The organism is Micromonospora tarensis (assembly GCF_016803395.1).
Classification (GTDB): domain Bacteria; phylum Actinomycetota; class Actinomycetes; order Mycobacteriales; family Micromonosporaceae; genus Micromonospora; species Micromonospora tarensis.
The window spans coordinates 1-42,440 of record NZ_JAEVHL010000029.1; the positions used below are offsets into that span (position 1 = coordinate 1).

36 protein-coding genes and 8 pseudogenes are annotated in these 42,440 nt (G+C 72.5%); 31 read left to right on the forward strand and 13 right to left on the reverse strand.

Annotated elements, in window-relative coordinates; genetic code table 11:
- The first annotated feature begins 677 nt into the window (after positions 1–677).
- Positions 678–1,148, forward strand: a complete 471-nt coding sequence (locus JM949_RS09275) for a hypothetical protein (protein WP_203148017.1) — start codon at positions 678–680, stop codon at positions 1,146–1,148.
- An 18-nt stretch (positions 1,149–1,166) separates the two neighbouring features.
- Here the strand turns inward: JM949_RS09275 and JM949_RS09280 are convergent, their stop codons facing one another.
- The 3 genes from JM949_RS09280 to JM949_RS09290 all read right to left on the reverse strand — a co-directional run bounded on the left by JM949_RS09280 (position 1,167) and on the right by JM949_RS09290 (position 4,475).
- Positions 1,167–2,354: an NADH-quinone oxidoreductase subunit D gene (locus JM949_RS09280; RefSeq protein ID WP_203148018.1), complete on the reverse strand. Its 1,188-nt coding sequence runs from the start codon at positions 2,352–2,354 to the stop codon at positions 1,167–1,169.
- Positions 2,351–3,475 carry an SAM-dependent methyltransferase gene (locus JM949_RS09285; protein WP_203148019.1) on the reverse strand — a complete coding sequence of 375 codons (1,125 nt, stop codon included), beginning with the start codon at positions 3,473–3,475 and terminating at the stop codon, positions 2,351–2,353. Before JM949_RS09285 ends, JM949_RS09280 begins: the two co-directional genes overlap by 4 nt.
- An 88-nt stretch (positions 3,476–3,563) precedes the next feature.
- Positions 3,564–4,475 (reverse strand): SDR family oxidoreductase, encoded by a 912-nt coding sequence (locus tag JM949_RS09290; protein WP_203148020.1) that lies wholly within the window; start codon positions 4,473–4,475, stop codon positions 3,564–3,566.
- A 120-nt stretch (positions 4,476–4,595) separates the two neighbouring features.
- Between JM949_RS09290 and JM949_RS09295 the strand changes: the two genes are divergently transcribed.
- The 8 genes and pseudogenes from JM949_RS09295 to JM949_RS09330 all read left to right on the forward strand — a co-directional run bounded on the left by JM949_RS09295 (position 4,596) and on the right by JM949_RS09330 (position 12,103).
- Entirely contained in the window at positions 4,596–5,174 is a 579-nt protein-coding gene (locus JM949_RS09295; protein WP_203148021.1) for a TetR family transcriptional regulator, read from the forward strand.
- Positions 5,175–5,365: 191 nt separating this feature from the next.
- A complete protein-coding gene (locus JM949_RS09300) occupies positions 5,366–6,328 on the forward strand; it encodes a Rossmann-like and DUF2520 domain-containing protein (protein WP_203148022.1) in 963 nt (320 codons plus the stop codon).
- Positions 6,325–7,174: pseudogene (gene panC, locus JM949_RS09305) on the forward strand (pantoate--beta-alanine ligase). The gene JM949_RS09300 and the pseudogene panC overlap by 4 nt, the downstream one beginning before the upstream one ends.
- A gap of 44 nt (positions 7,175–7,218) precedes the next feature.
- Positions 7,219–7,647, forward strand: coding sequence for an aspartate 1-decarboxylase (gene panD, locus JM949_RS09310; RefSeq protein WP_203148023.1), 429 nt, complete (start codon positions 7,219–7,221; stop codon positions 7,645–7,647).
- A 96-nt stretch (positions 7,648–7,743) separates the two neighbouring features.
- Entirely contained in the window at positions 7,744–8,640 is an 897-nt protein-coding gene (locus JM949_RS09315; protein WP_203148024.1) for a septum formation family protein, read from the forward strand.
- A gap of 97 nt (positions 8,641–8,737) precedes the next feature.
- Positions 8,738–10,434, forward strand: a pseudogene (locus tag JM949_RS09320) (L-aspartate oxidase).
- Complete coding sequence (nadC, locus tag JM949_RS09325; protein WP_203148025.1) at positions 10,431–11,327, forward strand: carboxylating nicotinate-nucleotide diphosphorylase; 897 nt, start codon at positions 10,431–10,433, stop codon at positions 11,325–11,327. The pseudogene JM949_RS09320 and the gene nadC overlap by 4 nt, the downstream one beginning before the upstream one ends.
- 17 nt (positions 11,328–11,344) lie before the next feature.
- The gene (locus tag JM949_RS09330) at positions 11,345–12,103 is read left to right on the forward strand and encodes a type III pantothenate kinase (RefSeq protein WP_203148026.1); all 759 of its coding nucleotides are present in this window, start codon (positions 11,345–11,347) and stop codon (positions 12,101–12,103) included.
- A 37-nt stretch (positions 12,104–12,140) separates the two neighbouring features.
- On the opposite strand, the gene JM949_RS09335 is transcribed toward JM949_RS09330, so the two are convergent.
- Positions 12,141–12,881 (reverse strand): class I SAM-dependent methyltransferase, encoded by a 741-nt coding sequence (locus JM949_RS09335; protein WP_203148027.1) that lies wholly within the window; start codon positions 12,879–12,881, stop codon positions 12,141–12,143.
- 63 nt (positions 12,882–12,944) lie between these two features.
- Here JM949_RS09335 and JM949_RS39040 point away from each other — a divergent pair.
- The 3 genes and pseudogenes from JM949_RS39040 to JM949_RS09350 form a co-directional block, all read left to right on the forward strand.
- Positions 12,945–13,974, forward strand: a pseudogene (locus JM949_RS39040) (amino acid--tRNA ligase-related protein); the annotation flags it as partial.
- A gap of 113 nt (positions 13,975–14,087) precedes the next feature.
- The gene (locus JM949_RS09345) at positions 14,088–14,432 is read left to right on the forward strand and encodes a histone-like nucleoid-structuring protein Lsr2 (protein ID WP_036392792.1); all 345 of its coding nucleotides are present in this window, start codon (positions 14,088–14,090) and stop codon (positions 14,430–14,432) included.
- A gap of 513 nt (positions 14,433–14,945) precedes the next feature.
- Complete coding sequence (locus JM949_RS09350) at positions 14,946–17,489, forward strand: ATP-dependent Clp protease ATP-binding subunit (protein WP_203148028.1); 2,544 nt, start codon at positions 14,946–14,948, stop codon at positions 17,487–17,489.
- A gap of 437 nt (positions 17,490–17,926) precedes the next feature.
- On the opposite strand, the gene JM949_RS09355 is transcribed toward JM949_RS09350, so the two are convergent.
- Positions 17,927–18,838: an A/G-specific adenine glycosylase gene (locus tag JM949_RS09355; protein WP_203148029.1), complete on the reverse strand. Its 912-nt coding sequence runs from the start codon at positions 18,836–18,838 to the stop codon at positions 17,927–17,929.
- A gap of 96 nt (positions 18,839–18,934) precedes the next feature.
- Here JM949_RS09355 and JM949_RS09360 point away from each other — a divergent pair, with 96 nt between their 5' ends.
- From JM949_RS09360 to JM949_RS09370, 3 genes and pseudogenes are all read left to right on the forward strand, one after another.
- Positions 18,935–19,447: a glycine cleavage system protein R gene (locus JM949_RS09360; protein ID WP_203148030.1), complete on the forward strand. Its 513-nt coding sequence runs from the start codon at positions 18,935–18,937 to the stop codon at positions 19,445–19,447.
- Positions 19,444–20,030: pseudogene (locus JM949_RS09365) on the forward strand (peptide deformylase). Before JM949_RS09360 ends, JM949_RS09365 begins: the two are co-directional and overlap by 4 nt.
- A gap of 118 nt (positions 20,031–20,148) precedes the next feature.
- Entirely contained in the window at positions 20,149–20,868 is a 720-nt protein-coding gene (locus JM949_RS09370; RefSeq protein WP_203148031.1) for a hypothetical protein, read from the forward strand.
- 6 nt (positions 20,869–20,874) lie between these two features.
- Here the strand turns inward: JM949_RS09370 and disA are convergent, their stop codons facing one another.
- From disA to JM949_RS09390, 4 genes are all read right to left on the reverse strand, one after another.
- Positions 20,875–22,059 carry a DNA integrity scanning diadenylate cyclase DisA gene (gene disA, locus JM949_RS09375; protein WP_203148032.1) on the reverse strand — a complete coding sequence of 395 codons (1,185 nt, stop codon included), beginning with the start codon at positions 22,057–22,059 and terminating at the stop codon, positions 20,875–20,877.
- Between the two features lie 131 nt (positions 22,060–22,190).
- On the reverse strand, positions 22,191–23,648 hold the full coding sequence (radA, locus tag JM949_RS09380) for a DNA repair protein RadA (protein WP_203148033.1): 1,458 nt from the start codon (positions 23,646–23,648) through the stop codon (positions 22,191–22,193).
- An 85-nt stretch (positions 23,649–23,733) separates the two neighbouring features.
- Positions 23,734–24,543 carry a hypothetical protein gene (locus JM949_RS09385; RefSeq protein WP_203148034.1) on the reverse strand — a complete coding sequence of 270 codons (810 nt, stop codon included), beginning with the start codon at positions 24,541–24,543 and terminating at the stop codon, positions 23,734–23,736.
- Positions 24,544–24,684: 141 nt separating this feature from the next.
- A complete protein-coding gene (locus tag JM949_RS09390) occupies positions 24,685–25,524 on the reverse strand; it encodes a UbiA family prenyltransferase (protein ID WP_407664720.1) in 840 nt (279 codons plus the stop codon).
- 46 nt (positions 25,525–25,570) lie between these two features.
- Here JM949_RS09390 and JM949_RS09395 point away from each other — a divergent pair, with 46 nt between their 5' ends.
- The 4 genes from JM949_RS09395 to JM949_RS09410 all read left to right on the forward strand — a co-directional run bounded on the left by JM949_RS09395 (position 25,571) and on the right by JM949_RS09410 (position 29,355).
- Positions 25,571–26,344 (forward strand): methyltransferase domain-containing protein, encoded by a 774-nt coding sequence (locus JM949_RS09395; protein ID WP_203148036.1) that lies wholly within the window; start codon positions 25,571–25,573, stop codon positions 26,342–26,344.
- A 41-nt stretch (positions 26,345–26,385) separates the two neighbouring features.
- Positions 26,386–27,552 carry an acyl-CoA dehydrogenase family protein gene (locus tag JM949_RS09400; protein WP_203148037.1) on the forward strand — a complete coding sequence of 389 codons (1,167 nt, stop codon included), beginning with the start codon at positions 26,386–26,388 and terminating at the stop codon, positions 27,550–27,552.
- A gap of 94 nt (positions 27,553–27,646) precedes the next feature.
- The gene (locus JM949_RS09405) at positions 27,647–28,696 is read left to right on the forward strand and encodes a type III polyketide synthase (protein ID WP_203148038.1); all 1,050 of its coding nucleotides are present in this window, start codon (positions 27,647–27,649) and stop codon (positions 28,694–28,696) included.
- Between the two features lie 32 nt (positions 28,697–28,728).
- Complete coding sequence (locus tag JM949_RS09410) at positions 28,729–29,355, forward strand: hypothetical protein (RefSeq protein ID WP_203148039.1); 627 nt, start codon at positions 28,729–28,731, stop codon at positions 29,353–29,355.
- 40 nt (positions 29,356–29,395) lie between these two features.
- On the opposite strand, the pseudogene JM949_RS09415 reads toward JM949_RS09410, so the two are convergent.
- A pseudogene (locus JM949_RS09415) lies at positions 29,396–30,111 on the reverse strand (hypothetical protein).
- A gap of 327 nt (positions 30,112–30,438) precedes the next feature.
- Here JM949_RS09415 and JM949_RS09420 point away from each other — a divergent pair.
- The 4 genes and pseudogenes from JM949_RS09420 (at position 30,439) to JM949_RS09435 (ending at position 33,211) form a co-directional block, all read left to right on the forward strand.
- Positions 30,439–30,924, forward strand: a complete 486-nt coding sequence (locus tag JM949_RS09420) for a CarD family transcriptional regulator (RefSeq protein ID WP_203148040.1) — start codon at positions 30,439–30,441, stop codon at positions 30,922–30,924.
- 55 nt (positions 30,925–30,979) lie between these two features.
- Positions 30,980–31,675 carry a 2-C-methyl-D-erythritol 4-phosphate cytidylyltransferase gene (gene ispD, locus JM949_RS09425; protein WP_203148041.1) on the forward strand — a complete coding sequence of 232 codons (696 nt, stop codon included), beginning with the start codon at positions 30,980–30,982 and terminating at the stop codon, positions 31,673–31,675.
- Between the two features lie 16 nt (positions 31,676–31,691).
- Positions 31,692–32,173 (forward strand): annotated as a pseudogene (gene ispF, locus JM949_RS09430) (2-C-methyl-D-erythritol 2,4-cyclodiphosphate synthase).
- Between the two features lie 10 nt (positions 32,174–32,183).
- A pseudogene (locus JM949_RS09435) lies at positions 32,184–33,211 on the forward strand (tetratricopeptide repeat protein).
- On the opposite strand, the gene JM949_RS09440 reads toward JM949_RS09435, so the two are convergent.
- Positions 33,208–34,404 carry a homogentisate 1,2-dioxygenase gene (locus JM949_RS09440; RefSeq protein ID WP_203148042.1) on the reverse strand — a complete coding sequence of 399 codons (1,197 nt, stop codon included), beginning with the start codon at positions 34,402–34,404 and terminating at the stop codon, positions 33,208–33,210. The pseudogene JM949_RS09435 and the gene JM949_RS09440 overlap by 4 nt on opposite strands.
- Before the next feature lie 94 nt (positions 34,405–34,498).
- Between JM949_RS09440 and JM949_RS09445 the strand changes: the two genes are divergently transcribed.
- From JM949_RS09445 to JM949_RS09480, 8 genes and pseudogenes are all read left to right on the forward strand, one after another.
- Entirely contained in the window at positions 34,499–35,368 is an 870-nt protein-coding gene (locus JM949_RS09445; RefSeq protein ID WP_203148043.1) for a hypothetical protein, read from the forward strand.
- On the forward strand, positions 35,365–36,561 hold the full coding sequence (gene fahA / locus JM949_RS09450) for a fumarylacetoacetase (protein ID WP_203148044.1): 1,197 nt from the start codon (positions 35,365–35,367) through the stop codon (positions 36,559–36,561). The genes JM949_RS09445 and fahA overlap by 4 nt, the downstream gene beginning before the upstream one ends.
- 246 nt (positions 36,562–36,807) lie before the next feature.
- On the forward strand, positions 36,808–37,017 hold the full coding sequence (locus tag JM949_RS09455) for a DUF397 domain-containing protein (RefSeq protein ID WP_203148051.1): 210 nt from the start codon (positions 36,808–36,810) through the stop codon (positions 37,015–37,017).
- 144 nt (positions 37,018–37,161) lie between these two features.
- Positions 37,162–37,642 (forward strand): annotated as a pseudogene (locus tag JM949_RS09460) (SRPBCC family protein).
- Between the two features lie 65 nt (positions 37,643–37,707).
- On the forward strand, positions 37,708–38,955 hold the full coding sequence (locus JM949_RS09465; protein WP_203148045.1) for an outer membrane protein assembly factor BamB family protein: 1,248 nt from the start codon (positions 37,708–37,710) through the stop codon (positions 38,953–38,955).
- A 49-nt stretch (positions 38,956–39,004) separates the two neighbouring features.
- Positions 39,005–39,223, forward strand: coding sequence for a hypothetical protein (locus JM949_RS09470; protein ID WP_203148046.1), 219 nt, complete (start codon positions 39,005–39,007; stop codon positions 39,221–39,223).
- Entirely contained in the window at positions 39,220–39,447 is a 228-nt protein-coding gene (locus JM949_RS09475; RefSeq protein WP_203148047.1) for a hypothetical protein, read from the forward strand. Before JM949_RS09470 ends, JM949_RS09475 begins: the two co-directional genes overlap by 4 nt.
- Before the next feature lie 25 nt (positions 39,448–39,472).
- Positions 39,473–40,594 carry a hypothetical protein gene (locus JM949_RS09480; RefSeq protein WP_203148048.1) on the forward strand — a complete coding sequence of 374 codons (1,122 nt, stop codon included), beginning with the start codon at positions 39,473–39,475 and terminating at the stop codon, positions 40,592–40,594.
- A gap of 50 nt (positions 40,595–40,644) precedes the next feature.
- Here JM949_RS09480 and hisC read toward each other — a convergent pair whose 3' ends face one another.
- Positions 40,645–41,748 (reverse strand): histidinol-phosphate transaminase, encoded by a 1,104-nt coding sequence (gene hisC / locus JM949_RS09485; protein ID WP_203148049.1) that lies wholly within the window; start codon positions 41,746–41,748, stop codon positions 40,645–40,647.
- Positions 41,745–42,440 (reverse strand): RDD family protein (locus JM949_RS09490; RefSeq protein WP_203148050.1); only part of this gene is annotated, 696 nt, incomplete at its 5' end. The genes hisC and JM949_RS09490, both read right to left, overlap by 4 nt.

Sequence of the window (42,440 nt, forward strand, 5' to 3'; positions counted from 1 at the left end):
GTCGAGCAGCCGGCCACCGCGGGAACGTACGGCGCGGGTCGCCGGCCGCCACCGCGTACGGCGCGGCCCGCCCCCGGGAGCACGATCGCCCCGAGCCGGCGCACCGGACCGGCGGCGTGGTCCGGCACACCGAGACCGTGCACGTCACCACCCGGCACACGGTGGTGGACGGTGGCGCGAGCGAGCCGGCCGGCAGTACGGCGGCCGGTACGCCGGCCAGTGGACCCCGCCCGCGCAGGAGTGGACCCGGGGCGGCGGCGCGGAGGAGCGATCCAGAGCCGGTTACGGCGACGACCGGGCCCGCCCGGGCGACGACCGCTCCTGGGGTGCGCAGCACACGACCCGGGGCGAACCCGAGTGGAGCGGCGCGCGGGCCGGGTCGGGTCGTGCCGAGCGGTACGAGCCCGACGTCGACGGGGACGAGCCGGGCTGGACGGGCCGGCACGACGAGCCGGAGTGGTCCGATCCACCCGACGCGTACGCCCAGCCCGACGAGCGCGGGGCGGCGACCAGGTCGCCCCGCACACCGGAGCGGTCCTGGGACGGCCCGGACGATCGCGGCCGGTCGGAGCAGCGCGGTCGGGTGAGCGCCGCCGCGCCGCAGGCCGGCCGCCGCTGCGCGCCGACGACACCGGCGAGTACTGGTCGCAGTTGCGGCCGGCGACCAGTGGGCTGCCGTGCGCGACGACGAGACCGGCCGCGAGGTGCGGGTCGGCGAACGCCGGGCCGAGGTGCACGCCGACGCCACCGGGACCGAGTACCGGGTGGCCGACCGCTGGGCCACCGTCCGGCACGAGGAGCCGCGCCGACACGAGGACGCCGGCCGATACGAGGAGCCGCGCCGACACGAGGAGCCCGGCCGATACGAGGAGCCGCGCCGACACGAGGACGCCGGCCGGTACCAGGACGCCGGCCGGTACGGGGAGCGTGAGTCGTACCGCCGGGACGAGCCGGCGGGCCGGCCGGCGCTGCCGGTGGGCGGGGTGCCGGTGCCGGACGAGTGGCGTCCACCGCGTCAGCGCGGCCACCAGGCGGAACCCGCGCCCGAGCGGGTCGGTCGGCGTCGAGTCGACGAGCGATACGGCTACCCGCCCCAGGATGACGTGCCGCGTGCCGGCGGCGCGTCGCCCACCGACCGCTGGCGGTGACCGGTCAGCCGGCTCGGGTCACTTGTCGATGTCGCCGACCACGAAGAACATCGAGCCGAGGATCGCGATCAGATCCGGGACCAGGCAGCCGGGGAGCAGGGTGGCCAACGCCTGCACGTTCGCGTACGAGGCGGTGCGCAGCTTCAACCGCCACGGCGTCTTCTCGCCCCGCGACACGAGGTAGTAGCCGTTGATGCCGAGCGGGTTCTCGGTCCAGGCGTAGGTGTGCCCCTCGGGCGCCTTGAGCACCTTCGGCAACCGCGTGTTGATCGGCCCGGTCAGCCGGTCCACCCGGTCCAGGCACTGCTCGGCGAGGTCCAGCGAGGCGTACACCTGGTCGAGCAGCACCTCGAAACGGGCATGGCAGTCCCCGGCGGTCTTGGTGACCACCGGCACGTCCAGCTCGTCGTAGGCCAGGTAGGGGTCGTCGCGGCGCAGATCCAGGTCCAACCCGGAGGCTCGGGCCACCGGCCCGGACGCGCCGAACGCGGCGGCGTCCGCGGCGGAGAGCACACCCACGCCCACGGTGCGGGCCAGGAAGATCTCGTTGCGCCGAATCAGGTGGTCCAGATCGGGCAGCCGGCGGCGTACCTCGCCGATCGCCGCGCGGGCCCGGCCGGTCCAGCCGGCCGGCACCTCCTCCTTGAGGCCGCCCACCCGGTTGAACATGTAGTGGATCCGGCCGCCGGAGACCTCCTCCATCACCGCCTGGATGGTCTCCCGCTCCCGGAAGGCGTAGAAGATCGGCGTGATCGCCCCGATCTCCAGCGGGTAGGAACCGAGGAACATCAGGTGGTTGAGCACCCGGTTCAGCTCGGCGAGAGCCATCCGCAACCAGGTGGCCCGCTCCGGCACCTCCATGCCCATCAGGCGTTCCACAGCGAGCACCACACCCAGCTCGTTGGAGAACGCCGAGAGCCAGTCGTGCCGGTTGGCCAGCACGATGATCTGCCGGTAGTCGCGTACCTCGAAGAGCTTCTCCGCGCCCCGGTGCATGTAGCCCACGACCGGTTCGCAGGAGACCACCCGCTCGCCGTCGAGCACCAGCTTCAGTCGCAGCACACCGTGGGTGGAGGGGTGCTGCGGGCCGATGTTCAGCACCATGTCGGTGCCGAGCTGCTGATCGCTGGTGCCGGCGACCAGGCCGGCCCCGGTGCCGACGGTCAGTTCGCGGAGGTCCCCGGCGTCGGTGGTCATGTCCGTCATCGTGCCACGGCCGGCTCGAGCGGGATGCCGACCGGCTGGCGCAGCCACCAGTGCCCGCCGAGCCCGGCCGGGTCGGTCAGCTCGGCCACCGCCGACGCGGCGGCGAGCGCCCGCAGGTAGCCGGCCGGGTCGGTGCCGGCCAGGCCGAGCGGCGGTCGCCGGCCGTCGGCCCCGAGCGCCCGCAGCGCCTCCCGCTGGGAGACCAGGGAGTACGCACACCGGGCGGCCGCCGCACCAGCGGAGGCGACCGAGTCCATGGCCACGTGCGCGGTCACGTCTGTCGTCCCGTCGGGCACCGGGGCCACCTGCCGCCCACTCCGGTACCCGGTCAACGTTCCGTCGACGGGCCGGTCCCTCCTCAGGTGCCCGTAGTCGACCGCTACCGCCAGCCCTCGGCTGATCTGTCGCACCGCGTCGGCCCAGGCTTCGTCCCGTGGTCTGCCGATCTCCGCTCGGTGGTCGCTGTGGGGGGTTTCGCTGGTCCCGTCCGTCCAGGTCAACGCCAGATCTGGGTCGCTGCCCGCCGCTGCCGAGTCTGAGGCTCTGGGCCACCACTGCGTCAGCCAATCAGAATCAGCAGCGCTGACCAGCTCACCAACCGTCTCCGCGCCGCTCTCGGGATCGACCAGCAGGTATCGCCAGCCATCCCTGGTGTGCACCGCCACGTCCAGCGGAACGTTGTCCAGCCACTCGGTAGCGGTCAACAGTCCGGTTATCCCAGCAGGAATCTCGGACACCCACTCGATCGGCTCCGGCAGGTGCTCAGGTCGAGGCGCCAACTCGACAGCCGTGAACCGCACCCGTTCCACAAGCGACGGGCGATCAGCGACCGACGACGGATCATCCCCCACCGCGTCCCCGACGGCGGCCGAGGATGCGACGAGCCTCAGCAGGCTTCGCAGCAGCTCGCCCCGGCCAGCCCCGACGTCGACCACGTCGAGCCGTGGCGGATGGTCCAGGGCGGCGTCGACCTGTGCGATCAGGCGCACCAGCGCGCTGGCGAACGCCGGGGACGCGTGCACGCTGGTCCGAAAGTGGGCGGCCGGTCCGGTGCCGGCCACGAAGAAGCCGTCCGGCCCGTAGAGGGCCTGGCTCATCGCCTCCCGCCACGGGATCGGCATCAGCTCACCGCGGGTTCGGGAGTCGTCACCGTGCCGACCCTACGGCCACCCGGTGCGGCGACGACTCCGGATCCCCGCGCCGATTGGTTCAGTTCCGGAAGTAGTGCCCTTCGTGCAGGTCGGCGATCAGGCCGGGGTGGGTGGGGGTCCAGCCCAGCCGTTCACGGGTGATCGCCGAGGACGTCGGATTGTCCAGCTGCGCGAACTGCCCGAGAAAGCCGAAGTAGTCGTCCGCCTGGTCGGGGCTGATGCTGCGGACCGGGAGGCCGAGGTTGTGGCCGATGGCGGCGGCGATCTGCCGGAACGGAACACCTTCGTCGGCGGCTCCGTGCAGGCGCGCACCGGCCGGTGCCTGTTCCAGGGCGAGCCGGTAGAGCTGGGCCGCGTCGAGCGTGTGCACGGCCGGCCACCGGTTGGCACCCTCGCCGACGTACGCGGCGTACCCGTTGCGCCGGGCCGCCGCGATGATGACGGCGATGAAGCCGTAGCGGTCGAGCGAACTGTGCACCGTGGGCGCGAGCCGGACGATCGACGAGCGCACCTCCCGGGAGGCGAGGCCGGCCACGAAGTTCTCCGCGTCGATCCGGTAGCCGCCGCCCGGGAAGATGTCGCGTTCGGTGCCGTGCCGGCCGACGATGCCGCCCATCACGAGCATGGCCGTCCCGCCCGTGCCGACCAGAGGCTTGCCGGAGCCGGCCAGGCCGTCGGCGAGTGCCGTGAGGGCGTTCAGGTCGGCCGAGGCGGCATCGGCCAGGTCGCCGCTGATCATGAGATCGTGGCGGAACGCCAGATGGATCACCCCGTCGGAGGCCGCCGCCTCGTCCCGAAGCACGTCGAGGTCGGTCAGGTCGCCGCGGTGCGCCCGAGCGCCGAGCTTTTCGATGGCGGCGGCGGACGCGTCGGAGCGGGCCAGGCCGACGACCTCGTGCCCGGCGGAGAGCAGTTCCGGCACGACCGCGGAGCCGAGATGGCCGGAGGCTCCTGTGACGAATACGCGCATGGTGGGTCCTTCGGGTGAGTACCGATGTCACTTGGCGACATCACCGTAGCTCGCGATGTCACATCGCGACATCCCTCGAACCAAATAATGTCGCGATGTGACATCGGATACCATCGCCCGATGGCCCGCTGGCAACCGGACGCGCGCGGCCGCCTGGAGGCGGCCGCCTTCGAGCTTTTCCGCGAGCGCGGCTTCGAGCAGACCACCGTCGCCGACATCGCCGCCCGCGCCGGCCTCGACAAACGCACCTTCTACCGGCTCTTCGGCGACAAGCGCGAGGCGCTCTTCAGCGGCAGCGGACGGCTGGAGGAACTCCTGGTCAAGACGGTTGCCGAGACGGACGCCACCGCTTTCGAGGCGGTCGTGGCCGCCTTCCGTCGGGCGGCGGAGGACATCTTCGCCGACCGCCTCGAGCTGGTCCGGATGCGCCAGTCCATCATCGCGAGCAGCCCGGAGCTACAGGAGCGTGAGCTGCGCAAGGGGACCGCACTGGGGGCCGCGGTCAGCGCCGCGCTGCGCGCCAAGGGGTGCGACGAGACCACCGCCACCCTGGCCACCGAGTCGGGTGTCACCGTGTTCCGGGTCGCGTACGCCCGCTGGGTCGCGCCGGACAGCGACGCGGCGCTCACCGACCTGATCGCCGAGGTGGCCGCCGAGCTACGCGCGATCACGTCGGCCCGGGGGAAGCTGCCGACCTGAGCCACCGCTGAACGGGCGGTTTCCGCGCCCCGTCCGCCGACTGTTCCGGAACGGCCTCGACCGGTCGGGAACGGTGCCGAGCGGCCCTTCCGCCGGCGGTGAAGGTTTTCACACATGCTTGTCCCGGTTCGGTGGGCCGGGCGCATACTTGCGATCGACCGGTACCCCTGCTCGAGGACTGGATCATCGCCATGAGCGCACCGTTGCGCCCGCGTCCGGCCGCCCCTTCCGGGCCTGCCGCATCGCGGGATCGCGCCGTCCCCACCTCCCGCCTGCTCACCGTCGGTGTCGTTGGCGCCGGTCGGGTCGGAGCCGTGCTGGGTGCCGCGCTCGCCGCCGCCGGGCACCGGGTGGTCGCCGTCTCCGGCAACTCCGGTGCCAGTCGCGCCCGCCTCGCCCTGCTGCTGCCCGAGGTGCCCCGCCGCCCGGCCGTCGCGGTCGCCCACGCCGCCGCTGACCTGCTGCTGATCGCGGTGCCGGACGACCGGCTGGCCGACGTGGTGGCCGACCTCGCCGAGCAGGGCGGGTTACGCCCGGGTCAGGTCGTCGCGCACACCTCGGGAGCGCACGGCCTCGCCGTGCTCGGGGCGGCCGTCGCGGCCGGTGCCCGACCGCTCGCCCTGCACCCCGCGATGACCTTCACCGGTACGCCCGACGACCTCGCCCGCCTGGACGGCATTTCGTACGGGGTGACCGCTCCGGCGGAGTTGCGCCCCCTCGCCGCCCGGCTGGTCGCCGACCTCGGTGGCGTACCCGAGTGGGTGGCCGAGTCCGACCGTCCGCTGTACCACGCCGCGCTGGCGCACGGCGCGAACCACCTGGTGACCCTGGTCAACGAGGCGACCGACCGGTTGCGCGACGCCGGGGTGTCCCGGCCGGAGAAGGTGCTCGCTCCGCTGCTGCGGGCGGCCCTGGAGAACGCGCTGAGTCTCGGTGACGACGCGTTGACCGGTCCGGTCTCCCGTGGTGACGCGGGCACCGTGCGCCGGCACCTGGCCCGGCTGACGGCGACGGCACCCGAGTCCGTCCCGGCGTACCTGGCACTGGCCCGTCGTACCGCCGACCGGGCGATCGCCGCCGGCCGGCTGCGCCCGGTGGACGCGCAGTCGCTGCTCGGCGTGCTGGCCGACAGCGGTCGGGAGGTGGCGGCATGACCCAGGTGGTGCACACCCGCGCCGAGTTGGCCGAGGCCCGGGCCGGGCTGAAGGGCACGGTCGGGGTGGTGATGACCATGGGTGCCCTGCACTCCGGGCATGAGACGTTGCTGCGCGCGGCCCGGGAACAGGCCGACCACGTGCTGGTGACGATCTTCGTGAACCCGTTGCAGTTCGGGCCGAACGAGGACTTCGACCGCTACCCGCGCACCCTCGACGCGGACCTGGAGGTGTGCCGGCGGGCGGGGGCGGATCTCGTCTTCGCCCCGTCGGTGGCGGACATGTACCCGGACGGCCAGCCCCGGGTCCGCCTCGACCCGGGCCCGCTCGGTGCGGAGCTGGAGGGTGCGAGTCGCCCCGGCTTCTTCCACGGCGTGCTCACCGTGGTGCTGAAGCTGCTCCAGCTCACCCGGCCGGACCTGACGTTCTTCGGTGAGAAGGACTACCAGCAGCTCACCCTGGTCCGGCGGATGACCCGCGACCTGGACGTGCCGGTCGAGGTGGTGGGCGTGCCGACCGTCCGGGAGCCGGACGGGCTGGCGCTCTCCAGCCGCAACCGCTACCTGAGCGAGCCGGAGCGGGCCGCCGCGCTGAGCCTGTCCGCCGCGCTGCGGGCCGGGGCGCGGGCCGCCGACGACGGCGCGGACGCGGCGGCGGTGCCTGACCGCCGCGCACGCCGCGTTCGGTGCCGGTACGCCCGGTGCCCGTCTCGACTACCTGGTGCTCACCGATCCCGAGTTGGAGCCGGGGCCGGTGTCCGGGCCGGCCCGGTTGGTGATCGCGGCGTGGGTCGGCGCCACCCGGTTGATCGACAATGCGGCGATCCAGCTCGCCCCGCGCTCCTGACCCGGCCGGACCACCCTCCACCAATCCCGCGAAAGGCCACTCCGATGCTGCGGACCATGCTCAAGTCGAAGATCCACCGGGCCACGGTGACCCAGGCCGACCTGCACTACGTCGGTTCGGTCACCGTGGACGAGGACCTGCTCGACGCCGCTGACCTGCTCCCCGGCGAGCAGGTGGCGATCGTGGACATCACCAACGGTGCCCGGCTGGAGACGTACGTGATCCCCGGCCAGCGGGGCAGCGGCGTGATCGGCATCAACGGGGCCGCCGCCCACCTGGTGCACCCGGGTGACCTGGTCATCCTGATCTCGTACGGCCAGATGGACGACGCCGAGGCCCGGTCGTACCGGCCGCGGGTGGTGCACGTCGACGCCGACAACCGGGTGATCGAGTTGGGCGGCGACCCGGCCGCGGTGGCGCCCGGCACGGCCGGGAACCCGGTGCCCAGCCCGCTGGCGGTGTCCGGTGTCTGATTCCCGGTAACGCGATTCCGGTCTGTCACCGAAAGGTCATTTCCGGTTACCCTTGGCGGGCTGGCGGAAGCCGGTCAGTGGCTGGGGGAGGCCGCGATGCGCCGTGCCATGACGACAGTGTTCGCCGCTGCCATGACGGCAGTGTTGCTGGCTGGCTGTGCGGCGCCCGAGGGCCTCGACGGTGACCTGACCGACGACTGGGCCACCCTGTCGGCGGCGTCGGCGTTCACTCCGGCCGCCGGGGTGTGTCACGCCGGCGATTTCACCGACGTGGTCTCCCTGGCCGGCTACGAACCGGTGGACTGTGCGGGTCCGCACCGGCTGGAAACCGTGCACGTGGGGGCGTTTCCGGCCGAACGGACGACCGCCCCGGCGGGTGGCTCGGTGGAGCTGCGGGGTGCGTTCGCGGAGTGCGACACCCGGGCGACCGGCTACGTCGGTGACGACTGGCGGGCGGGCCGCCTGCGGCTGTCCGTGGCGCTGCCGAACGGGCCGGGTTGGGCAGCGGGTTCCCGTTGGTTCCGCTGCGACCTCACCGAGTTGAACACGGTCGAGGCGGCGGCCACAGTGGTGGTCCGCTCGGGCAGCCTGCGGGACGCGTTGAAGGCGCCCTCCGGGCTGCGGCTCGGCTGCCAGCAGACCCGGGGCGGGGCCGGTCGGGGCGTGCAGACGCTGACCCCGGTGGAGTGCGCCAGGCAGCACGACGCCGAGTTCGTCGGGGTGTGGCGCGCACCGGACACGGCGTACCCGACCCGGGAGGCCGACTGGGTGCCGCTCTACACCGGCTGTCGCAGCGTCCTCGGTCGGTACGTGGGCGTGCCGAACGACGCCGAGCTGCGGTTCCGCAGCGGCGTGGTGGTCCGCCCGCCGGGGGCGGGGCGCTGGAAGGTCGGTGACCGGGGCGTCCGCTGCTACCTGTGGCTGAGCCACCGTACGGTGAGCGCCTCGTTGAAGGGCGCTGGCCCGGCTGGCCTGCCGGTTCGGACGAAATGACCACGGCCTGACGGCGGCGCGGCCCGGACGGGGTCGCCCAAAACACTCGTAGCGCCCCCGCCGCCCCGGACGAGGATGGTTCGGGTTGACTGGGGGGATGGACCTTCCCACCGTCGACCTGCCTGCCCTGCCCGCGTTGCTGGCCGCGCCCGCGCCCGGCTGGGTGGAGACCACCGACGTGATCGTGGTGGGTTCCGGCGTGGCCGGATTGACCGCGGCGCTGCACCTGCGTGAGGCGGGTCTGCACGTCACGGTCGTTACCAAGGTCAACATCGATGACGGCTCGACCCGGTGGGCACAGGGCGGTATCGCCGCCGTGCTCGACCCGGCCGACACCCCGGCGGCGCATGCCCGTGACACCGAGATCGCCGGGGTCGGGCTGTGCGACAGGGCGGCGGTGCGGGTGCTGGTCGAGGAGGGCCCGACCCGGCTCCGCGAGCTGATCCGGATCGGTGCCGAGTTCGATCGCCACCCGGACGGCTCCCTGATGCTGACCCGCGAGGGCGGGCACCGGGCGGACCGGATCGTGCACGCCGGCGGCGACGCCACCGGCGCGGAGGTGCAGCGGGCCCTGCACGCGGCGGTGCAGCGGGACCCGTGGATCCGGTTGGTCGAGCACGCCCTCGTGCTTGACCTGCTGCGCGCGCCCGGTGACGGCCCGGACGGGCTCGGCCCGGCGTGTGGCATCACCCTGCACGTGCTCGGTGAGGGCAGCGAGGACGGCGTCGGCGCGCTGCTGGCCCGCGCGGTCGTGCTGGCCACCGGTGGCATGGGCCAGATCTTCTCGGCCACCACCAACCCGGGGGTCTCCACCGGGGACGGGGTGGCGCTGGCGATGCGGGCCGGCGCGGCGGTGACCGACGTGGAGTTCGTCCAGTTCCACCCGACCGCCCTGATCACCCCCGCCGGCCAGGGGGTGCCCGGTGCCGGGCACGCGCAGCAGCCGCTGGTCTCCGAGGCGCTGCGCGGCGAGGGCGCGTACCTGGTGGACTCCGACGGCAAGCGGTTCATGGTGGGCCAGCACGAGCTGGCCGAGCTGGCCCTCGGGACGTGGTCGCCAAGGGCATCCACCGGGTGCTGCTGGCCACCGGCGCGGAGCACGTCTTCCTCGACGCGCGGCACCTGGGTGGCGACTTCCTGGCCGGCCGCTTCCCCACCATCGTGGCGTCCTGCCTGGCGATCGGCGTCGACCCGGCGACCGACCTGATCCCGGTGGCGCCGGCCGCCCACTACGCCTCCGGCGGCGTCCGGACGGATCTGCGCGGCCGTACCTCCATCCCCGGCCTGTACGCCTGTGGCGAGGTGGCCTGCACGGGCGTACACGGCGCGAACCGACTGGCCAGCAACTCGCTGCTGGAGGGCCTGGTCTTCTCCCGGCGGATCGCCGAGGACATCGCGGCCGGCCTGCCCGAGCAGGCCCAGCCGGCGGAGACCGGTGCCTGGCGCGGGGGTGCGGGCTGGGTGCTGCCGGCGGAGGTGACGCCGACCCTGCAACGGACGATGACCCGGGGGGCCGGGGTGCTCCGGTCGGCGACGACGTTGGCCGCGACGGCCGGGACGCTCACCGAGCTGGGCGTCGCCCGGGGCCGTCCGCGAACCGCCGACTGGGAGGCGACAAACCTGCTCACCGTGGCGTCGGCGCTGGTCGCCGCCGCGTACGCGCGCGGTGAGACCCGGGGTTGCCACTGGCGGGAGGACTTCCCGACGGCCGACGAGCGGTGGCTGGGCCACCTGGTCGGAGCGATCGGGGCGCAGGGCCGGGTGACGCAGCAGTGGGAGGGGACATCATCATGACGGAGTCGACGCAGGCGGCGTTGCGGACGGCCGGGCTGGACCCGGCGCAGGTGCGGCGGGTGATCGAGGGCGCCCTGGTCGAGGACCTGGGCCCGGACTTCCTCGACGTGACAAGCGTGGCCACCATCGGGGCGGACCAGATCGACACCGCCGACCTGGTGGCCCGCGCGGACGGGGTGGTCGCCGGGATGGCCGTGGCCGCGGCCGTGTTCGAGCTGGTCGGCGAGGTGACCGGCTTCGGTCGTACCGTCGAGGTCTCGGTGTCGGCCCGCGACGGCGAGCGGGTGGCCCGCGGCGACGTGCTGGCGACGGTGACCGGCCCGACCCGGTTGCTGCTGACCGCCGAGCGGACGGCGCTCAACCTGCTCTGCCGGATGTCCGGGGTGGCCACCCACACCCGGGCCTGGGCGGACGCGCTGGCCGGCACGAAGGCGATGGTGTTGGACACCCGCAAGACGACGCCGGGTCTGCGGGCGCTGGAGAAGTACGCGGTGCGGGCCGGCGGCGGCACCAACAAGCGGATGGGCCTCTACGACGTGGCCATGATCAAGGACAACCACAAGCTGGCGGCCGGGAGCATCACGGCGGCCTACCGGCGGGTTCGGGAGGCGTTCCCGGAGGTGCCGGTGCAGGTCGAGGTGACGACTGTCGCCGAGGCGGTGGAGGCGGTGGAGGCCGGCGCGGACTTCCTGCTCTGCGACAACATGACGCCCGAGACGCTGGCCGAGGCGGTCGCGGCGGTGGGCGACCGGGCGGAGCTGGAGGCGACCGGCGGGCTGACCCTGGAGGTGGCGGGCCGGTACGCGGCCACCGGCGTCGACTTCCTCTCGGTGGGCGCGTTGACCCACTCGTCGCCGATCCTGGACATCGCGCTGGACCTGCGTACCGACTAGTTGTCTAGGCTGCGTGGGTGCTGCTCTGCATCGACATCGGAAACACCAACACCGTGCTGGCGACCTTCGACGGCGACAAGCTGGTGCACTCCTGGCGGATCAAGACCGATGCCCGCTCGACGGCGGACGAGCTGGGCCTGATGTTCCGGGGTCTGCTCGCCGGGGACAACGTCGAGATCACCGGGGTGGCCGCCTGCTCGACGGTGCCGGCCGCGCTGCGGTCGTTGCGCACCATGCTCAGCCGTTACTACGCCGAGCTGCCGAGCGTCGTCGTCGAGCCCGGGGTGCGCACCGGCGTGCAGTTGGCGATCGACAACCCGAAGGAGGTGGGCGCGGACCGGGTGGTGAACACGCTTGCCGCGTACACCCTCTACGGCGGGCCGTCGATCGTGGTGGACTTCGGCACCACCACCAACTTCGACGTGATCAGCGGGCGCGGCGAGTTCCTCGGTGGCGCGTTCGCCCCGGGCATCGAGATCTCCTTCGACGCGCTGGCGGCCCGCGCGGCCCAGCTGCGGAAGGTAGAGGCCACCAAGCCCCGCTCGGTGATCGGCAAGAACACCGTGGAGTGCCTCCAGGCCGGTCTGTACTTCGGCTTCGCCGGCCAGGTGGACCGGATCGTCGAGCGGATGACCGAGGAGCTGGGCGAGGTGCGGGCGGTCATCGCGACCGGTGGCCTGGCCGCGCTGGTGATCAACGAGTGCCGCAGCATCACCCACCACGAGCCGATGATCACGCTGATCGGCCTCCGGATGGTCTACGAACGCAACCTGTGATGGCCGGCCGGCGTCGGGGGCGGCCTTCGCGCCGGTTTCAGCGCCGCCGTGCGCGCAGCACCAGCGTCCGGTACGGCAGCTCGATGGTTTCCCGGCCGACCAGGGCGGGGTGGCTGTCCAGCAGCTCGGCGAGTTCGCGCTGAACCCGCTGCTGGTCGTCCGTGGAGGCGGTGAGCCAGTACGAACGGGTGCGGATCATTCCGAACAGTTCGTCCGGCGTGAGCGTGGTGTGGTGGGTGAACTCGCGGGTCTCGACGGCGTCGAAGGCGGGGCCGAAGTCGGCGTACTCTCCGATGACCAGGCTGGCCGACTTGTCCCCGAAGTGGGCGATACGGCCCAGCTCGGCCACCCAGTCGACGCTGCCGTCCCGGATGTTCCAGATGGGGGCGAAGATGCCACCGGGGCGCAGCACCCGGGCGATCTCGGTGTGCGCGGGCTCCCGGTCGAACCAGTGGTACGCCGTCCCCGCCAGCACCGCGTCCGCCGTCGAGTCCGGCAGCGGCACGGACTCGGCGCTGCCGGCCAGCGCCGTCGTGCCCGGGGTGCTCTCCGCGAGCTGCGCGCGCATTTCCGGATCGGGCTCGACGGGTACGACCTCGTGGCCCAGGTCCAGCAGCGCGCGGGTCAGGATGCCGGTGCCCGCTGCGAGATCGACGACCCGGGCGGTGCCGAGCCCGTCAAGTGCCCAGCGGACCGCAGCTTCCGGATAACGCGGTCGAAAGCGGTCGTAATCGCTCGCAGCGGCCCCGAAGGAGAGGGCATGAGTGTGATCGACCATGACGGGCAGGTTATCCGACAACGACCTTCGGACCGCCGAGCCCGCTCGGGTTTGACGCCGGCCGCCGAGGCGCGGCGACCGCTGCCGGTCGCGCGCCAGCCCTTTTCCGAGGAGGTCCGCGTCCGGCAGTGTTACGTCGACCTGATCGTCCGACCACAGCCGCAGGGAAATGGGCCGTACCCGAGCCGCCACGCTGCCCAGTCGACGCGATTCACCACACCGGCGCGGCTGCGTCGAGGTGAAACGCCGATGTGACAACTGCTGCGTGACCGGCGGCGGCCGACCGTTCGTGACCCACAGCAATGCGTTGAACACCGATCTGTATCCGCGAATCGCTCCGGAACTGTTTCTCAGGCGGGCCGTGGTTGGCGGCGCCGAGCGAGTCTTCGAGATCAACCGCGAGTTCGGTAATGAGGGTGTCGACCCCGCGCAGTCGCCGGAGTTCGCGATGTTGGAGACGTACCAGAGGTACGACGACTACGACAGCATGGCCGAGGCCGACCCGAAATCTGGTGCGGCAGGGGGCCATCGTGGTCGGCTGCTCGACGACGGTGACCACGCCGCCGGGCGGGAGTTCGCCCTGGGCGGCGAGTGGCGGCCGGGGCCGCTGTTGGGGGTGCTTTCCGAGGTGCTTGGCGACCAGCCACGGTCCGCACCGAACGCACCCGGCTGGTGGCGTGCGGCGACCGGATGGGATTGGCGGTGAACCCGAAGTCGGATCCGGGCAAGTTGGCCGAGGAACTGGTTGTAGCGGTATGGCGGCAGCCACCTTCGTCGGGGGAGCGCCCGGCGGAGACCAACGCGCTCACCAGGTGCACTGCGGCGAGCCGGGGCTGGCCGAGAAGTGCGCCCGCTGTCGCGGCTCCGAGCTGGTCGAGCCGGTCGCGCGGCGGGCGCGGCTGGTCGCCCAGAGGCAGCTGGTGGCTGGTTGCGACGACGAGGCGATGCGCCTCGACGAGGACTTTCTTCGGGCGATGGAGTATGCAATCCCGCCGGCCGGCCGTATGAGAATGGGAATCGGCCGACTGTTGATGGTCCGGACCGGCTGGGAATTCGGGAAACCATCCGCTTCCCGTTGGGCGGTCCGGAGTAGTCCCGCCCACGGCGCGCGGCGAGCCGTAACGGCATCCTATTGACGCGACGAGCGGCGCGCGGGTTATTGTGCTCTCGTTAGCAGGAGCATCCTGCTCGAAAGGAATGTGGGACGTGGCCAAGCAGATCATTCACAAGCTGGTCGATGACCTGGACGGCGGGGACGCGGACGAGACCGTCAAGTTCGCCCTCGACGGTGTTCAGTACGAGATCGACCTGTCGAGTGCCAACGCCGCGAAATTGCGCGACGCTTTTGCCTCGTACGTGGGCGCGGGCACGAAGGTCGGTCGGGGTGGCGTCGTGATCGGTGGGCGGGCCGCCCGCGGTCGTGGTGGCGCGACCGCCGATCGGGAGCAGAACAAGGCGATCCGGGAGTGGGCCAAGAAGGCCGGCAAGGACATCTCGGACCGGGGTCGTATCCCGCAGGAGATCGTCGACGAGTTCCACGCGAAGCGCTGATCAACCAGCAGCGGTCGCGGCCAGCCGTTACCGCGGGCGACACCGACGCCGGGCCGGAGCAGTTCTCCGGGCCGGCGTCGCCGTATCCGTCGACGGTCGGGAAGCATGTCGACGGTCGGGAAGCATTCCGGGTCGACCGGCGTTATCCACAACCAGTGGAGCAGTCATCCACAACCTGTGGACAACCGTCCAGGGGTCGGGCGGAACGCTCGCCGCGACCGCCACCCGGCCCGCCGGGGCCTCCCGAAGCGCCTCCGAAGCCGGAACAGCGCCTCGATCGCGCCAGTCGGATTTCGCTCTGCGCGTAGCGACAGGGCTACCGGAACACCTCCTGAGCGCGGACGGTTGTCCAAAACGACGTGGAACCGACCCGGACCGGAGACACACGACCTCAGCTGAGTCGGTCAGCGACGATAGAGTAAGGAGGCGCGGACGCCCGTCCCGGACGTTCGTGCACCGGCCCCGCCAAGATCTTGACCATCAAGGCGCACGGCACGTGAGGAGCACGAGGGCATGTTCGAGCGGTTCACCGACCGAGCGCGACGGGTTGTCGTCCTGGCCCAAGAAGAGGCCCGGATGCTCAACCACAACTACATCGGTACGGAACACATCCTGCTGGGCCTGATCCACGAAGGTGAAGGCGTCGCGGCAAAGGCCCTGGAGAGCCTCGGCATCTCCCTGGAGGGCGTCCGCCAGCAGGTCGAGGAGATCATCGGCCAGGGTCAGCAGGCGCCGAGCGGGCACATCCCGTTCACGCCGCGGGCCAAGAAGGTGCTGGAGCTGTCGCTGCGCGAGGCGCTGCAGCTCGGCCACAACTACATCGGCACCGAGCACATCCTGCTCGGGCTGATCCGCGAGGGCGAGGGCGTTGCCGCCCAGGTGCTGGTCAAGCTCGGCGCCGACCTCAACCGGGTCCGCCAGCAGGTGATCCAGCTGCTCTCCGGCTACCAGGGCAAGGAGCCGGCCGCCGCTGGCGCCGCGCCGGGTGAGGCCGCGCCGTCGACCAGCCTGGTGCTGGACCAGTTCGGCCGCAACCTGACCCAGGCCGCCCGCGAGGGCAAGCTCGACCCGGTCATCGGGCGCGAGAAGGAAATCGAGCGGGTCATGCAGGTGCTCTCCCGCCGTACCAAGAACAACCCGGTCCTGATCGGTGAGCCCGGCGTCGGTAAGACCGCAGTGGTGGAGGGGCTCTCCCAGAAGATCATCAAGGGCGAGGTGCCCGAGACGCTCAAGGACAAGCAGCTCTACACGCTTGACCTCGGTGCGCTCGTCGCCGGCTCCCGCTACCGCGGTGACTTCGAGGAGCGCCTCAAGAAGGTGCTCAAGGAGATCCGCACCCGCGGCGACATCATCCTGTTCATCGACGAGATCCACACCCTGGTGGGTGCGGGTGCCGCCGAGGGCGCGATCGACGCCGCCAGCATCCTCAAGCCGATGCTCGCCCGTGGTGAGCTGCAGACCATCGGTGCCACCACGCTCGACGAGTACCGCAAGCACCTGGAGAAGGACGCCGCTCTCGAGCGCCGCTTCCAGCCGATCCAGGTGGGTGAGCCGTCGCTGGCGCACACCATCGAGATCCTCAAGGGCCTGCGTGACCGCTACGAGGCGCACCACCGGGTGAGCATCACCGACGCCGCCCTCGTGGCTGCCGCGACTCTGGCCGATCGATACATCTCCGACCGCTTCCTGCCGGACAAGGCGATCGACCTGATCGACGAGGCCGGTGCCCGGATGCGGATCCGTCGGATGACCGCGCCGCCAGACCTGCGTGACTTCGACGAGCGCATCGCCCAGGTGCGTCGCGACAAGGAGTCCGCGATCGACGCGCAGGACTTCGAGCGCGCCGCCCAGCTGCGGGACAAGGAGAAGCAGCTCCTTGGCCAGAAGGCGCAGCGGGAGAAGGAGTGGAAGGCCGGTGACCTGGACGTCGTCAGCGAGGTTGACGACGAGCAGATCGCCGAGGTGCTCGGCAACTGGACCGGCATCCCGGTCTACAAGCTGACCGAGGAGGAGACCTCACGCCTGCTGCGCATGGAGGACGAGCTGCACAAGCGCGTCATCGGCCAGGAGGATGCGGTCAAGGCGGTCTCGAAGGCGATCCGGCGTACCCGGGCCGGCCTGAAGGACCCGAAGCGCCCGTCGGGCTCGTTCATCTTCGCCGGCCCGTCCGGTGTCGGTAAGACCGAGCTGTCCAAGGCGCTCGCCGAGTTCCTCTTCGGCAGCGAGGATGCCCTCATCCAGCTGGACATGTCCGAGTTCCACGACCGCTACACGGTCTCCCGACTCGTGGGTGCCCCTCCCGGCTACGTCGGCTACGACGAGGGCGGGCAGCTGACCGAGAAGGTGCGGCGTCGGCCGTTCTCGGTGGTCCTCTTCGACGAGATCGAGAAGGCCCACCCGGACGTGTTCAACACGCTCCTGCAGATCCTCGAAGACGGTCGGCTCACCGACGGCCAGGGTCGGATCGTGGACTTCAAGAACACGGTCATCATCCTGACCACCAACCTGGGCACCAGGGACGTCGCCAAGGCGGTGTCGCTCGGCTTCCAGCAGTCGGAGGACTCCGAGTCCACCTACGACCGGATGAAGCAGAAGGTCAACGACGAGCTCAAGCAGCACTTCCGGCCTGAGTTCCTGAACCGGATCGACGACACCATCGTCTTCCACCAGCTGCGCCAGAACGAGATCCTCTCGATCGTGGACATCATGATCCAGCGGATCGAAGGTCAGTTGCGCAACAAGGACATGGGTCTGGAGCTGACCGACAACGCCAAGAAGTACCTGGCGGCGAAGGGCTTCGACCCGGTGCTCGGTGCCCGTCCGCTTCGTCGCACGATCCAGCGCGACATCGAGGACAACCTCTCCGAGCGGATCCTGTTCAACGAGCTGACCCCGGGTCAGATCGTCGTGGTGGACTGCGAGGGCGACCCGAACGACATCGACAAGTCCAAGCTCGTCTTCCGGGGCGCGGAGAAGCCGGTCGAAGTTCCGGACGCCGTGCCGGCCGACCTCGGCGGCACTGCCGCTGGCACCGCCGCCGCAGGCGCGGACGAGTAGCACAACCAGCAGGGGGCGGGGCCCCGGTGGCGCAAGCCACCGGGGCCCCGCCTTTCGTCGTCCCGCGCCTGCGGTATCCCCTTCGGGCCCCTTCGGCGGCCTGCGGTGCGTGAGGTGCGCGAGGTGCCTGCGGTGCATGCGGGTCTGCGGGTCAGCGGTGTTGCGGGCGCGCAAATCCGTCTGGCCGCGCTTATTTGTGTGGCCGCGTCCAAGAGCGCGCGGCCATGGGGTTTGTGTGCAAGATCGTGCAACATCCTGGTTGTACGGGTGTCCCTCTACGCTCGATGCCACTACTTCGTGGATCGAGCGCGATCTTGACTTCGCCGACGCCGACGCCGACGCCGGCGCCGGTGCGCTGCGCCATGGCCCGGGGAAGGTGGGGAGCGTGCGGAGTGCGGGGAGGCGCTGAGTGACGGGCGGGACGACGAGCGGCCGGGTCAGGTGGTGAGGTCGGCGGTGGGGAGGGAAGGGCCGTCGCCGACCAGGCGGTAGGAGTCACTTCCCGCCGGTTCGACAAGCCCGTCCCGCACCAGAGCGGCGAGGGCCCGGGCGCGCTGCACGTCATCGGTCCAGACCTGGTCCAACCGTTGGTGCGGAACCGGCTCGCTGTGCTCCCGGAGCACCCCGAGCAGCAGGCCGCGCACCTGCCGGTCGGTGCCCGCGTACCGCTGGGGTCGGCGGGTCGGCCCGACCGGCGCCTCCTGGCCGGAGGCCCGCCACGCGCAGACCGACTCGACCGGGCAGGCGGTGCAGCGCGGTGACCGGGCCGTGCAGATGACCGCGCCCAGTTCCATGAACGCGGCGCTGGCCAGTGCCGCCGCGGCTGGTTCCGCCGGGAGCAGCTCCTCGGTGGCGACCAGGTCGGCCGGCCTGGTGACCGGTCCGGCGTCCGGTTCGCCGGCCACCGCGCGGCTCACCACCCGGCGTACGTTGGTGTCGACCACGGGGTGCCGTTGCCCGTAGGCGAACGCGGCCACCGCCCGCGCCGTGTAGGTGCCGACCCCGGGCAGTGCCAGCAGCTGGTCCAGCCGGTCCGGCACATGACCGGCGTGTCGTTCGACGATCGCGACCGCGCATTCCCGTAGCCGGACGGCCCGCCGCGGATAGCCGAGTCGTCCCCACATCCGGATCGCCTCGGCCGGGGTGTCCGCCGCCAGCGCGGCCGGCTCCGGCCAGCGGGCCAGCCACTCCTGCCAGGCCGGGACCACCCGGACCACGGGCGTCTGCTGGAGCATCACCTCGCTGACCAGGATGGCCCACGGGGTGACCCCGGGCGCACGCCACGGCAGGTCACGGGCGTGCTGCTGGAACCACCGGCTGACCACTGTGGCGAAATCGGGTTGAGTCATGGCGCCGTCGATGATGTCACGGGCGGCGGTCCCGGTGGATGGGCGGCTCGGGCGGGGCGCCAGGTCGACGTTCGTCGGGCGGGGGAGAATGCGCGGATGAACGAGCTCGCGATCACCGTCATCGGTCGGGACCGGCCGGGCATTGTGGCCGACGTCGCCGAGGTACTGGCCCGACTGGGCGCGAATCTCACCGACAGCACGATGACCCGGTTGCGGGGGCATTTCGCGATGACCCTCATCTGCACCGGGCCGGCCGCCGGCGAGGTCGAGGCCGGCCTGGCGCCGCTGGCCGCCGAGGGCCAGTTGTTGGCGACCGTACGCGAGGTCACCCCGGACGGCGAGGTGCCTCCGGCGGGCGAGCCGTACGTGCTGGCGGTGCACGGTTCGGATCGGATGGGCATCGTGGCGGCGATGACGCGGGTGCTGGTGGACGCGGGGGGAAATGTCACCGATCTCAGCACCCGGCTGGCGGGCGCGCTCTACGTGGTGTTGGCGGAGGTCGAGTTGCCGGCCGGGGTGGCCGACACGCTGATCGACCGGTTGCACCGGACGGCTGCGGAGCTGGGCGTGGAGGTCACCCTCCGGCCGGCGGACCCGGACCTGCTGTGACCGGCGAGGAGAGCGGTACGCCGGACGCCGGGGCGTACGTCGGTCTGGGCGACTGGACGCCGGATTCGCTGTTGGTGCCGGGCGTGGTGCGCGCGGTGGTGTCCGCTCCGCACCCGGTGTTGAGCGAGGTCGCCGACGAGGTCGATCCCATGGCGAAGGAGACGGTCCAGCTGGCGGCCGACCTGGTCGCCACGATGAGGGTCTCGCCCGGCTGCGTCGGGTTGGCCGCGCCCCAGGTCGGGGTGGGCGCTGATGTCTTCGTCGTGGACGTGACCGGGCATCCGAAGTCGGTGACGGTGCACGGCACCTTCGTGATGTGCAACGCCCGGGTGGTCGAGGCGACCCGGTGGAAACCGGGCCGGGAGGGCTGCATGTCGGTGCCGGACCTGACCGGGGACGTGAAGCGGGCCAGCCGGCTGGTGGTGGAGGGTGTTCTGCCTGGCACCGGCGCGCGGTCCGACTGGTGACCGACGGCTTCGAGGCGCGGGCGTTGCAGCACGAGATCGACCACTGCGCGGGGCTGCTCTTTCTGGATCGGGTGGCCGGTGCGCACGCCGTCTATCAGCGCAAGGTCTATCTGTGACCGGGTGCCGAAGCGGAGCGTTGTCCGTCCTCACTGGAGGGTGTGGCGGACGCCCCGGATCGGTTCCGGCGCGTCGCGCGGCACCGGTGGGGGCAGCGCCGCTACGGTGGGGGGCATCATGCGTCTGACGGTCGGCCCCCTGCCATCCGCCGTGTACTGGCGGCGTCGCGCCGTCGTACTCGGAGCGGTTTTTCTCTTCCTGATTGTCCTGCTCTACTCCTGCACTGGTTCGGGCCGTTCGGGCGGTGGCGACTTGAAGGCGGGCGCGTCGCCGTCGGCGACGTCAGCCGCGACGTCCGGTGCTGCTGGGCCGGTGCTGACACCGCAGACCGGTGCGCCGCCACCGTCCGCGTCCACCGAGCCGGCTGCGACGGATCCGAGCCCCGCGATCACCAGCAACACGCCTCCGCTGGGTGAGGCCGCCGGTTCGGAGGACGACGGCACCTGCACCAACGAGGAGATCAGCGTGGTCTCGGTGGCGAGCCCGACCTCGGTCCAGCGGGGGGCGGTCGTCGATCTGCAACTCAAGATCAAGAACACCTCGGACCGGACGTGCAGCCGTAACGTCGGCGCCGAGGCGCAGGAGATCTTCATCAAGTCCGGTGCCGAGAAGGTCTGGTCGTCGGACACCTGCGGCAAGGTCCAGGGCTCGGACGTGCAGTCCTTCACGCCGAACTTCGAGCGCTCCTACCAGGTGGCGTGGAACGGGCGGGACACCAGCAGGTGCGACGGCAGCGGGTTGGCCGCGGGGCCGTTCCCGCCGCTCGGGACGTACCAGGTGCTCGCCCGGGTCGGCACGAAGCTCAGCGCACCTGTGAAACTCACCATCACCGGCTGAGCCGGGTCAGACGTAGCGTTCCAGGATGGATGCCTCGGCGAGCCGGGACAGCCCCTCACGGACGCCACGGGCCCGAGCGTCACCGACCCCTTCGACGGCCTGTAGGTCCTCCACGGTGGCGCCGAGCAGCCGTTGGAGGCTGCCGAAATGCGACACCAGGCGATCGACCACCGCCACCGGCAGCCGGGGCACCTTGGCCAGCAGTCGGAAGCCGCGCGGGCTGACCGCGGCGTCCAGCGCGTCGGAGGCGGCCGGGTAACCGATCGCCTTGGCCACCGACACCAGGTCGATCAGCTCGGTGGCACCGAGCAGGTCCAGCTCGACAAGCGCCTCGTCCAGGGTGCGCGACTTGCGGCCGACCGGGAGGTAATCCCGGATGACAAGCGTCCGGTCGGCGTCCACGCCGGCCATCAACTCGTCGAGTTGCAGGGCCAGCAGGCGGCCGTCGGTGCCCAGCTCCACCACGTAACCGGCGATCTCGTCGGCGATGCGGCGCACCATCTCCAGTCGCTGCACCACGGCCACCGCGTCTCGCACGGTGACCAGGTCTTCGATCTCCAGGGCGGAGAGCGTGCCGGAGACCTCGTCCAATCGGAGCTTGTAGCGCTCCAGGGTGGCGAGGGCCTGGTTGGCCCGGGAGAGGATGGCGGCCGAGTCATCGAGGACGTGCCGCTGGCCGTTGACGTAGAGGCTGATGATCCGCATCGACTGGCTGACCGAGATGACCGGGTAACCGGTCTGCCGAGCGACCCGCTCGGCGGTGCGGTGCCGGGTGCCGGACTCCTCTGTCGGAATGGACGGGTCGGGCATCAGGTGCACGGCGGCCCGGACGATCCGGGTGCCGTCGCTGGAGAGCACGACCGCGCCGTCCATCTTGCACAGCTCCCGCACCCGGGTCGCGGAGAACTCCACGTCCAGCGGAAAGCCGCCGGTGCACAGACCCTCGACGACCTTGTCGTAACCCAGGACGATGAGCGCGCCGGTGCGACCGCGCAGGATGCGCTCCAGACCGTCGCGCAGGGCGGTGCCGGGGGCCATCAGGGCAAGGTTGGCCCGCAGCGGGTCTCCGGCGCCCCCGGCAACCCCCGCAGTCACGCTCACGCTGATCGGGCGGGCGGGCGAGCCCACGGCGCCGGTGCGGGCCTGGGGCGGCGCGCCGGCTGGCTTGGTGGTATCGCGGTCGATCGGCACGGGCACATTCTACGGACTGCCGTGCGGTGGGTGCTGTCGTGGTTACTGTGATGTGTCACGATGCCGCCCTTTCCATCGTCTTCTGTCTGCGACGAGCTGTCCGGTATCGCCGTTCCCGTCGGCACGGTGAGTCACTCGGCGGACGCGCGGGCCGCATGGTGCAACGCGGCACGGACATCAGTGACCTCGGTCACCCGCATCTGCTCGGGCCCGGCGCCGGTGCTGGCCGGGCCGCAACCGGGCGGCACCAGGGCCACCTTGAACCCCAACCGGGCCGCCTCGGCCAGCCGGCGCGGCACCGCCCCGACCCGGCGCACCTCACCGGTCAGCCCCACCTCGCCGATCGCCACCAGGTGCGGCGCGATCGCCAGGTTGAGCCCACCGGACGCGACCGCCAGGGCGACCGCCAGGTCGGCGGCCGGCTCGACCACCCGGATGCCGCCCACCGTGGCGGCGAAGACCTCGCGGTCGTGCAGGGTCAGCCGCTCGGTGCGCCGTTGCAACACCGCGAGCACCATCGCCAGTCGCGCCGAGTCGAGGCCGGAGACGGTGCGTCTGGGTGAGCCGGCCACCGTCGCCCCGATCAGCGCCTGCACCTCGGTGACCAGGGCCCGCCGCCCCTCCATGGCCACCGTCACGCAGGTGCCCGGGACCGGCTCCGCGTAGCGGGTCAGGAACAGCCCGGACGGGTCGGCCAGGCTGCTGATGCCGCCCTCGTGCATTTCGAAGCAGCCGACCTCGTCGGCCGCGCCGAACCTGTTCTTCACGCCCCGCACCAGGCGCAGCGAGGAGTGCTTGTCGCCCTCGAAGTGCAGCACCACGTCGACCAGGTGCTCCAGCACCCGAGGGCCGGCGACCTGGCCGTCCTTGGTGACGTGCCCGACCAGCACGGTGGCGATGCCGCGCTCCTTGGCGACCGAGACCAGCGCGGCGGTGACCGCGCGGACCTGGGTCACGCCACCGGGCACCCCCTCGGTGCCGGTGGTGGAGATGGTCTGCACCGAGTCGAGCACCAGCAGACCCGGCTTGACCGCGTCGAGGTGCCCGAGCACCGACGCCAGGTCGCTCTCCGCGGCGAGGTAGAGCTGATCGTGCAGGGTGCCCATCCGCTCGGCGCGCAGCCGCACCTGGCTGACCGACTCCTCGCCGCTGACCACCAGCGACGGGCTGCCGGCGCCGACCGCCCACTGCTGGGCCACGTCCAGCAGGAGGGTCGACTTGCCCACGCCGGGTTCGCCGGCGAGCAACACCACCGCACCGGGCACCAGGCCGCCGCCGAGCACCCGGTCGAGCTCGCTCACCCCGGTGGGCCGGGCACGTGCCGGAGCGGCGCTGATGGTGGCGATGGGTCGGGCCGGCTCGCTGGGCATCCGGGAGCTGACCACCCGCCCGGAGACCGTCGGGCCGGTCACCGTGCTCTCCACCACCGAGCCCCACTCGCCGCACTCGGGGCAGCGCCCCACCCACTTGGGCGGCTGGTGGCCGCAGGCGTCGCACTCGTAGGCCGGACGCGGCTCGCGGGCGGTGGACCGACCACGGGCGGCACCGGCCGTGCCGCCACGCGGAGGGGTCGATCGGGAGGTGGTCACATCAGGACGCTAGCCCTCGGGTACGACGAAAACACCCCGGCGTGGTGGTCACCACGCCGGGGCGTTCGTCGATGTGCGGGTCGGGTCACTCGTGGGTCGTGCCGCCCTCGTTGCCCTCGTAGCCACCCTCGCGCTCGATGATCGGCGAGGGCGGCGCCGCCGGGGTGAGCGGCACCGCGATCGGCGCCTGCCCGGTGACCGTGTTGCCGTTGCCGAAGTCGAAGGTCACCACGACGTTCTGGCCGGAGCGCAGCGCCTCGGTCAGGCCGATCAACCGGAGCTGGGTGGTGGCCTCGGTGTTGAACTGGATGTAGCTCAACGGGGCCAGCTCGATCCGGGCCGGCTGGCCCGGGGCGGAGGGGCTGGCCGATCCGGACGCCCGGGCCGATTCCGGTGCGGACGGGGTGGCCGAGGAGGAGCCGGTCTCGGAGGGCGTCACCGACGGGCTGGCCGACCGGGACGTCGAGGTCGACGGGCTGGCCGAACCGGACGGCGTCACCGACGGGCTGGCCGAACCGGACGGCGACGGGCTCATGGCGGCGGACTCCGAGGCGGACGGCGACGGGCTCGCCGAGCCGCCGCTGATCACCACCTCGCGGGCGCTCTCGGTGGTGACGGTGACCGTCACCGTCTCCTTCGAGTCGTTGTAGATCACTGCCTCGAGCGTGGCGTCCTGGCCGGCCCGGTAACCCTCCAGGCCCGGGTACTCCACCAGCAGGCCGCGCACCGAGAAGGAACCGTTGTTGGTCGTGAGGGAGACACCCTGGACCGACGCCTCCTTCACCGCGGTCTCGGCGATCTGACCGGTGCCGCATCCGGAAGCCAGCAGGCTGACCGCCGCAACCCCGGACAGCAGCAGGGCCGCCCGCCGGGATCCCCTGATCGAGCGCGTCACGTCGGTCCTCCTCGTCACAATCCCCACCCGGGCCGTACGCCGGGCACGGTGGCCATACCCGCGCAGACCGCGGTCCAGGGTAGTTGGGGCTGATCGAGGCCCGCACGCGGACCCGGGCAATGCCACCTCAAGGGGTGCCGCTCACACCACCCGACCGCTCGCCACCAGCAGAACCACGTCGATGAGGGCGACCAGCATCACCGCCCGGAAGGCCGCCACCGGGCGCCGGCCGGCCCGGCTCGCCGAGCGTCCGGCGTACCAGCTCAGCGGTGGCACCACGGCGGCCGTGCCGACCGCCGCCAACCCGACCGCCGACGGTGGCCCGGGTGGCCCGAGGACCAGGGCGGCGGTCGCGGTGAGGAGGAGGCCGGCAGCCGCCACCCGGCTGCCGACGGCACCCAGCCGGTGTGGCAGGCCGCGCACCCCGGTGCGGGCGTCGTCGGCCAGGTCCGGCAACACGTTGGCGAAGTGCGCTCCGGCGCCCAGGCACGCCGCCGCCACCAGCAGCCAGGCGGGCGGGGTCGGCTGGTCGGGCAGGGCCAGCACCACGAAGGCGGGCAGCGCGCCGAAGGAGACGGCGTAGGGCAGCACCGAGAACGCGGTGGCCTTGAGCGGCCAGTCGTAGAGCAGCGCGGAGACCAGCGCGAGGGTCAGCCAGAATGCCGCCGTCGGGTTGGTGGTCAGCGCCAGCAGCGGGCAGGCCAGCGCGGCCACCGCGGCGGCCCAGGCCGTGGCGCGCCGACCGACCGCGCCGGCGGCGACCGGTTTGTCGGTACGCCCCACAGTGGCGTCCCGCTCGGCGTCCAGCGCGTCGTTGGTCCACCCGACGGCGAGCTGGCTGGCCAGCACGGCGAGCACCACCGAGACGATTCCGGCCGGCCGGTGGCCCACTCCCCAGGCCAGCAGACCGGCCACCGTGGTCACCGCTGCGGCTGGTTCCGGATGGCTCGCTCTGACCAGCCCTAACACCCTCGACGACATAAGGGAAGTCTGGTCGTTACCGAGCAGTCGTGCCACGCTCGGTGCCATGCGAGACGTGGCTGCGGCCGCGGCGTCCACCGGCAGGAGGGTGCTGCCGCGAAACGATCCGCGCCAGTACGACGACCTGGCCGGTGAGTGGTGGCGGCCGGATGGCGCGTTCGCGATGCTGCACTGGCTGGCCGAGGCTCGCGCGGCGCTGGTGCCACCGGCCACCCGCCCGGGCGCGTTGCTGGTCGACCTGGGTTGCGGCGCCGGCCTGCTCGCGCCGCACCTGAGCGGCAAGGGCTACCGCCACGTCGGGGTTGATCTGACCCGCTCGGCACTGCTCCAGGCGGCCGAGCACGGGGTGAGCGTGGTTCAGGGTGACGCCACCGCCGTCCCGCTGCCCGACGGTTGTGCCGACGTGGTCTCCGCGGGTGAGTTGCTGGAGCACGTGCCGGCCTGGCCGCGCGTGGTGGCCGAGGCGTGTCGACTGCTGCGCCCCGGCGGCCTGCTGGTGCTGGACACCCTGAACGACACGGCGCTGGCCCGGCTCGTCGCGGTACGGATCGCCGAGCGGCTGCCGACGGTGCCCCGGGGAATCCACGATCCACTGTTGTTCGTGGATGCCGACGCGCTGGTGGCCGAGTGCGCCCGGCACGGTGTCGACCTGCGGCTGCGGGGCATCCGTCCGCAGGTCGGTGGCCTGCTCGCCTGGCTGCTCCGGCGAGCCCGCGCGGCCCGAGCGTCGGGTGTCGCGCCCGTCGGCGGCGCGCCGCGCATCGTGCCGACCTGGTCGACCGGCGTGCTCTACCAGGGCCGGGGGGTCCGCAAAGGATAGTCGGGTCGCGGCGGGGTATGAGACGCCGAGGAGGGGACGATATGACGGTGCATGCGCTTGAGGCAGCCCGCCGGTTGGCGCCGCGGTTCGCCGCGCGGGCGGCGGAGCACGACCGGGACGGTTCCTTCCCCGTGGCCGACTTCGCCGACCTGCGCGAGGCCGGTCTGTTCGGGTTGCTGGTGCCCCGGGCGTTGGGTGGGCTGGGGGCCACGTTCGCCGAGTACACCGCAGTGGCCACGGAGCTCGCCCGGGGCAACGGTGCGACGGCCCTGGTGTTCAACATGCACGCCTCGGTCACCGGCGCGCTGGGCGCGGTCACCGAGGAGCTGGCCGAGGCGCTGGGCGTGCCGGACGAGGCGCTGGCCGCCCGCGACCGACTGCTCACGGCCGCGGCGCACGGCTCCTGGTACGCGGTGGCGATGAGCGAGCGGGGCGCGGGCGCCCGGCTGTCCCAACTGACCACCGCGTACGAGCCGACCGACGAGGGCTGGCACCTCAAGGGCAGCAAGACCTTCTGTTCCGGTGCCGGGCATGCCGACGGCTACCTGGTCGCGGCGCGGAGCGCGGCCGACCAGTCGGTGGTCTCACAGTTCCTGGTGCCGGCCGGTGACGGCCTGACCGTGGAGCCGACCTGGGATTCGCTCGGCATGCGTGCCACCTCCTCACACGACCTACACCTGGATGTGAGCGTGCCGGCCGACCGGCTGCTCGGGGGCGTGGAGGGGTTGGCGCTGGTCGTTGCCCAGTTGATGCCGCACTGGTTGGTGGCCAGCTACGCGGCCGTCTACGTCGGGGTGGCCCGCGCGGCGATCGACGCGGCGGCCGAGCACCTCAACGCCCGCAACCTGGCCGGTTTGCCGGCCGTGCGGGCCCGGCTCGGTCGGGCGGACGCGGCGACGGCGGCGGCGCAACTGGTGGTCGCGGAGGCGGCCGGTCGGGTGGACGAGGCACCGGGTGACGAGGAGACCAACCGCTGGGTGTGGCGGGCCAAGCTGCTTGCCGGCACGACGGCCGCCGAGGTGGCGGCGTCGGTGTTGGAGGCGGCGGGCACCTCGGCGACCCGCCGTGGCCACCCGCTGGAGCGGCTCTACCGGGACGCCCGCTGCGGCTCACTGCACCCGGCCACGTCGGATGTCTGCGCCGACTGGCTCGGCATCGCCGCACTGGGCGGCGACCCGGATCGCGACGGATCGGCACCGCGTTGGTGAGCCGGCCGTACGCGACTCGTGCGAAGGACAGGCCAGCCGAGGTGGCTGGTGGGAGGACCAGGGGGAGGACAGCATCTGACGAGAGGTGGGGATCGTGTCCGTACCAGTAATCGCGGGGCTCGGGACTGCACAGCCGCCGTCCGCTTCCCAGGACGAGTTGTGGGAGGGCTTCTTCTCCCGGCACTTCTCCGGGGCGACCCGGTCGTTGGCCCAGCGCATCTTCGCGAACTCGGGGGTGACCCGACGGCAGGCCGCGGTCAACCCGCTGCTGGAAGACGTCTCGGACTGGCCGACCGAGCGCCGGATGCGTCGCTACCAGGTGGAGGCCCTGCCGCTGGGCAAGGAGGCGGTGGGCCGCGCGCTGACGGCCGCCGGGCTGGGTGCCGGCGACATCGGGTTGTTCATCGTCTGCTCCTGCACCGGGTACGCCACGCCCGGGCTGGACATCTTGCTCGCCCGGGATCTCGGCATGGCCGCGGACACCCAGCGGATGTTCATCGGTCACATGGGCTGTTACGCGGCGCTGCCGGGGCTGGGCGCGGCGAGTGACTTCGTCGCCGCCCGGGGGCGACCGGCGTTGCTGCTCTGCGCGGAGCTGACCAGCCTGCACATCCAACCGTCCAGTGCCAGGGTGGACACCCAGCAGATCGTCTCCCACGCGCTCTTCTCGGACGCCGCGGTCGCCGCCGTGGTCGTTCCCGGCGGCCCGGGGTACGCGTTGCGCGAGGTCACCGCCGTCACCGACACCTCGACCGCCGATCACATGACCTGGGACGTCACCGACGCCGGCTTCCGGATGGGGCTGTCACCGAAGGTGCCGCAGGTGCTGTCGAGGCATGTTCGCAAGCTGGTCGACGACCTGCTGGCCCGGCACGGCGTGACCGGCTCGGAGGTGGACGGTTGGGCGGTGCACCCGGGCGGACCACGCATCCTCAACGTGGTCGAGCGGGAGCTGGCGTTGCCCCCGGAGGGGCTGGCGGCGTCCCGCGCGACGCTCGACGAGCACGGCAACTGCTCGTCGCCGACGGTGCTGCTGATCCTGGATCGGCTGAGCCGGGCGACGCCGGCGGCCCGGCGGATCGTGATGCTGGCGTTCGGCCCCGGTCTCACCCTGTACGCGGCCCTGCTCGATCGGCGGGAGTGATTGTCCCGGCGCTCGGCCGGTACGCTCGATGGATGGATGTGACGGCGGACGACCGGCTCCGCTCGGTGGTGCTGTACGGCGCCGCGGTGATCGTCCTGGCCGTCGGTGGTTGGTGGTGGCGGGCCGCCGCGCCTGCCCCGACGGCCGGGCCGGTCGCTGCCTCGACGGCCTCGTCGACGGTCAGGCCGAGCGTCAGCACCGAGCTGGACCGCGCCCTGACCGCCGGGGCGCCCGCTGAGCGGCTGAGGATGCAGGTGGACGGCACTGGCGCGATCGTGCGAGCGGAGATCGACCCGGCCACCGGCCAGATCACCGACATCGAGGGCGATCCGAGCTGGCTCTTCTTCCAGGGTGAGCTGCCCGCGTTCCGCGAGACGATCTGGCGCGAGCAGACGACGATCGTCCCGGGGCAGCGTGTCGTCCGGGAGGCGAGCGGCGGTGAACCCCGCCAGGTGTTGCAATACCGCTGCACCAGGCCGGGCACCCTCCTGGTGACGGTTGCCGAGGCCGAACTGGCCGGCCCGTCCGAGATCGACTGCGACGGCATGACCACCAGCGCCCAGGTGCTCGCGCACGGCAGGCCGTTCCGGGTGTCGCTGTCGACGGTCGGGGTGCGCGAGATCGACGTCGAGGCGCAACTCGTCACCCTGCCCCGCTAGCGCCTGTCACCCGCCCTCCCGGCCGACGGAGTGGGTGTGGTCACGCGGCGAGCGCCAGCAGGTCGCCCCGGTAGCTGTCGACCGGCCCCACCTCGGGCAGCACCCGGGTCACGGTGCCGGTGCGGTCGACCAGGAGCGCGGTGGCCGCACCGGGGCGGGCCGGTTGACCCAGGAACGAGCGCAGCCCGCCGGCGGGGTCGGCCAGTGCGCGGGCCTGCCGTTGGCCGGTCGACCCGGCGGGGGCCCGGCTGGTCGCCCGGCCGGAACCGTCCGTCCGCCGGTGACGGTGACCACGGAGACGCCGGCGGGTGCCACGGCCAGGGCGTCGGTGACGGGGTCCGGGCAGAGGCAACCGTCCAGCAGGATGATCACGGCGGGCAGCAGGCCGCGCAGCGGCACCGGCGCCTCGTCCGCGTCGACCAGGTCCAGCGCGGGCAGTGCCCGGCCGGCCAGGCTCGCGGGCGGGGAGTAGGGGACCGGATTCGGGCGGTCGGTGCCACGGTTGGCTCGTGGCCAGGTGACCACGACCAGGCCGGCGAGGGTGGTGAGCACCGCCACCAGTAGGACCAGCAGGGGCAGCCGCAGAGTCGGGTGGCCGCCGGGTAGGTCGGCGGACCGGCGTAGCTCGCGGCGGATCTGGGCGGCCTCGGCGGCGAGCGCGGAGGCGTCGTCGGGGACCACCACCCGGCCCCACTCGGGCGGCAGGCCGGGCAGACCGTCGGCTGGTCCGTGGCCCTCGGCGTCCGGCTTGCCCATCGGACCTCCTGGAAGCGTCTCGAGAGCGGAGTGTGGCTCGGTCTCCAGGGTCCCGCACGGGGGGCTCCTCCCGCTACATCTGGGCGCGGTCCGGCCGACCGGGCTACCATGGGAGGAGCGCATAGCCCTTGATCTCGACTTCCGTTCACCCGTACCGGGCAGTCATTTGCGCGTTACGGAGCGTGTTCGAACCATCGGTTTGACCGCCTGTCAAGCTGAAGCAAGACCTCTCACAGGGCCCCTGAGCTGCGCCAACGGTCAGGACATCGGTGAGACATCGGTGCCTGACCGTGTTACCCTAGACACAGCGAAAGGGGTTTCGAACCTATGGTTTTCAGTGTCGGCGAGACCGTTGTTTACCCCCACCACGGGGCCGCACTCATCGAGGCAATCGAGACTCGGGTCATCAAGGGCGAGCCTAAGAAATACCTCGTCCTGAGGGTCGCGCAGGGTGACCTGACGGTCCGGGTGCCGGCCGAGAACGCCGAGATCGTGGGCGTTCGTGAGGTGGTCGGCGAAGAGGGCCTCGGTAAGGTCTTCGACGTTCTCCGGGCTCCGCACACCGAGGAGCCGACCAACTGGTCGCGGCGTTACAAGGCCAATCTGGAAAAGCTGGCTTCCGGCAACCCGCTGAAGGTCGCCGAGGTCGTGCGTGACCTGTGGCGTCGGGAGCGGGAGCGGGGCCTCTCCGCAGGCGAGAAGCGGATGCTCGCCAAGGCCCGGGACATTCTCGTCGGCGAGGTCGCGCTGGCCGAGAAGAGCACCAAGGATGAGGCGGAGACGCTGCTCGACAAGGTCCTCACCGAGGCCTAGCCGCACAGCATCGTCCTACCCACTTCGTAGCGAAGAAACCACCGAGGACCGCGACGTGACCGCGCAGCTGAATCCGCGCGGTGACGTCGCGGTCCTCGTGCCTGCGGCGGGTGCCGGCGTACGACTCGGTCCGGGTCGTCCCAAGGCGCTGCGGCTACTGGGCGGTGAGCCGCTGCTGGTGCACGCCGTACGTCGGTTGGCCGCAGCGCCTTCGGTGCACACGATCGTGGTGGCCGCGCCGGCCGCCGAGCTGGAGGCCGTCCGCGAGCTGCTGGCCCCGGTCGCACCGGTGACCGTGGTGCGGGGTGGGGCCGAACGGCAGGCGTCGGTGGCCGCCGCCCTGGCGGCGGTGCCCGCCGGCCCGACAATCGTCCTGGTGCACGATGCCGCCCGTGCGCTCACCCCACCTGAGCTGGTGGAATCCGTCGCAGCTGCGGTCCGCGACGGGTGCGACGCGGTGATCCCGGTCCTGCCGGTCGTCGACACGATCAAGGAGGTCGGTGCCGGCGAGGTGGTGCTCGGCACCGTCGACCGTTCCGCGCTGCGCGCGGTGCAGACCCCGCAGGGTTTCCGCCGGGCCGTGCTCAGCGCCGCGCACGCCGCCGCCGGTGACTCCCTCACCGACGACGCCGGGCTCGTCGAGAAGCAGGGCGTCACGGTGAGCTGCGTGCCCGGTTCGGAGTACGCGCTGAAAATCACCCGCCCGTTCGATCTGGCGCTGGCGGAGCATCTGCTCGCCACGGGCGGCTGACGCGTACGCTCTGCTCATGATCGTTCCCAGGGTGGCCATCGGCACCGACGTGCACGCGTTCGAGCCCGGTCGGCCCTGCTGGGTGGCCGGGCTGTTCTGGCCGGACCAGGACGGCCTCGCCGGGCATTCGGACGCCGACGTCGCCGCGCACGCCGCCTGCAACGCGTTGCTCTCCGCCGCCGGTCTCGGTGATCTCGGTTCCGCGTTCGGGGTGGACCAGCCGGAGTGGGCCGGCGCGCCCGGGGTGGCGCTGCTGACCGAGACGCCCGCCGGGTGCGGGCCGCCGGCCTGGCGATCAGCAACGTGTCCGTGCAGGTCATCGGCAACCGCCCGAAGATCGGCCGGCGCCGCGCGGAGGCCCAGCAGGTCCTCTCCGCAGCCGTCGGGGCGCCGGTCACCGTCTCGGCGGCGACCACCGACGGGCTGGGCTTCGCCGGCCGGGAGGAAGGGTTGGCCGGGGTGGCGGTGGCCCTGGTGTACGACGCGCCGGCCGCCTAAGCTCGCCGCGATGTCCACTGACCCCGCCCCCGACCAGTCCGCCGCCGACGGCTACCTTCAGCGGGCCCAGCTCCTCGCCGAGCTCGGCGCCACGACGAGGCGGCCGGGGAACTGGCCTACGGGCTGGCGCTCCGGCCGGATGACGTGGACGCCCGCACCATGCTGGCCCGGGTGCACCTGGCGGCCGGCCGCCCCACCGAGGCGCTCACCGCCGCCGACACCGCCGTGGCCGCCGCCCCGGAGGCACTGCCGCCGCTGGTCGTCCGGGCCATGGCGCTGGCCGATCTGGAGCGTTACCCGGAGTCCGCGGCCACCGCCGACCGGATCCTCGCGCTCGGCCCGACTGACGCGTACGCCCAGCGCAGCGCCGCGGCGATCCTGGCCGACTCGCGTAACGGGCAGCCGGCGCTCAACGCGGCCTGGCGCGGGGTCGAGCTGGCGCCGGAGGAGCCGCAGGCCCATCTCGTGCTCAGCCTGGTCGCCGCCCGCCTGGACCTCTTCGATCTGGCCGAGCGGGCCTACCGGGAGGCGTTGCGGCTCGACCCCCGGGTCGCCGAGGCCGGGCACGACGTGGGTGTCCTGCGACTGGAGCAGCGCCGCTGGTCGGCGGCGTTGGAACACATCGCGGAGGCGGTGACGCTCAGTCCGAGCCGGATCGACTCGCCGCGGACCCTCGCGTACGGGCTGCACCGCCTGGTGCTCTACGGGGCGGCCTGGTCACTGGTGGCGGCGGTGCTTGTCGCGTTCGCGGCCTCGGCGAGTGACGGCTTCTCCCGCGTCCTGGCGGTGCTCGCGGCGCTCACCGGCGGGGTCGTCGTCTGGCAACTCGCGGCCCGGCTGCCGGGGCTGACCCGGACCGTCCTGCCCGCCCTGCTGCACTCGGACCGGGCGATGGCCCTGGCGGTCTACGCAGTGGCCGCCGCGCCGGTGCTGCTGCTGGTGTACGCGGTGGTCGGCTCGCCGTGGCCACTGGTGTTGGCGATCGCGGCCACCGCGGTTGCCGAGTTCGCCGTCTTCAGCAGAACCGCCTTCCGTTAACCGCGACGGGCCCACGTCCAGGCGTACCCCTCGTCCTCGCAGGCGCCGGCGGCGTCGCAGAGATCCAGCGGGCGGAAGGTGTCCACCATGACGGCCAGCTCGTCGAAGTGGTCCGCACCGATGGAACGCTCGGCGGCGCCCGGCTGGGGGCCGTGGGTGAAACCGGACGGGTGCAGGGAGATCGAGCCCTGCTCGATGCCCGAGCCGCGCCGGGCCTCGTAGTTGCCACCGGTGTAGAAGAGCATCTCGTCGGAGTCGACGTTGTGGTGGTTGTACGGCACCGGGATCGCGTCCGGGTGGTAGTCGACCTTGCGGGGCACGAACGAGCAGATGACGAAGTTGGGGCCCTGGAAGGTCTGGTGCACCGGCGGCGGCTGGTGGATGCGGCCGGTGATCGGCTCGAAGTCGTGGATGGAGAACGCCCACGGGTAGAGGTGCCCGTCCCAGCCGACCACGTCGAACGGGTGGTGGGCATAGATGTGACGTGTCCAGGCAGTGCCGCCGCCGCCCGGTCCTGCGGCCCGGGACCGGTGCCGGACCAGCACCTCGACCTCCTCGCCGTCGACGAGCAGCGGAGCGTCGGGGCCGCGGACGTCGCGTTCGCAGTACGGCGAGTGCTCCAGGAACTGGCCGCGTACGGAGAGGTAGCGCTTGGGCGGACCGATGTGCCCGGCCGCCTCGACGGCGAGCAGTCGAACGGGCTGGTCGCCGGTGGGCACCAGGCGGTGGATGGTCGAGGTGGGGATGACGACGTAGTCGCCGGCGACCGCGTCCAGCACGCCGAACGGAGACTCGACCCGCAGGGTGCCCGACTCGACGTAGAGGCAGTGGTCGCCGGTGGCGTCGCGGAACAGCGGTGAGGGTCGGTCGGCGAGGACGTAGGCGATCCGTACGTCGTCGTTGGCGAGCAGGTACTGCCGGCCGAGGATGGGGTCGGAGCCGCCGGTGTCCAGCTTGTGGGTGCGCAGGTGGCGGGGCTTGAGCGGCAGGTTCGGCGCACGGGTGAACGCGGGTGGGGCGTACTCGTCGGCGGCCAGGATCGCGGTGGGCGCGTGCCGGTGGTAGAGCAGCGAGGAGTCGGAGGAGAAGCCCTCCTGACCCATCAGCTCCTCGGCGTAGAGGCTGCCGTCGGGCTGCCGGAACTGGGTGTGGCGCTTGCGTGGCACCTCGCCGACGCTGCGGTAGTACGGCATTTCGCCTCCCGATATGTCCCGTTCACCGGCCGAGCGCGTCCGATAATCGGACGCTGTTGTCCGTTCCTCGTAGCGTCCCGTACATTCTTGTTCCGTGTCAACGCAGGTGCCCGCACTCCTCGACGGTCTGGTGGACGACGCCGCCGTCTTCCCGCCGGGCAGCGCCGCGCTTCCCGACGCGCTCACCGCGCACCGCACCCACCGCACCGCGTGGTACGCCGACCTGGTCGGCCCGCTGCTCCTCCCGGCCTCGACCGTCGCGGCGGGCGAGCTGAGCGGTCTCGTCGACCCGGGCGAGGGCCTGGTGATCGGGCTGATCGGTGACACCGGGCTGCCGAACCTGCCGTTCGCGCTCTCGTTCCTGGCACCGGACGGGGTCACCGCCCGGCAGGTCGAGGTGGCGGTCGCCAAGCGCGGCGAGGACCCGCTGCCCGGCGTCGCCGAGCTGCTGCGGCTGATCGACACGTTGCCGGGCGTCGAGGCCGTCTACGCCGAGCTGCCGCTGACCTTCGGGCTGATGGGAGCGCTGGACGCGCTCGCCGCCGCCCGGGCCGACGGGGTGCCGATCGCGGCCAAGTTCCGCACCGGCGGCCTGGCTGCCGAACTCTTCCCCACCCCGGCCGAGCTGGCCGCGGTGATCTGCGCGTGCCGCGACCGGGACCTGCCGTTCAAGCTCACCGCCGGACTGCACCAGGCGGTCCGACACCTGGACCCGGAGACCGGCTTCACCCACCACGGTTACGCCAACGTGCTGGCCGCGACCCTGGCGGCGGCCGACGGTGCCAGGGTTGGCACGGTCGCCGAACTGCTCACCGTGGTCGACCCGCGTCCCCTGCTGGCGCGCGCCACCGAACGGCTGGACTCGCCCCGCCCACTGTGGGTCGGCTTCGGTTCGTGCAGCATCCTGGAACCACTTACCGATCTGATCCGGCTTGGGCTGGTGAACGGGGGCTACGACGCATGACCTGGGTGACCGGCGCTGACGGTTCGCCGTACGGGGTGACGAACCTGCCGTACGGGGTGTTCCGGCAGAACGGGGGTCGGTCGCGGATCGGCGTACGGATCGGGTCCTGGGTCCTCGACCTCGCCGCGGCGGAGACCGCCGAGCTGGTGCTCGCGGCCGGCACGCTGTGCCGGCCCGTCCTCAACGACTTCATGGCGCTCGGCCGTCCACAGTGGCTGGCGGTGCGGCAGCGGATCACCGAGCTGTTGACCGACCCGGCGCACCGGGCCGCGGTGGAGCCCCTGCTGGTGCCCCTCGACGACGTGGAGCTGCTGCTGCCGATCGAGGTGGCCGACTACGTCGACTTCTACTCGTCCGAGCACCACGCGGCCAACGTCGGGCAGATCTTCCGCCCCGGCCAGCCGGCGCTGCTGCCGAACTGGAAGCACCTGCCGATCGGCTACCACGGGCGGGCCGGCACTGTCGTCGTCTCCGGCACGCCGGTGACCCGGCCGACCGGGCAGCGGGCCGCCGCCGAGGGCCCGGTCACCGGCCCATCGGTACGCCTCGACATCGAGGCCGAGGTCGGCTTCGTGGTGGGCGTGCCCAGCCCGCTGGGCGCGCGGGTGCCCGTCGACGACTTCGCCGACCACGTCTTCGGGGTGGTGCTGGTCAACGACTGGTCGGCCCGGGACATCCAGGCCTGGGAGTACCAGCCCCTCGGCCCGTTCCTCGGCAAGTCCTTCGCCACCTCGGTCTCGGCCTGGGTGACGCCGCTGGACGCCCTCGCCGACGCCTTCGTGCCGGCCCCCGACCAGAATCCGCCGGTGGTCGACTACCTGCGGGACGTGCCGCACCTGGGTCTGGACCTCCGGCTGGCGGTCGAGTGGAACGGCGAGCCGGTCAGCCAGCCACCGTTCGCCACCATGTACTGGACCCCGGCACAGCAGTTGGCGCACCTCACCGTCAACGGCGCGTCGCTGCGTACCGGCGACCTCTACGCCTCCGGCACCGTCTCCGGCCCGGAGCGCGGGCAGGTCGGGTCGTTCCTGGAGCTGACCTGGGGTGGGGCCGAGCCGGTCACGGTGGGCGGCGAGAGCCGCACCTTCCTCGCCGACGGCGACACGGTCACCATCACCGCCACCGCCCCCGGCCCGGACGGCACCACCATCGCCCTCGGCGAGGTCACCGGCACCATTCGCCCGGCTCGCTGAGCCCCGGCTGCCGCGCCGCCCACCGGCTGCCCGGGACGGGCTGAGTCGGGTTACCGCCACCCTCTCCGGAGCGCCCTGACCACCTGGTCATCGCGTCGTCTCATGCACGGGACTCTTGATCGCACAGCGGGTGCGATCAAGCGGCCTGGTTGCGCCGTTGGTCACGCGGATCAAGTCGCCCCGCGCGGGCCGGGCCCCGCCCGGCAGCAGCGGTGGGGCATCCCGACGCACACGGAGGTATTGGCGATGCACGATCTTGCGGGCGCGATCTGGCGCACCAGCAGCCGCTCAAACGATCAGGGGCTCTGCGTGGAAGTGGCGGACAACCTGGTCGACGTCCACGGTCTGGTCGCGATCCGCGACTCCAAGGACCAGGCCGGCCCCACACTCGCGGTCAGCCCGCCGGGGTGGACATCCTTCATCGGCGCGATTCGAGCCGGTCGCTTCGAACGCTGACCGGCGCTCCGGCACCAGTCGACGACGACCGGTGCCGGAGCGACCGCCGCTTCGGAGAGCGTGGCCTCCGGGTGATGGAAATTCCGTCCCGGGGGCCCCGTCCGGCCCTCACTCCGCGTACCGTCGGGGACACGGGAGGGTGCCATGTCGACGGTCGCGGTCAGCGGTTTCATCGAGGCGCACGCTGTCGAGGTCTGGCGCCTGCTGACCGACCTGCCCGGCCGCGCGGCCCGACTGACCGCGGCCGGCCCGATCGAGGTGCTCACTCCAGGCCCGTTCGGGCCGGGCACCTCCTGGCGCGAGGAACGCGCCCAGCCGGGCGGCGGCACGCTGACCGAGGAGTTCCTGGTCGTGGAGGCGCTCGCCCCGCAACGACTGGTGCTCTGTTCCTCCGGCGCGGCGCGGATTACCGGATCACCTGGAGCCTGCGGCCGGTTCGGCGGCGTCGCCGAGGCTGGACGGCTGTCACCATCACGCAGGAGGCGGCGCGACCGCGCCGTACGGCCGGGTGGTGGCGTTGCTGCTCGGCACGCTGGCCGCTCGCGCGGTGGAGGGTGCGCTCCGCCGCGACCTGGCCGATCTGACCCTGGCGGCCACCCCCGGCGCCGACGCGCAGGCCGCCTGAGCGACCGCTTCACCTGCCAGGGGCCCGGACCCCGCCGCTCGGTAGGGTGCCGGGCGGAGGTGTGCATGAGAAGGCCCGTGCGGCGGATCGTGGTGGCGCTCGCGGCGGTGCTCGCCGTCGCGGCGGTCGCCGCCGTGGTCCACCGGGTGCTCGCACCCGCCGAGGTCGAGACGGTGGCGCGGGCGGCGTACCCGGCAGCGCCCGATCCGCCCGTCGGAGTGATCGGCCGGCTGCCGGTGGCGCCGGTCGTCGTCGACGGCCGGCTCCGCGTCTACGCCGGCACCCGGCAGGTGTACGCCGACCGCCCGGTCGACGGTAGGCACCGGGTCACGCCCTTCTGGTCGTACCGCCGCTGGCCGGCGAAGCTCGTCGGCGTGCTCGCCCCGGACGCCACGGTCGTCAGCCGCTGGTCCGACGGGACGCTCGTGGCGCTGGACGCGCGGACCGGACGGGTGGCCTGGCGGGCGGACGGGCCGGAGCCGGGGGAGGTGCCGAAGCCCCGCCGCACCTACGCATCAACGGTCTGGAACCCGGAGGGGCTGTACGTCGCGCGTACCGCCGCCGGTCGCGCGGTGCTCGTCGCCGCCGGTCCCGGCCGGGTCGACGGGTACGACCTGGGCGACGGCCGTCGGCTCTGGCGGGTCGACCGGGAACGGGGCTGCGTGGGCGCGGTGGGCACCACCGGGAGCGGTCAGGTGATGGTGGAGGAGGCCTGCGCCGGCCCGGTCACTGTCGAGTTCCTCGACCCGGTCACCGGCGCGGTACGCACCAGCTGGCGACCGCCTGCTGCCGGGCAGGCGCTCCGTGTCGTGCCGGTCGGCTGCGAGCACTGGCGGTCCGGCTGCCAGGGGGTGCGCACCTTCGTCAGCGGGGACGACGCCGGTCGCGGTTGGCTGGTCGGCCCCGGGGTGCCGGTGCCCGCACCCGCTCTCGACTCCCCGGACACCGAGCTGGACGGCGAACGCGTCGTCGACACTTCGACGGGAGTGGTGACCGGACGGTCGGCGCGCACCGGGAAGGAGCTGTGGCGCCGGCCCGACCTGGGGCCGGTGCGGATCCTCGCCGTCGAACCGGGCCGGGTGCACCTGGTCACCGACCAGCGGGAACTGGTGACCCTCGACCCGGGCACCGGGACCGTCCGGTCCCGTTTCGTCCTCGACATCGGCCGGGACGGGACCGGCTGGCAGCCCGGCCGGGCCTATGCGGCCGACGGCTACCTCGCGGTCGAGCGTGCCCGGCAGGGGGCCAGCCCCGACGATGACGACCAGGAGTACTTCCTGACAGCCGAGACGGTCCTGCTCGTATCGACATAAACCCGCACTTTAGCCGACAAAGCGGACAGAGGCGCATATAGTTCCAGCTGTGCGCTCGCTAGCTGTTTCCCTCGGTCTGGTCCTGGCCGCCTCCGGTAATGCCGCGCCCGTCGAGGCCGCGACGCCGGTCCGTACGGTGCAACTGGCCCTCACCGTGGGGATCGACATCACCGTGCCGGCCTCGGTCAACCTCGGCGCGCCTTCGTCGGCGGCGTGCTGGTCGGGCAGTTGGGCGCGGTGGAGGTGCGCGACCAGCGCGGGCAGGTGAATCCCAACTTGTGGGTCGCCACGGTGAGCGCGACCGCCTTCACCACCGGCGGAGGTGGGGCGCAGCGGACCATCAGCAACGGTCAGGTCTCCTACTGGTCCGGTCCCGTGGTGAGAAGCACCGGCGGGGGCACCCTCGTGCCGGGGCAACCGACCGGCATCACGATCCCGGCCAGCGCGGTCGGGGGAACCTACACGGGGGTGATCACCCATTCGGTGGCATGAGCTCCGTCGCGCCCTCGCCCTGGCGGTGACCCTCGCGGTCGCCGCCGGGGCGCCGGCCGTACCCGGATCGGCCGCGCAGGCGCGGTCGCACCCGACCACCCTGGCTGGCTCGGCGGCGCCGACGCCACAGTCCCCGGACGTGCCCGGAGAGCGGGGGCTCGTTGAAGCGGGCATGCCGGCCGCCGGCGACACCGCGCGGAGGGACGGCTCGGCCCGGCCCCGCCCGTCGACCAGCCCCACTCCCGAGGACGTGCCGGCCGAGGTTGGCGTACGGCTGCTGGACGCCCCGGTCAACCGGCGCGACGACACGCGGGCGCACAAGTACATCGTGGACCACGTCCACCCCGGCACCACGATCCGGCGACGCATGGTGGTGAAGAACGACTCGGAGGTGCGCCGCAGAATCGATGTCTACCCCGCCTCGGCGGAGGTGACCGACAACGGCTTCGAATTCGGGCCCGATCGGAGCGAGAACGAGCTCAGCAGCTGGATCCGGGTCGACGAGACGCAGGTGGTGCTGGGCCCGGACAAGGAGGCGACGATCTGGGTCACCATCCGGGTGCCGGAGAAGGCCGAGGCCGGTGAGCGGTACGCCGTGGTCTGGGCCGAGACGGCCGGCCGCGACGGGCAGACGGTGAAGCAGGTCGCCCGGGCCGGTATCCGCGTCTACCTGTCGGTGGGACCGGGCGGGGAGCCGCCCTCCGGCTTCGAGGTGGATGAACTCACCGGCGGCCGGGACGCGGAGGGCACCCCCTTCGTGACGGCCGAGGTACGCAACACCGGCCAACGCGCCCTCGACCTGGCAGGCGACCTGTGGCTCGCCGACGGGCCGGGAGGACTGTCGGCGGGCCCCGTCCGGGCCGAGGCGAAGACCCTCCCGCTCGACGGCCGGACGACAATCCGGGTCGCGCTGGACCGCCGGCTGCCGGACGGACCCTGGCAGGCGCGGCTCGCCCTGGCCAGCGGATGGACGAAGCGGACCGCCACCGGCTCGGTCACCTTCGGTGCCCGGCCCGCCGTCGCCGATCGGGTCGACCGCTCCGGCCTGGTGCTGACCTCGTCGGCGGCCGGGTCGCTGCTGGTCCTGCTCCTGTTCGCCGCGTACACGTACCGGCGCAGGATGCGGCAGCCCGTACCGGTCGGTTAGCCGTCGGGGTCGGTCCGTAGGGGGTTGACGGACCGACCCCGACGCCCCGATCAGGCGAGAGCGGCCTCGGCCGCCGCGAGGAAGGCGTCGTTCTCGGCAGGCGTGCCGATGGTGACCCGGACGCCGTCCCCGGCGAACGGCCGGACGATCACCCCGCGCGCCTCGCACGCCTTGCCGAATGCCACCGCACGGTCGCCCAGCGGCAGCCAGACGAAGTTGGCCTCGCTCGTCGGCACGTCGGGCACGAACTTGCGCAACGCCTCGGTGACCCGGTCCCGCTCCGCGACAACCAGGGCGCAGCGCCGCTCCATCTCGGTGGCCTGTGCCAGCGCGGCGAGCGCCCCGGCCTGGGCTGCCGCGCTGGCGGAGAACGGCGTCACCACCTTGCGGATGGCCGCGGCCACCGCCGGCTGGGCGACCAGCCAGCCGATCCGCAGCCCGGCGAGCCCCCACGCCTTGGACAGCGTGCGCAGCACCGCCACGTTGGGCCGGTCCAGGTAGTCCAACCCATCCGGCACCTCCGGGTCGGTCACGAACTCCCGGTACGCCTCGTCGATGACCACCAGCACGTCGTCCGGCACCGCGTCGAGGAACCGGTCCAGTTCGGCCCGGCGCAGCGCCGTACCGGTGGGGTTGTTCGGGTTGCAGACCAGGATCACCCGGGTCCGGTCGGTCACGGCCGCGGCCATCGCCGCCAGGTCGTGCCCGTGCCCGGCGTCGTTGGGCACCCGCACGCTGGTCGCGCCGCTGGTCGCCGCGATGATCGGGTACGCCTCGAAGGAGCGCCACGAGTAGAGCACCTCGTCGCCGGGCAGGCAGGTGGCCCGCACCAGGTGCTCGGCCAGCGCCACCGAACCGCAGCCGGTGGCGACCCGGTCCGCGTCCACCCCGTACCGCTGGGCCAGCGCGTCACGCAGCGCGACCACGCCCATGTCCGGGTAGCGGTGGGCGCTGATGGCCGCCTCGGTGACCGCCTCCACCACACCCGGCAGCGGCCCGTACGGAACCTCGTTGCTGGCCAGTTTGATGGCCTCCGGCAGGCCCAGCTCCCGAGCCAGGTCGGCGGGGCTGCGCCCCGGCACGTAGTTGGGTAGTGCGTCCAGGTCGGCGCGGGTCAGCCGCAGCGCCGGCTGGTGACGTCCGGAGTCGGTCATGGGGTGTCTCCCGGGGGCTGGTCGCGGTCGTTCGAGGGGGCGGAATCGGTGCGGTACGGGACCTCGACGACCACCGTCTGCGCGCGCTTGTCGTGCAGTGCCTGACGCAGCGGGTGGTCGAAGAGCGGCGAGAGAGCGTCGACGAGTTGCAGCACCAGGCCGAGGCCGGCGCAGTACCAGAGCAGAGTTGGCAGGCCCAGCGTGCTCCACCGGCTCAACGCCCGGCGGAAGCCCAGCGCCTGGTCGGCGGCGATCGGCACCGCGCGGATCCGCATCAGCCGCTTACCGATGGTCTGCCCGCCGGCGGCCATGCTGGGCACCTCGTACGCCAGCCAGAGCGCGGTGGCGATCAGCAGGATCGCCACCAGGAGGGACCCGGCCTGCTCCCCGGGCATCGGCAGGCCGTCGGCGGAGGTGTCGCCCCGCGCCGCCCGCCGGAAGACCTCCTCCCAGTACGGAGCCCACTCCTGCGCCCAGCGCCAGACGAACCAGCCGTTGACCAGCACGTTCAGGGCGAAGACGAGACCGAAGTCGATCAGCCGGGCGGTGAACCGGCGGCCGTAGCCGGCCAGTCGGAGACCGTGCGGTCGTGGCTCGGGCGGTCGGCCGGGCCAGCCCGGATGACCGGCCGGTGGAGCCCAACCGGGATGGCCGCCCGGCGGGGCCCAGCCCGGCGGAACGTGCCGCGGACC

Bases quoted from the DNA above. Each gene is read 5' to 3' on its own strand.
- JM949_RS09300 (WP_203148022.1), top strand. From the start codon at position 5,366: ATGAGCGCACCGTTGCGCCCGCGTCCGGCCGCCCCTTCCGGGCCTGCC.
- JM949_RS09315 (WP_203148024.1), top strand. From the start codon at position 7,744: ATGCGCCGTGCCATGACGACAGTGTTCGCCGCTGCCATGACGGCAGTG.
- JM949_RS09370 (WP_203148031.1), top strand. From the start codon at position 20,149: ATGCGTCTGACGGTCGGCCCCCTGCCATCCGCCGTGTACTGGCGGCGT.
- nadC (WP_203148025.1), top strand. From the start codon at position 10,431: ATGACGGAGTCGACGCAGGCGGCGTTGCGGACGGCCGGGCTGGACCCG.
- JM949_RS09390 (WP_407664720.1), bottom strand. From the start codon at position 25,524: ATGTCGTCGAGGGTGTTAGGGCTGGTCAGAGCGAGCCATCCGGAACCA.
- fahA (WP_203148044.1), top strand. From the start codon at position 35,365: ATGACCTGGGTGACCGGCGCTGACGGTTCGCCGTACGGGGTGACGAAC.
- JM949_RS09420 (WP_203148040.1), top strand. From the start codon at position 30,439: ATGGTTTTCAGTGTCGGCGAGACCGTTGTTTACCCCCACCACGGGGCC.
- JM949_RS09410 (WP_203148039.1), top strand. From the start codon at position 28,729: ATGGATGTGACGGCGGACGACCGGCTCCGCTCGGTGGTGCTGTACGGC.
- hisC (WP_203148049.1), bottom strand. From the start codon at position 41,748: ATGACCGACTCCGGACGTCACCAGCCGGCGCTGCGGCTGACCCGCGCC.
- JM949_RS09335 (WP_203148027.1), bottom strand. From the start codon at position 12,881: ATGGTCGATCACACTCATGCCCTCTCCTTCGGGGCCGCTGCGAGCGAT.
- JM949_RS09440 (WP_203148042.1), bottom strand. From the start codon at position 34,404: ATGCCGTACTACCGCAGCGTCGGCGAGGTGCCACGCAAGCGCCACACC.
- JM949_RS09400 (WP_203148037.1), top strand. From the start codon at position 26,386: ATGACGGTGCATGCGCTTGAGGCAGCCCGCCGGTTGGCGCCGCGGTTC.
- JM949_RS09295 (WP_203148021.1), top strand. From the start codon at position 4,596: ATGGCCCGCTGGCAACCGGACGCGCGCGGCCGCCTGGAGGCGGCCGCC.
- JM949_RS09350 (WP_203148028.1), top strand. From the start codon at position 14,946: ATGTTCGAGCGGTTCACCGACCGAGCGCGACGGGTTGTCGTCCTGGCC.
- JM949_RS09355 (WP_203148029.1), bottom strand. From the start codon at position 18,838: ATGACTCAACCCGATTTCGCCACAGTGGTCAGCCGGTGGTTCCAGCAG.
- JM949_RS09465 (WP_203148045.1), top strand. From the start codon at position 37,708: ATGAGAAGGCCCGTGCGGCGGATCGTGGTGGCGCTCGCGGCGGTGCTC.
- JM949_RS09360 (WP_203148030.1), top strand. From the start codon at position 18,935: ATGAACGAGCTCGCGATCACCGTCATCGGTCGGGACCGGCCGGGCATT.
- JM949_RS09285 (WP_203148019.1), bottom strand. From the start codon at position 3,475: ATGCCGATCCCGTGGCGGGAGGCGATGAGCCAGGCCCTCTACGGGCCG.
- panD (WP_203148023.1), top strand. From the start codon at position 7,219: ATGCTGCGGACCATGCTCAAGTCGAAGATCCACCGGGCCACGGTGACC.
- JM949_RS09455 (WP_203148051.1), top strand. From the start codon at position 36,808: ATGCACGATCTTGCGGGCGCGATCTGGCGCACCAGCAGCCGCTCAAAC.
- JM949_RS09280 (WP_203148018.1), bottom strand. From the start codon at position 2,354: ATGACGGACATGACCACCGACGCCGGGGACCTCCGCGAACTGACCGTC.
- JM949_RS09395 (WP_203148036.1), top strand. From the start codon at position 25,571: ATGCGAGACGTGGCTGCGGCCGCGGCGTCCACCGGCAGGAGGGTGCTG.
- JM949_RS09290 (WP_203148020.1), bottom strand. From the start codon at position 4,475: ATGCGCGTATTCGTCACAGGAGCCTCCGGCCATCTCGGCTCCGCGGTC.